This is a genomic window from Serratia sp. FGI94, from assembly GCF_000330865.1.
In the GTDB taxonomy this organism is placed as follows: domain Bacteria; phylum Pseudomonadota; class Gammaproteobacteria; order Enterobacterales; family Enterobacteriaceae; genus Serratia_B; species Serratia_B rubidaea.
The window spans coordinates 2,183,427-2,239,536 of record NC_020064.1 but is presented as its reverse complement, the minus strand read 5'-3'; the positions used below and the strand labels follow the sequence as shown (position 1 = coordinate 2,239,536).

The following is a 56,110-nucleotide window of genomic DNA, read 5'->3' as shown; positions in this document are numbered from 1 at the left end:
TCAGGTGCAGGTTTCCGATCTGTACGCTATGCGCTGGAAAAGCGTCCTCGACGCCGACGATAATCTGGCGGCCCAGACCGACGCGCCGTTTAATCCGTCGCTGGATTCTCAGCGGGCGTTCGCCAACGGCACGCAGAGCCAGGATATCGCCACCGAGCAGGAAAAACTGCTCTGGGCGGACGTGCTGATTCTGCAGTTTCCGCTATGGTGGTTCTCGATGCCGGCAATCATGAAAGGCTGGGTGGATCGGGTCTACGCCAACGGCTTTGCCTATGGCGTGGGGGAACACTCTGACGCGCGCTGGGGCGACCGCTACGGCGAAGGCACGCTGGCGGGCAAGCGCGCCATGCTGATCGTCACCGTCGGCGGCTGGGAGTCGCACTACGCCGCGCGCGGCATCAACGGACCGATTGAGGATATTCTGTTCCCGATTCAGCACGGTATTCTGCACTTTCCCGGCTTCGAGGTGCTGCCGCCACAGGTGCTCTACCGCAGCGACCGTATGGATGACGGGCGCTTTGCCGAGCTGCGCAACCAGCTGGCACAGCGCCTCGACGACCTGGCGCATACGCCGCCGATTCCGTTTCGGCGGCAGAACGGCGGCGACTATGATATCCCGGCGCTGACGCTGCGCGCGGATCTCGCCCCGGGGCAAGGCGGATTTGGCGTGCATCGTGAATAAACAGGGATCGACAAGCAAAAAAAAAGCCAGCACCCGAGCTGGCTTGAAAAATAATACTGGAAGCAATGTGAGCAATGTCGTGCCTTTCACGTCGGTGCCGCGGGGAGCGGCCTTCCGTGAACGACCAGTTGATGATAATGGTTCTCAATATCGGCTGTAAAGCTTTTTATTGAGAATTTTTCTCATCTCCACAGCAACATTGTGCAATTACCAGGCAGGAAACGGGTCGGCCATCTCCCTCCAGTACTCCACTCCCGCCGCCATCTCCGCATCGCTCAGCAGGCAGGCAGGCATCCAGCCGACGCACGATCTCCGTCATTTAACCAGCTGATTTTACGATTATTGTTCCTTACGCTCATCCGGCGTTATAATCCTTTTGTTTTACCAAAGTTCCTTTCTCCTGATTAACACGGGTATCTCCATGAGTAGGTATCATGTATCCAATAGTGAAGGCCGGTATGAGGAAGACTCTGACGAGCAAGTTTTGGCTAACAAACTGGGGATCGCCTCTTCCGATGAGATGGATGAGGCTGAGCTTGTTCTGTTGGAACAGCTCTACCAGTTTGTGTTTGAACAACAGTTTCCGGAAGGGCAACTCAAGATAGCCATGCTGAAAAATTGGCATCGCCGCTGGTTAGGTAACATCTACGCATGGGCAGGACAAGAAAGAACGGTGAATATCAGCAAGGGTGACTTTATGTTTGCCCCCTCAACACAATTGCCAAAACTGCTGAATGAATTCGACACGAAGTATCTTGCTCATTACACACCATGCAGCGGTATGGACGAAGAGCAGCTCATCACCGCTATCGCCATCACCCATGTCGAGCTGATACTCATCCACCCGTTTAGAGAAGGAAACGGGCGCCTGTCGCGATTGTTAGCCGACGTAATGGCCGTTCAGGGAGGACACAAACCACTGAACTATCAAAGCTGGGAGCAAAACAAAACCCAGTATATCTCGGCTATCCATGCAGGCATATCAATGGATTACGAGCCGATGAAACACTGGGTGAGAGAAGCACTGAGAAGCGATTAAACCGCAAGGCGTAAATGCGCGAATTTTTTACGCGTAGCCTCAAGAGAGGCTTCGATCTTTGCGGAAGACTGCCCGGTTTCAACCGCCGTAGAAGTTGTTACAGAACGAACGATGTCAGCACGAGATGGCTTGGCGTAGCTTGCCTGCATTTTTTTATTGTTACTCATAATGACTCCTGAAAAGCAGAATCTGGGCTGAAAAACGTCGCAAAAACATTGTACCAATATTTCTACGCGAATTCACATCCCCCCCATTCATCGACCAAGTTCTTTTAGCAATACATCAAGTATAAAGCGGTTGGCCAAGCGAGCAACATCCTTATCAGACAGATAAGCAACGGAATATTTCTCAAACGCCCCCATGCTTTCGATTACGGCATTTTGCACGGCCTGCGGATAATCTCCGAGCATGATTTGCTCGATATCGTTATGGCGAAGCTGATCCATCACCGAATCATTTTCGGAAACTTTAGCCGCAACGCCATCAGGCCATACCAGCTTGTCAGCATCTGCTGTTTCCTCACCAAACCTCTCTTAGCAGCGGCAACAAGTGGCGAGAAAAGACATTTAAGCGTTCCAGTTCTTCATCTGCCAGATCGACAATTTGCGAAGCAAATTCGTAAAAGCGGATAAAGCTATTCATAGCTTTTTTGAACGTATCCAGCACGTCCTTCGCTTCACGAGCTTGCTTAACGCTGCGTTCGCAGTTTACTCGCCAAGTTTCATCGCCGCTTTTCTTTGCATCTTCGCGTGTCGATAGCGCCCCTCGTAATGGGGTTTTTACGCAGCATCCGCGCCCTCCCGCCAGCTCAGTTGGGCCACCGCGTTATGGGCGTGCAGGCTCTCCTGATGCTCCACCCGCACGCTGAAGGCGCGGTAGCAGCAGGCGCGGCGCAAGGCGTCATGCAGACGGCGCGCGGCGTCTTCACAGAACATCAGGTTGCGGCCGTTGGCCAGCGCAAACGCCTGCTCGTCCTGACGCTTGACCAGCGTCTGCACCGGCGTCCCCAGCGCCTGCTCGATGCGGTCGATCAGCGAGATCGCCGGCAGCACTTTTTCATCGCCGGACAGGGTCACGGTCACCCACGCCCAGCTGCGCTGGCTGTGCGGCGTCGCCGGCATGCCGTGCGCGCCCAGCCAGTCAAACACCTGCTGCACCTCGACCGCCCCGTCATCCGTCTCGATATCCACCAGAAACTGCTGTTGCGCCGCCTGACGGCTGAGGGCCGCCGACGCCGGGCAGGTCGATGAATAAGGCACGCCGACCTGCAGCGTCAGCGTCGGCCGGCGCTCCAGCGTCGCGCTGATGTGCAGCGGGTAGCTTTTCCAGCCGCGCTGCGGGCTGAGCAGCGCCGCACGCGACAGCAGCAGTTCGCCGCCGATCTCCAGCCGCACCCGCTCGCTGTCCGCACTTTGCGACTGCAAACACGCCGCCAGCGTATTGATGATGCGCCGCGGCGTCAGTTCGCCCTGCGTCAGCGCATCCAGCGTCAGATACAGGCGCGACATATGAATGCCGCGCGCGCCCTCGCGGTTGGCGCAGACGCTGACGCCGACGCTTACTTCGGCGTTGAACGGACGCCCCGCCACCTCCAGCGGCAACGCAATGCCCTGCATCCCCACCCAGTCAAGGGCGATATCGCTCAGCTCGCCGCGCCCGCTCTGCACATCCGGCAGCGGCTGACGGTATGTCATGGCCGTGTTTCCCATATTTCCCCTGCGGTTGTTGGTAACCAGGCGAAAACGGTAACATGAAATGGATATGTTATAACATAACAATTTATCTTTTTTTCCCCGCCAGCGCGCCGCAGGCAGGCCGGTTGCTCAATCAAGCCGCAGAAAAATCGACGTTTTTATCTGAAGAATTGGGCAGTTCGCCAGAGTACGGTACACTAACGCTATCGCTTATTAACTCATGAAGCCTCTATGCGTGGTTTACCCATTTGGATCCTGTCGTTATGCCTCGGCAATTCGCTGCTGGCCGCCGCTGCGGCCGCACCCGCCGGCAGCGCGCCAGCCCCCCTGCCGGACGTACACCGCAGCGGTTTTGTCTATTGCGTCAACGGCATCCTGAACACTTTTAATCCGCAGATGGCCAGCAGCGGCCTGACGGTCGATACGCTGGCGGCGCAGCTGTACGATCGCCTGCTGGACGTTGACCCCTATACCTACCGGCTGATTCCGGAGCTGGCGCAGCGCTGGGAGGTGCTGGACAACGGCGCCACCTACCGCTTCCATCTGCGTAAGGACGTGCCGTTCCAGCACACCGCCTGGTTTACGCCAACCCGCAAGATGAACGCCGACGATGTGGTGTTCAGCTTTGAGCGGGTGTTTAACCACAAGCACCCGTACCACGACGTCAACGGCGGCGACTACCCGTACTTCGACAGTCTGCAGTTCTCCGACTCGGTGCAGAGCGTGAAAAAGCTCGACAACTACACCGTCGAGATCCGCCTGCAGGCGCCGGACGCCTCGTTCCTGTGGCATCTGGCCACCCACTATGCGCCGGTGCTGTCGGCGGAGTACGCCGATAACCTGAGCAAGGCGGGCGACCAGCAGCTGATCGACCGTGAGCCGGTCGGCACCGGGCCTTTCCTGCTGAATGAATACCGCTCCGGGCAATATATCCGCCTGGCACGCAACGAAGCCTACTGGAAAGGCGAGCCGCGCATGGCGCAGGTGGTGATCGATCTCGGCGCCGGCGGCACCGGCCGGCTGTCGAAGCTGCTGACCGGCGAATGCGACGTGCTGGCCTATCCGGCCGCCAGCCAGCTTTCTATACTGCGCGACGACCCGCGCCTGCGCCTGACGCTGCGCCCGGGGATGAACATCGCCTATCTTGCCTTCAATACCCGCAAGCCGCCGTTCAATAATCTCAAGGTGCGGCAGGCGATCGCGCTGGCGATCAACAACCAGCGCCTGATGCAGTCGATTTACTACGGCACCGCCGAAACCGCCGCGTCGATTCTGCCGCGCGCCTCCTGGGCGTATGACAACGACGCGCACGTCACCGCCTACGATCCGCAGCAGGCGCGCCGCATGCTGCAAGAGGCCGGCGTCGACAATCTGCAACTGAAGCTGTGGGTGCCGACCGCTTCACAGTCTTATAACCCCAGCCCGCTGAAAACCGCAGAGCTGATCCAGGCCGATCTGGGCCAGGTCGGCGTGCACGTGACCATCGTGCCGGTGGAGGGCCGCTTCCAGGAGGCGCGGCTGATGGAGATGAACCACGACCTTACCCTGACCGGCTGGGCCACCGACAGTAACGACCCGGACAGCTTCTTCCGGCCGCTGCTGAGCTGCGCGGCAATCCGCTCGCAAACCAACTATGCTCACTGGTGCGACCCCGGTTTTGATGAAACGCTGCAAAACGCCCTGCTGTCGCAGCAGCTGGCACAGCGCATCGAAAGCTACCGCCAGGCGCAGAAAATTCTGGAGCAGCAGTTGCCGGTGCTGCCGCTGGCGTCATCGCTGCGCCTGCAGGCCTACCGTTATGACATTAAGGGGCTGGTGCTCAGCCCCTTCGGCAACGCGTCATTCGCCGGCGTGTATCGTGAAACGGCGGAGGGAGAAAAACCGTGATTATCTTTACTCTGCGCCGCTGTCTGCTGCTGATTATCACCCTGTTTTTCTTGACGCTGGTGGGCTTCAGCCTGAGCTATTTCACCCCGCACGCGCCGCTGAGCGGCGCCGGGCTGTGGGACGCCTACCAGTTTTACTTCACCAGTCTGCTGCACTGGGACTTCGGCGTGTCCAGCATTAACGGCCAGGCGATCGGCGAACAGCTGCGCGAAGTGTTCCCGGCCACCATGGAGCTGTGCATTCTGGCCTTTGCCCTGGCGCTGTTTATCGGCATTCCGCTCGGCATTATCGCCGGCGTGATGCGCGGCAAATGGCAGGATACCGCCATCAGCACCTTTGCGCTGCTGGGCTTCTCCATGCCGGTGTTCTGGCTGGCACTGCTGCTGATGCTGTTCTTCTCGCTGCATCTGGGCTGGCTGCCGGTTTCCGGCCGCTTCGATCTGCTGTATCAGGTGCAGCCGGTCACCGGTTTTGCGCTGATTGACGCCTGGCTGTCCGATTCGCCGTACCGCAGCGAGATGATCGCCAGCGCGCTGCGGCATATGATTTTGCCGATCGCCGCGCTGGCGGTAGCGCCGACCACCGAAGTGGTGCGGCTGATGCGCATCAGCACCGACGAAGTGTTCGGCCAGAACTATATCAAGGCGGCGGCCACCCGCGGCCTGTCGCGCTTTACCATTATCCGCCGGCACGTGCTGCACAACGCGCTGCCGCCGATCATCCCGAAGCTGGGGCTGCAGTTCTCCACCATGCTGACGCTGGCGATGATCACCGAGGTGGTCTTCAGCTGGCCGGGGCTGGGCCGCTGGCTGATTAACGCCATCCGTCAGCAGGATTACGCCGCCATTTCCGCCGGCGTGATGCTGGTCGGTACGCTGGTCATCACCATCAACGTGCTGGCCGATATTCTGGGTGCGGCAACCAACCCATTGAAACATAAGGAATGGTATGCCCTTCGATAACGTATACCGCGAAAAGAAAATGCCGAGCCCGCTGCGCTATACCTGGCGGATCTTTTACGGCGACGCGCTGGCGATGATCGGTTTCTACGGCGTGATTGCGCTGGTGCTGCTGTCGCTGTTCGGCAGCCTGCTGGCGCCCTATGCGCTCGACCAGCAGTTCCTCGGCTATCAGCTGCTGCCGCCCTCTTGGTCGCGCTACGGCAACGTCTCGTTCTTCCTCGGCACCGACGATCTGGGACGCGACCTGCTGAGCCGGCTGCTGACCGGCACCGCCGCCACCTTTGGCTCGGCGCTGGTGGTGACGTTGGGCGCCGCCTTCTTCGGGGTGATCCTCGGGGTGCTGGCCGGCGTGACCCACGGCCTGCGCTCGGCGGTGCTGAACCATATTCTCGACACCCTGCTGTCAATCCCTTCGCTGCTGCTGGCGATCGTGGTAGTGGCGTTTATCGGCCCGAAACTGGAGCACGCCATGCTGGCGGTGTGGCTGGCGCTGTTGCCGCGCATGGTGCGCACCATTTACAGCGCGGTGCATGACGAGCTGGACAAAGAGTACGTGGTGGCGGCGCGGCTGGACGGCGCCTCGACCCTGCAGATCCTGTGGTATGCGGTGCTGCCCAATATCGCCGCGGTGCTGGTGACCGAGTTCACCCGCGCGCTGTCGATGGCGATCCTCGATATCGCCGCGCTCGGCTTCCTCGACCTCGGCGCGCAGCTGCCGTCGCCGGAATGGGGCGCCATGCTCGGCGATTCGCTGGAACTGGTGTACGTCGCGCCCTGGGCGGTAATGCTGCCCGGCGCCGCCATCCTGATCAGCGTGTTGCTGATCAACCTGTTGGGCGATGGCATGCGCCGCGCCATCAATGCGGGAGTGGAATAATGCCGTTGCTCGATATCCGCAATCTGACGATTGAATTTATGACCGCCGACGGGCCGGTCAAGGCGGTGGACCGCGTCAGCATGACGCTGAGCGAGGGTGAAGTGCGCGGCCTGGTGGGCGAATCCGGCTCCGGCAAGAGCCTGATCGCCAAAGCGATCTGCGGCGTCACCAAAGACAACTGGCGCGTCACCGCCGATCGTCTGCGCTTTGACGACATCGACCTGCTGCAGCTGACGCCGCGCGAGCGCCGTAAACTGGTGGGCCACAACGTCTCGATGATTTTTCAGGAGCCGCAGTCCTGTCTCGACCCGTCGGAAAGCATCGGTCGGCAGCTGGCGCAGGCGATCCCCGGCTGGACCTATAAAGGCCGCTGGTGGCAGCGCTTTAACTGGCGGCGTCGCCGGGCGATTGAGCTGCTGCACCGCGTCGGCATTAAAGATCATAACGATATTTTGGGCAGTTTCCCCTATGAACTGACCGAGGGCGAGTGTCAGAAAGTGATGATCGCCATCGCGCTGGCCAACCAGCCGCGCCTGCTGATCGCCGATGAGCCGACCAATGCGATGGAGCCCACCACCCAGGCGCAGATTTTCCGCCTGCTGGCACGGCTGAATCAAAACAACAACACTACCATTTTGCTGATCAGCCATGACCTGCAGATGATGAGCAAATGGGCCGACCGGGTTAACGTGCTCTACTGCGGCCAGACGGTGGAAAGCGCCCGCTGCGAGGAGTTGCTGGCGGCGCCGCACCATCCGTATACCCAGGCGCTGATCCGCGCCATGCCGGATTTCGGCCGCTCGCTGCCGCACAAAAGCCGGCTCAATACCCTGCCGGGGGCGATCCCCTCGCTGGAGCACCTGCCCATCGGCTGCCGGCTGGGGCCGCGCTGCCCTTACGCGCAGAAAAAATGCATCGAAACCCCGCGCCTGCGGGCGGTGAAAAATCACCTGTTCGCCTGCCACTTCCCGCTCAATATGGAGGAACAGTGAGATGGAAACGCTACTGGAAGTGCGCAACCTGAGCAAAACCTACCGCTACCGCAGCGGTCTGTTCCGCCGCCAGCACGTCGAGGCGGTCAGGTCGGTGAGCTTTACCCTGCGCGAGCGCCAGACGCTGGCGATTATCGGTGAAAACGGTTCGGGCAAGTCCACGCTGGCGAAGATGCTGTCCGGCATGGTGGAGCCGAGCGCCGGCGAACTGCTGATCGACGACCATCCGCTGAGCTACGGCGACTACCGCTACCGCAGCCAGCGCATCCGCATGATTTTTCAGGATCCGAGTACCTCGCTCAATCCGCGTCAGCGCATCGGCCAGATCCTGGACGCCCCGCTGCGGATGAATACCGATCTGGAACCGCTGGAGCGCGAGCGGCGCATCAACCAGACGCTACGCCAGGTCGGCATGCTGCCGGACCACGCCTATTACTACCCGCATATGCTGGCCGCCGGCCAGAAACAGCGCGTGGCGCTGGCGCGGGCGCTGATCCTGCAGCCGAAGGTGATCGTCGCCGATGAGGCGCTGGCCTCGCTGGATATGTCGATGCGCTCGCAAATCATCAACCTGATGCTGGAACTGCAGGAGAAGCACGGCATCTCCTACATCTACGTCACCCAGCACTTGGGGATGATGAAGCACATCAGCGATCAGGTGCTGGTGATGCATGAAGGGGAAATCGTCGAGCGCGGCAGCACCGCCGAGGTGCTGGCGGCGCCGCTGCACGAGCTGACCAAGCGACTGATCGCCAGCCACTTCGGCGAGGCCCTGACCGCCGACGCCTGGCGGCGCGACGGTGGCGGCCGCTGATCAGCGCGCGTCCGGGCGGCCTCGGCGTCGCCCGGATAACGCGCGGTTTATGCGTCAGGCGCAAATACAAATTACATTTTTGTGATATATCCTTATATTTTATTCCCTTCAGTTATTGATTAGCACGTAACATTATTTTATCTCGCTATTCGAATCAGTGAAGATATCCCTACGTTGAGTTGATTAAACAACAGGATATCTCACTGATGACGAGTCCACGCCTCAGGGAACAACCGCGCCAACCTCACAATAGCCAGTGGTATCATGAGACCCAGCGCAGCGTACGCGGCGATCTGCCGCTGGAGCCGCAGGCCGCTCTGATACGCGATCGCTTTTTACTGGGATTGGGCGAGTTCACTGACCCGGCATTGAATCAGGCGCTGATCGCCCGCGCGCCGGTGTTTGCCGCCTCGCTAGCCTGTTGTCACGTGCTGTTTCCCGAGCAGGTTGCGCTGTCGCGCTACGTGACACTGTCACCTTATGACCGCCTCTGTACCGCGCTAACGGTGGCGCAGGTCACCGGCGTGCAGTCGCTGTGTAGCCACTACGCCGCCCGCCTCGCCCCGCTCGACAGTCCCGACGCCTCCCGTGAAAGTAATATCCGCCTAGCGCAAATCACCCAATACGCCCGCCAGCTTGCCAGCCAACCCACGCTGATCTGCCGTAAGGCGCTGCAGCAACTGAGCGACGTCGGCCTGAGCGTGGCGGATATCGTTTCCTTCGTGCAGATAATCGGCTTTGTCAGCTATCAGGCGCGAGTGGTCGCCGGCATCGCCGCGCTGGCGGGCCGTCCCGCGGCGGTGGCGCCGGGCTTCACCACCCAGCAGGACGCCGAGCCGCTGTGCCTCGACCAACGTCCGCCAATCTGGCAGGCACGCCTGGCGCCGCTGCAGCCCGCCGAGGCGGCGGCCGAACAGCTGGACGTGCTGGACCAGAGCCACCCGGACGCGCGTACGCAGGATTATTACCTGCTGCTGGCCCACGATGCCGCCGCCCTGCGCGAGCGCAACGGCGTCTTTAACGGTATTCATGGCGGCAATAATGATGAAGAGAACGGCCGGCTGATGGCGCTGGCGGCGCTTTGCGTCTCGCGCATCAACGGCAGCCGTTACTGCGCCGCCAGCGTGGCGGCGGATTTGCACCACCCGCCGCTGGTGCACGCCCTGAGCGACAGCATCGACGCCGGCTATCAGCGCGCGGCGCCTCGGCAACAGGCGGTGATTCAGGTCAGCAGCGCGTTAACCCGCAGCCCGGAAAAGTTTACCCCGCACAGCGTACAGCCGCTGTTTCAGCAGGATGTGACGCAGGCGCAGGCGCTGGACCTGATACTGACCAGCGCGCTGTATGCCTGGGAGAACCGCCTGCGCTATAGCCTGGGCGATACCCTGGCCGCCGGCGTGCAACAAGAAGACGCGTAGTTTACTGCAACAGCCAGCTCTTGGCGGCGTCAAAGAAGTGCTGGGCCAGCGGCGTCGCCCGCCCCGGCTCGCCAATCACCACCGCCGCGTGGCGCGACATCGGCGCAATGGCGATCGGCCGCCGCTGCAGCTGCGGCGTCATTTCCGGCAGTAAATTGCCGCGCGGGAAGATGCCGCAGCCCAGACCGACAAAAATCCCCTGCACCAGCTGCAGCAGCGAGCTGGTTTCCAGCCGCGTATGCAGCGTTAGCCCGGCCTCGCGGAAGTTCTGATCGATATAGCGGCGGAAGTAGCGCGACGGCTCGGCCAGACACAGCGGCAGCGCGGCCACCTCGGGCAGCGTCAGCGGCGCATCCCCCACCAGCTGCGGGAAATGCTGCGGATGGAACAGCAGATCGATGCCGCTGTCCTCCAGCGGCTGCGACTGAAAATGCAGCTCGTGCAGCGTCTGCAGCTCGAAAAAGCCGATGCCGATATCCACCGTATGGGCGGTCAGGGCCTCCAGCAGCTGATCGGCGCTGAGCACCGAGACGCGAAAGTCCAACTGCGGAAATTTGGCGCTGACCGATTTAAGCAGCTGCGCCAGCGTAATGCTGCACTGCGGCACCGCGCCAATCACCAGCGTGCCGTTCACCCCGTGCTTGAGCGACGCCACCTCCAGCTTCAGCCCCTGATACACCGAGACGATTTCCCGCGCCCAGGCCAGCACGCGCTCGCCTTCGGCGGTAAAACCTTCAAAATTATTGCCGCGGTTGATTAACGCCACGCCCAGCTCTTTTTCCAGATTTTTCAGCCGCATGGACAGCGTCGGCTGGCTGACGAAGCTGGCTTCCGCCGCCCGGCCGAAATGGCGTTCTCGCTCAAGATTACACAGATAAATCAGCTGCTTAATATCCATTAATTTGCTCGGATGATGATTTCTGAAATAAGTATATCATTAAGCGCCGAAAAGCGGACCCGCACTGCGTCAGCCGGGTCCGGGCGGGAGGCGTTATAGTTTGAGTTTGACGTAATCCGCCAGGCGTGAGAAGACGCCGCCCTGATTCACCGGCTGCAGCACCACCAGCGGCAGCGTCGCCAGTTGCTGGCCGTTGTCGCTGAGGCGCACTTCCCCGACGGTCTGTCCCGCCTTCAGCGGCGCTTCCAGACGCTTGCCATTCAGCACATACTGGGCTTTCAGCTTCTCCATCTCGCCCTTCGGCAGGCTGAGGACGTGATCCTGACTGACGCCCACCTGCACCTGCGATTTATCGCCGTACCAGACCGTCTCATTACCCAGCGCGGCGCCGGCCTTGAACACCTGAACGGTGTCAAAGTCACGCAGCCCCCAGGTCAGCAGCTTACGCGCCTGCTCTTCACGCCCCTTCGAGCTTTTACCGCCCATCACCACCGCGATCATCCGGCGGTTGCCCTCGGTGGCGGAGGCGATAATGTTGAAGCCCGCCGATGCCGTGTGGCCGGTTTTCAGGCCGTCGACGTGCAGCGTTTTATCCCACAGCAGACCGTTGCGGTTCTGCTGGGTGATGCCGTTCCAGGTCAGCGATTTTTCGCTGTACATATGGTACTCCTCCGGCTCGCTCAGGATGATCGCCCGCGCTATCTGCGCCAGGTCGCCGGCGGTGGTGAACTGCCCCGGCGCATCCAGGCCGTGCACCGTTTCAAAGTGGGTGTTTTTCAGCCCCAGCTGCGCCGCTTTCTGGTTCATCAGCTGTACAAAGGCCGACTGGCTGCCGGCTACGTAGTCGGCCATCGCCACGCAGGCGTCATTGCCGGAGTCGATAATAATGCCGCGGCTGAGATCGCGCACCGTGACCCTGTCACCTGGTTTTAAAAACATCAGCGAAGAGCCTTTGAACACCGGATTGCCGGCGCCCCAGGCATCCTGACCCACCGTCACCACGTCGTCCAGGCTGATTTTATGCTGGTCCAGCGCGTGGTCGACCACCAGCCCGGTCATCAGTTTGGTCAGGCTGGCGGGGTTGCGCCGCTCATCGGCATGATCCTGCGCCAGGATCTGGCCGGTCACCGAGTCCATCAGGACATACGAAGCCGCATCGATTGCCGGCGGAGTCAGCGCCATACTCTGCGCCGGCGCCGCCGCCTGGGCTGCCAGCGGCAGTAACATTCCACATACAACGGCCAATACACTAGGCTTCACAAATATATCCTCTTCATATCATTCTATTTTAGCCGGGCTAGACTGCACCAAACGGCGCGGCAGCGGAATCGCCAGTCTTTTGCAGCAGATAACAGAGTGCAACCATTTGTATGCGTTACTCCCGCCCGGTAATAAACCGCGTCTATGGCGCCATTGGCACAGTTTATTAGACGCCCACCGCGCGTCTGCCTACACTGGCGCCGATTATCAGCAAATATTTAAAAATAATTTCACCTTTTCATTACAAAAACCTGCGGCGAATAATAAGATGAAATTCAAACCTGCAATCAAACCCTACACCTCACCGGCCGGCGGCTGGGGCGCATTAGCCTCCACCACCCGTTACCTGCGCGACAGCAAGCAGGTGCTGAAAAATATCCGCAACCTGCTGCGCGTCAATCAGGCGCGCGGTTTCGACTGCCCGGGATGCGCCTGGGGCGATGACAGTCACAGTACCTTTAACTTTTGCGAAAACGGCGCCAAGGCGGTCAGCTGGGAAGCCACCCGTCAGGCGGTGACGCCGGCATTTTTCGCCGCCCACAGCGTCAGCACGCTGCGCCGCCAGAGCGACTATTTTCTCGAATATCAGGGGCGGCTGACCCATCCGATGCGCTACGACGCCGCCAGCGACCATTACTGCCCCGTTTCATGGCAAGAGGCCTTTGCGCTGATCGCGCAGCATATCGCGCGCCTGGACAACCCGTCGCAGCTGGAGTTGTATACCTCCGGCCGCGCCAGCAATGAAGCCGCCTACGTTTACCAGCTGTTCGGCCGCATGCTGGGCACCAGCAACTTTCCCGACTGCTCCAATATGTGCCACGAAGCCAGCGGCATCGGGCTGAAACAGAGCATCGGCGTCGGGAAAGGCACCGTGCGCCTGGATGACTTTAATCAGGCCGACGCTATCCTGGTGTTTGGCCAGAACCCCGGCACCAACCACCCACGTATGCTGCACAGCCTGAAGCAGGCGGCCGACCGCGGCACGCGCATCGTCAGCTTTAATACCCTGCGCGAGCGCGGGCTGGAGCGCTTCGCCGACCCGCAAAGCCCGCTGCAGATGCTGACGCCGGCCGCCACGCCGATCAGTTCCGCCTATTATCAGCCGAAACTGGGCGGCGATATGGCGGCGGTGCGCGGCATGGTGAAGGCGCTGCTGGAAACCCACCGTCAGCAGCTGGCGGACGGCCTGCCGCCGCTGTTTGATATGGCGTTTATCGAGCAGCATACCGTCGGCGTCACCGCCTATCTGGCGCAGGTTGACGCCTGCCGCTGGGAGACTCTCGTCGCCCAGTCCGGCCTGAGCGAGGCGCAGCTGCGCGAGGCGGCGTCGATTTATCAGGGCGCCAAACGGGTGATTTGCACTTGGGCGATGGGCATTACCCAGCACAAGCACTCGGTGGCAACGGTACGCGAGATCGCCAACCTGCAGCTGCTGTTCGGCCAGCTGGGCAAGCCGGGCGCCGGCCTGTGCCCGGTACGCGGCCACAGCAACGTACAGGGCAACCGCACGGTCGGTATCGACGAGAAGGCGCCGACGGCGCTGCTCGACAGCCTGGCGCAACGCTTTAACTTCAGCCCCAATCGCCAGCCCGGCCATAACACGGTGCAGGCCATTGAGGCGATGCTGCGCGGCGAGGTCAAGGTGCTGCTGGCGCTCGGCGGCAATCTGGCCGCCGCCGCACCGGACAGCGAACGCACCGCCCGCGCCCTGCAAAACTGCGCGCTGACGGTGCAGATCAGCACCAAGCTGAACCGCAGCCACCTGTACGTCGGCAACGATGCGTTGATCCTGCCGACGCTGGGACGCACCGAGCAGGATATCCAGGCCGGCGGCGCGCAGTTTATTACGGTGGAGGACTCGTTCAGCATGGTGCATGCATCGGAGGGCATCAGCCCGCCGCTGGCGGCGACCCAGCGCTCGGAAACCGCCATCGTCTGCGGCATCGCCGACGCGGTGCTGGGCAACCAGCGTCTCGACTGGCAGGCGCTGGCGGCGGATTACGGCCTGATCCGCGAGCATATCGCCGCCACGCTGCCCGGCTTCGACAACTTTAACCAGCGCTGTGAGATCCCCGGCGGCTTCTATCTGGGCAACGCCGCCGCCGAACTGCGCTTCGCCACCCCCAGCGGCAAGGCGGAGTTCAGCGCCGCCCCGCTGCCGGCGCAGCATCCGCCGGCGGAGGACAGCGCGCCGGACGCCTTCACCCTGCAGACGCTGCGCTCCCACGACCAGTACAACACCACCATTTACGGGCTGGACGACCGCTACCGCGGCGTGTACGGCCAGCGCGAGGTGCTGTTTATCAACCCGGAGGATCTGGCGCAGCTGGGGCTGAGCGAGGGGGAGCACGTCGAGATTGAGACCCGCTGGCATGACGGCATTACCCGCCGGGTCACCGGCTTCAAACTGGTCAGCTACGCCATTCCGCGCGGCAACCTGGCGGCCTACTACCCGGAAACCAACCCGCTGGTGCCGCTGTCGAGCTTTGGCGACGAAACCGGCACGCCGACCTCAAAATCCGTTCCGGTTGTTATCAGACGTTGCCAGATGTTACCGTCGGGCACACGCCTCCTGTAAGACAGGGTATACTCGGCACAGCGTCACAGACCAGGCAGCAAGGAGAAAAACGATGCCTCTGAACGATTTATTAAACCTGCCGGGCGTTACCGCCCAGCCGGAAAACGCCACCGACGGCTATGTGTTTAACCACACCATGATCCGCGTTAAGGATCTGAGCAAAGCGCTGGATTTCTATACCCGCGTGCTGGGCTTTACGCCGGTGTACAAAGAAGACTTCGCCGAAGCGGCGTTCACCATCGTGTATCTGGCCCGCGTGCCGCGCGATCAGATCCCGCAGGACGACGAGCAGCGCAAGCAGTGGGCGCTGAGCCAGCCGGGGATCCTCGAGCTGACGCACAACCACGGCACGGAAACGCAGCCGGACTTCAGCTACCATAACGGCAACGGCGAGCCGCGCGGCTTCGGCCACCTGTGCGTCACCGTGCCGGACGTGCGCGCCGCCTGCGAGCGTTTTGAGCAGATGGGCGTCACCTTCCAGAAACGCCTGCACGAAGGGCGGATGAACTACGTGGCATTTATCAAAGATCCGGACGATTACTGGATTGAGATCCTGCAGCCGACGCCGCTGCAGGCATAACGGCCCCGCCGTCCCGGCCCCACACGGCCGGGACGCTTTCCCCCTCGCCCGCAGAATGGGCAAAAATAGCCCGCCCGGCCGGGAAAAGCGTGACGTCAGGCTTGCCCGCAGCGGGTGATTCGCGTAAAACTGTCAGCCGCAAATCTTGCCACTCACAACCCATTCACTGGACGATATGTTTCAAGATAACCCGCTGCTGGCGCAGCTTAAACAGCAACTTCACTCTCAGACCCCGCGCGTTGAAGGCGTGGTAAAAGGTACTGAGAAAGGCTTTGGCTTTCTTGAGGTAGACGGTCAAAAGAGCTATTTCATCCCACCGCCGCACATGAAAAAAGTCATGCACGGGGATCGCATCGTCGCCACGCTGCATACGGAAAAAGAGCGCGAAATCGCCGAGCCGGACTCGCTGGTCGAGCCGTTCCTGACGCGCTTTGTCGGCCGGGTGCAGAAAAAGGACGACCGCCTGTCGATCGTGCCGGACCATCCGTTGCTGAAGGACGCCATTCAGTGCCGCCCCGCGCGCGGCCTGAGCCACGACTTCCAGGCCGGTGACTGGGCGGTGGCCGAGATGCGCCGTCACCCGCTCAAGGGCGACCGCACCTTTTACGCCGAACTGACGCAGTACATCACCCACGCCGATGACCACTTCGTGCCGTGGTGGGTGACGCTGGCGCGCCACAATCTGGAGAAAGAAGCGCCGGAGATGGCGGCAACCCACGCGCCAAACGACGCGCTGCCGCGTGAAGATCTGACCGCGCTGAATTTCGTCACCATCGACAGCGCCAGCACCGAGGATATGGACGACGCCCTGCTGGTGCAGGAGAACGCCGACGGTACGCTGCAGCTGACCATCGCCATCGCCGATCCGACCGCCTTTGTTGATGAGGGCAGCGCGCTGGACGATATCGCCCGCGTCCGCGCTTTCACCAACTACCTGCCGGGCTTCAATATCCCGATGCTGCCGCGCGATCTGTCCGACAACCTGTGCTCGCTGCGCGCCAATGAGCGCCGTCCGGTGCTGGCCTGTCGCGTCACCCTCGCCGCCGACGGCGCGCTCGGCGACGATATTCACTTCTTCGCCGCCGAGATCGAATCGAAAGCCAAACTGGTGTACGACGAAGTCTCCGACTGGCTGGAAGGCATCGGCGACTGGCAGCCGCCAAGCGACGCCATCGCACAGCAGATTACCCTGCTCCAGCGCGTCTGCGCCGCGCGCAGCGCCTGGCGTCACCAGCATGCGCTGGTGTTCAAGGACCGGCCGGACTACCGCTTCGTGCTGGGCGAACAGGGCGAAGTGTTGGATATCATCACCGAGCAGCGCCGCATCGCCAACCGCATCGTGGAAGAGTGCATGATCGCCGCCAACGTCTGCGCCGCCATCGTGCTGCGCGACCGCCTGGGCTTCGGCATCTACAACGTGCATAACGGCTTCGATCCGGCGCTGGTTGAGCAGGCGGTCACCGTACTGCAGGCCAACGGCGTGGAAGCCGATGCCGGCAAGCTGTTGACGCTGGACGGCTTCTGCGAACTGCGCCGTCATCTGGACGCCCAGCCGACCCAGTTCCTCGACAGCCGCATCCGTCGTTTCCAGACCTTTGCGGAGATCAGCACCGAGCCAGGCCCGCACTTTGGCCTGGGGCTGGAAGCCTACGCCACCTGGACCTCGCCAATCCGTAAATACGGCGATATGGTCAACCATCGCCTGCTGAAAGCGATCATCAGCGGCCAGCCGGCGGAAAAACCGCAGGACGCCATGACGCTGCAGCTGGCGGAACGCCGCCGCGCCAACCGCATGGCGGAACGCGACGTCGGCGACTGGCTGTATGCCCGCTTCCTGCAGGACAAAGCCGGCACCGATACCCGCTTCAATGCGGAGATTATCGACGTGACGCGCGGCGGCCTGCGCGTACGCCTGCTGGATAACGGCGCGGTCGCCTTTATCCCGGCGCCGTTTATCCATGCGGTGCGCGATGAGCTGGTGTGCAGCCAGGATACCGGCAGCGTGCAGGTGAAAGGCGAAGTGGTTTATCGCCAGAGCGATACGCTGCAGGTCAACATTGCGGAAGTCCGTATGGAAACCCGCAACGTGATCGCCAAGCCGGCGGCGTAAGCCTCCGCACTCCCCTCCGGGAGCGCAATCATGACCAGGCCGGGCTGACGCCCGGCCTTTTTATTGGCCGCCGACGGTGTTTCATCACATTGTTTTTACAATAAAACAATACTAGCCTCACATTTCTTCGCCGAACGACTTCTTTTCCCGCCTAAAACTCCTATTTTTAAGCTGTATTCATTACCCATAACAACCTCTCTGTTTATCTCTCTGCACACCAAGGAGTTGTTTACCATGAAGAACGTCAAGTCCGGAATTATCTGGCTGGTGGTGGCGTTAGTCGGTGCCGGCGCGTTCGCCATGCTGGCGCTCAGCCGCGGCGAACACGTGAATGCGGTCTGGCTGGTGGTGGCGTCCGTCGCCTGTTACAGCATCGCCTACCGCTTCTACAGCCTGTTTATCGCCAAGAAGGTGTTCGAACTGGATGACCGCCGGCTGACGCCCGCCGAACGGCACAACGACGGCCTGGACTACGTGCCCACCAACAAGTGGGTGCTGTTCGGCCACCACTTTGCCGCCATCGCCGGCGCCGGTCCGCTGGTCGGCCCGATACTGGCCGCGCAGATGGGCTTCCTGCCCGGCACCATCTGGATCCTGGTCGGCGTGATGCTGGCCGGGGCGGTGCAGGATTTTCTGGTGCTGTTTATCTCCACCCGCCGCGACGGCCGCTCGCTGGGGGAGATGGCCAAACAGGAGCTGGGCGCCTTCGCCGGGGTGATCACCATGCTGGGGGCGCTGGGGGTAATGATCATCATCCTGTCGGCGCTGGCGCTGGTGGTGGTCAAAGCGCTGGCGGACAGCCCGTGGGGGCTGTTTACCATCGCCGCCACCATTCCTATCGCGCTGTTTATGGGCATTTACATGCGCTTTATCCGCCCCGGCAAAATTGCCGAAATCTCGCTGATCGGCTTTGTGCTGATGCTGCTGGCGATTATCTACGGCGGCAACGTGGCGCAGCACCCTTACTGGGGGCCGTTCTTTACCCTGCACGGCACCACGCTGACCTGGGTGCTGGTGATTTACGGCTTTGTCGCCTCGGTGCTGCCGGTCTGGCTGCTGCTGGCGCCGCGCGACTATCTGTCGACCTTTATGAAGATCGGCGTGATTATCGGTTTGGCGGTGGGCATCGTCTTCGCCATGCCGGAGCTGAAAATGCCGGCGGTATCGCGCTTTATTGACGGCAGCGGCCCGGTATTCTCCGGCGCGCTGTTCCCGTTCCTGTTTATCACCATCGCCTGCGGCGCCATCTCCGGCTTCCACGCGCTGGTGTCCAGCGGTACCACGCCGAAGCTGGTGGAGCGGGAAAGCCATATGCGCTTTATCGGCTACGGCGCGATGCTGATGGAATCCTTCGTCGCCATTATGGCGCTGATCTGCGCCTCGGTGCTGGATCCCGGCGTCTACTTCGCCATGAACTCGCCGGCGGCGCTGATCGGCACCACGGTGGAAAACGCCTCGCAGGTGATCAACGGCTGGGGCTTTGTGGTGACGCCGGAGACGCTGGCGCTGATCGCCCAGGAAGTGGGCGAAACCTCGGTGCTGTCACGTGCCGGCGGCGCGCCGACCTTTGCCGTCGGCATGGCGCATATTATCAGCGAGGTGTTCAACAGCCGCACGATGATGGCCTTCTGGTATCACTTCGCCATTCTGTTTGAGGCGCTGTTTATTCTGACCGCCGTCGACGCCGGCACCCGCGCCTGCCGCTTTATGGTGCAGGATCTGGTGGGCGTGGCAGTTCCACGCCTGGCGAACAACCGCTCCTGGTTCGGCAACCTGGCCGGCACCACCGTAGCGGTTGCCGGCTGGGGCTTCTTCGTCTATCAGGGCGTCATCGACCCGCTCGGCGGCATCAATACCCTGTGGCCGCTGTTCGGCATCGGCAACCAGATGCTGGCCTCCATGGCGCTGATCCTCGGCACCGTGGTGCTGTTCAAGATGAAGAAGCAGCGCTACGCCTGGGTCACCATCGTGCCCACCGTCTGGCTGTTCATCACCTCGATGACCGCCGGCTGGCAGAAGATTTTCCACGAAAAACCGAGCATCGGCTTCCTGGCGCAGGCGAAGAAATTCTCCGCCGGCATTGAGCAAGGGGAAATTATCGCGCCGGCCAAAACGCTGCAGGATATGCAGACCATCGTGTTCAGCAACCAGATTAACGCCGCGCTCTGCGGGTTCTTTATGCTGGTGGCCGTCACCATGCTGATCTCGGCCTTCTTCGTGATCCGCCGCGCGCTGCGCTCCAATACGCCGACGGTGCAGGAAAGCCCGGTAACGCTGCGGGAAGAAACCCACCAGGCCTGAAGCGCCGGTTAATCAGCATTGCCGTCAACCGGCGGCAATGCTTTCCCCGACCCACAGCGCACGCATGGAGATGACGGCGTGGGCATTACCCGCTACTCTATGGCGCAGTTTGCCTTAACCCGTTATCCAGGAAGCCGTTTATGTCTCACGCTGAATACAATCGCATTGGCGGTTGGCTGCTCGCCCCCATGGCCTATCTGATCGTTACCCTGCTCAGCGCCAGCCTGATGCTGGTGCTGTACGCGATGGCGATTATCACGCCGGAATCGCGCGACTATCTGTTGACCAACGCGCAGGCTTTTACGCTGCAGTGGTATTTCTCCGTGCTGACGACGCTGGCGATGTGGGTCTTCACCCTGTGGCTGCTGTGGCTGTTCTGCCACCGCTCGCAGCGCTTTCCCAAACTGTTTCTGGTGTGGCTGCTGATTACCGTGCTGCTGGCGATTAAATCCTTCGCCTTCGCGCCGATTCCCGACGAAGTGGCGGTGCGCAGCCTGGGCTGGCCGCTGCTGATGGCGGCGATTTTTGTTCCTTATCTGCGCCGTTCACAGCGGGTGAAACATACTTTTACCGAATAATTACGGTGGGAAACGCACGATCTGAACGGTTATTCGTGCGTTTTTTGACCAGTTCACGGCAAAAATGTATTATCGCTGCGATTCATTGGTTGTCGTTCTACCGCTGATTTCCGATAATAAGCGGCTTTTCTTTTTTTAGGCGTTGCAATGACCGAATACCTGCTTCTTTTTGTCGGCACCGTACTGGTGAACAACTTTGTCCTGGTGAAGTTTCTTGGCCTGTGCCCGTTTATGGGCGTCTCCAAGAAGCTGGAGAGCGCCATCGGCATGGGCATGGCGACCACCTTTGTGATGACGATGGCCTCCATCAGCTCCTGGGTGATCAATACCTTTATTCTGGTGCCGCTCGATCTGATCTATCTGCGCACGCTGGCGTTTATCCTGGTTATCGCCGTGGTGGTGCAGTTCACCGAAATGGTGGTGCGTAAAACCAGCCCGGCGCTGTACCGCCTGTTAGGCATCTTCTTGCCGCTGATCACCACCAACTGCGCGGTGCTCGGCGTGGCGCTGCTCAATATCAACCTGGGCTACAACTTCCTGCAGTCCGCTGTTTACGGCTTTAGCGCCGCGGCGGGCTTCTCGCTGGTGATGGTGCTGTTCGCCGCCATCCGTGAGCGTCTGGCGGTTGCCGATGTGCCTGCGCCGTTCCGCGGCTCCTCCATCGCGCTGATCACCGCCGGGCTGATGTCTCTGGCCTTTATGGGCTTTACCGGTCTGGTGAAATTCTAATGAGCGCGTTGTGGATTGCCATTGCGGCATTAAGCGCCCTCGGGCTGCTGTTTGGCGTGGTGCTCGGCTTTGCCGCGCGCCGTTTTGAAGTGGAAGAAGATCCGGTTGCCGAGCAGATCGACGAAATCCTGCCCCAAAGCCAGTGCGGCCAGTGCGGCTACCCCGGCTGCCGTCCCTACGCCGAGGCGGTCGCCAACGGCGAGATGATCAACAAATGCGCCCCGGGCGGCGAGCAGGTGATGCTGAAGCTGGCCGAGCTGCTCAACGTTGAACCCCAGCCGCTGGACGGCGGCGAAGAGGTCGCCCAGCCGGTGCGCAAAGTGGCGTTTATCGACGAAGCCAACTGCATCGGCTGCACCAAATGTATTCAGGCCTGCCCGGTCGACGCTATCGTCGGCGCCACCCGCGCCATGCATACCGTTATTGCCGATCAGTGCACCGGCTGCGACCTGTGCGTCGCGCCGTGCCCGACCGACTGTATTGAAATGGTGCCGGTCGCCGCCACCACCGCCAACTGGAAATGGGATATGAAAACTATCCCGGTGCAAGTCATTCACGTGGAGCAACATGTTTAATCTGTTCACCGCCTTTAAAAAAGATCGCATTTGGGATTTCGACGGCGGGATCCATCCACCTGAAATGAAGACACAGTCCAGCGGCGCACCGCTGCGCACCGCCCCGCTGCCCGATACCTTTATTATTCCGCTGCAGCAGCACCTGGGGCCGGAAGGCGAACTGCTGGTGCAGGCCGGCGACAGCGTACTGAAAGGCCAGCCGTTGACCATGGGCCGCGGCCGTACGCTGCCGGTGCATGCGCCGACCTCCGGTACGGTGATCGCCATCAAACCGCATATCACCGCTCACCCGTCCGGCCTGGCCGAACTGTGCGTGATTATCCGCCCCGACGGCGAAGACCGCTGGTGTGAACGTCAGCCGGCGGCCGACTTCCGCCAGCTGGCGGCGGACGAGCTGATTCAGCGCATTCATCAGGCCGGCATCGCCGGGCTGGGCGGAGCCGGCTTCCCCACCGCCAGTAAGCTGCAGGGCGGCGCTCACGGCGTGGAAACGCTGATCCTCAACGCCGCCGAGTGCGAACCCTATATCACCGCCGACGACCGCCTGATGCGCGAGTGCGCGGAAGAAATTCTGCAGGGCACCGATATTCTGCGCCATCTGCTGCAGCCCAAAACGACGCTGATCGGCATCGAAGACAATAAGCCGGAGGCCATCGCCGCGCTCAAAGAGGCGCTGCGCGCGCATCCGGACATCGGCCTGCGGGTGATCCCGACCAAATACCCGTCCGGCGGCGCCAAACAGCTGACCAAGATCCTGACCGGCAAAGAGGTGCCGCACGGCAAACACTCTTCCGCCATCGGCGTGCTGATGCAGAACGTCGGCACCGCCTTCGCCATTAAGCGCGCCATCGTCGACGGCGAACCGTTAATCGAACGCGTGGTCACGCTGACCGGTGAGGCGCTGAGCCAGCCGGGCAACCTGTGGGCGCGCATCGGCACCCCGGTGGAACATCTGCTGAAATTCGCCGGCTTCCGGCCGCAAAGCCAACAGATGGTGGTGATGGGCGGCCCGCTGATGGGCTTCACCCTGCCCGCGCTTAACGTGCCGATCGTTAAAATCAGCAACTGCCTGCTGGCGCCGAGCGTCGATGAGATGGCGCCGCAGGAGCCGGAACAGTCCTGTATCCGCTGCGGACTGTGCGTCGACGCCTGTCCGGCCGGCCTGTTGCCGCAGCAGCTGTACTGGTTCAGCCGCGGCCAGGAACACGACAAGGCGCGCCAGCACAATCTGTTTGACTGCATCGAGTGCGGCGCCTGCGCCTATGTGTGCCCGAGCAATATTCCACTGGTGCAGTATTACCGCCAGGAAAAGGCGGAGATCAAGGCGATCGATCAGGAAGCGGCGCGCGCCGCCGAAGCCAAAGCCCGTTACGAAGCTAAACAGGCGCGTATGGAGCGCGAGAAACTGGCGCGTGAAGAGCGCCACAAAAAAGCGGCGGTGAAACTGACCGATAATGACCAAAGCGCCGTTCAGGCGGCGCTAGCGCGGGTACGCAGCAAAAACGACGCCGCGGTTGGCGAGGTGCAGCCAGGCGCCGCGCCGGATAACAGCGCCGCCATCGCCGCTCGCGAGGCGCGCAAGGCGCAGGCGCGGGAGCGTAAAGCGCAACAGCAGGTTGATGCGCCGGCGGTTGACGCCGCCGAGGCTGACGATCCGCGTAAGGCCGCCGTGGCCGCCGCGCTGGCGCGGGTAAAAGCCAAAAAAGCCGCCCAGCAGGCAGACGACGCGCCGGCTGAAGCTCCGGCCCCGGTTGCTGCGGAAGAAACTGACCCACGTAAAGCCGCCGTCGCTGCCGCTATCGCCCGCGCCAAGGCCAAGAAAGCGGCTGCTCAGCAGGCGGACGACGCGCCGGCTGAAGCGCCAGCCGCTGCGGAAGAAACTGACCCGCGTAAAGCCGCCGTCGCCGCCGCTATCGCCCGCGCCAAGGCCAAGAAAGCGGCTGCCCAGCAGGCGGACGACGCGCCGGCTAAAGCGCCAGCCGCTGCGGAAGAAACCGACCCGCGCAAGGCCGCCGTCGCTGCCGCCATCGCCCGCGCCAAAGCCAAGAAAGCGGCTGCTCAGCAGGCGGACGATGCGCCGGCTAAAACGCCAGCCGCTGCGGAAGAAACCGACCCGCGCAAGGCCGCCGTCGCTGCAGCCATCGCCCGCGTGAAGGCCAAGAAAGCGGCGGCTCAACAGGCGGACGACGCACCGGCTGAAGCGCCAGCCGCTGCGGAAGAAACCGACCCGCGCAAGGCCGCCGTGGCCGCCGCCATCGCCCGCGTGAAGGCCAAGAAAGCGGCCCAACAGGCGGAAACCGAGAAATAGCCCTGACCAACGCCTCGCGCTCTGCGAGGCGTTTTTACCGCATTGCAGACGCAAGATAATCAGCAGAGAAAGGATCGTAACACGGGAGATTCCCCACGCGGCCCCGCGCTAGCGGATTGTCGGCCGACGTGCGGAATTAGTCGATAGAAATCAGGTAGGTATAGTCAACGTCAATCTGACGCAGTTTAGAGTCCATCTGCCATTGGTTAATCTCGATAATCTCCATCTCCACGCTACCCTTCACGTCATGACGCAAGCCGGGCATCACATGCGTGCTCAGGTAGGCAAAAAATTGGATGCACTCTTTTGCCGACCCCTTATGGGTAATCGAGATGTACTCCCGCGGCGGCAGCGTAATATTATCGGTATGGTGACCGGACACGATATCCTTGCGGTGCTGCGCCTCAACCGCCATCGAGTGGATGCCGGAGCACAGCCCCTCATTTTGCAGCCGCGCGGAGTAAATGCTGTACACCTTGCGGCAGCCGACGTCCAGCCCCTTGAAGAAATCGTTAAAGATCTCATCTTTCATCGCCATACAGGAGTCATGCTCAATCTCCTGCTCTTCAAAATCCAGCTGGCGCGAGAAGCCGACCAGCTGCATTTCCGGCAGCGTCAGGCGTTTGACTTCCGGGTAGTAGCCTTTGTCGTACTGTGCCTCGAAGCTAAAGCGCGGCATCAGATTTTTCACGTCCCATTTATCCATGGAACGGTAGCGATTCGGCGTGGTGCCAAAGCGCTGTTTAAACATACGGGTAAAGGTTTGTTGTGAATCAAAGCCCAGTTCGTCAGAGATATCGATAATCGAACGGTGGGTGATGCGCAAAGCCACCGCCGCGCGGGTCAGGATCCGCGAGCGGATATAGGTCGCCAGCTGAATGCCGGTGATGCGCTTGAATTTACGTTGCAGATGCCATTTGGAGTAACCGGAGATGCGTGCCACTTCATCCAGATTCGGGCGTGTTTCCAGATGTATTTCGACCCACTCGATCAGCTCTTCAATAAAAAAAATGTCTTCATTCGTCATTATTATCAATTCACTAACTTAGTAAGACTCGGATAGTAACCTGTATACATTATATCATGGTTGATATTTTGTGCGAAAAAATGTACCTAAAATAACATGTTAGCAGCGTGGAATTGGGTTCTGCACGATTTTATACTAGGCGCGCGGGCGGTCCAGAATCAAGCTAACGCAAAATGCGGCGAAATAAAACCAACACGATGACACGGGTAAAGCTAACAACACGTGCTAAAAACCCAATACCCTCATCATCAATGCGTATTACCCTTGGTATGAATAAGGTAGAATGCTGCGTTTGCGCCTCCCGTGCAACGCGGCTGCTCTGTAGAGCATCGCGTCAATGGGTTAGCGCGTTTCAATTTTCCTGCGCCCGCCTTGGGCGCGTTAAATCTGCCGCAATACGGCAAAGACAGGTGTAGTGATTCTATGAAGTTTAGGCCGGTAAAACAGTCTGCCACCAAAGGCTTACATATCGCCAGTTCCCCCTTTACCCACAACCAGCAGAGCACCAGCCGCATTATGCTCTGGGTGATGCTGGCCTGTATTCCGGGGCTGGCGGCGCAAATCTGGTTCTTCGGCTATGGCTCCCTTGTGCAGACGGCGCTGGCTATGGCGACCGCCCTGCTGGCGGAAGGCGCGGTGCTGGCGCTGCGCAAGCAACCGGTGCGCGCCCGGCTGGCGGACAACTCCGCCCTGCTCACCGCCCTGCTGCTCGGCATCAGCCTGCCGCCGCTGGCGCCGTGGTGGATGGTGGTTATCGGCACGCTGTTCGCCATCGTGATCGCCAAGCAGTTGTACGGCGGTCTGGGGCAAAACCCGTTCAACCCGGCGATGGTCGGCTACGTGGTGCTGCTGATCTCCTTCCCGGTACAGATGACCAGTTGGCTGCCGCCGGAAGCGCTGCGCGCCGAGGCACTGCCGTTTCACGATGTGCTGCTGAGCATTTTCAGCGGCCAGACCGGCCAGGGGCTTACCCTGCACCAGCTGCAGATGGGCGTTGACGGCGTCAGCCAGGCCACGCCGCTAGACGGCTTCAAAACCGGGCTGCGCAGCGGCCACTCGGTAGAACAGGTGCTGCAGACGCCAATCTTCGGCGGCACGCTGGCCGGCGTCGGCTGGCAATGGGTGAACCTCGGTTTCCTCGCCGGCGGGCTGTTTATGCTGGGGCGCAAACTGATCCACTGGCAGATTCCGTTCAGTATGCTGGCCGCCATTGCGCTGTGCTCGACCCTGGCCTGGCAGCTTGACCCGGCGCATCAGGCGTCACCGCTGATCCATCTGTTCTCCGGCGCCACCATGCTCGGCGCATTCTTTATTGCCACCGATCCGGTCAGCGCCTCGACCACGCCGAAAGGTCGCCTGATTTACGGCGCGCTGATCGGCGTGCTGGTCTGGCTGATTCGCGTGTACGGCGGCTACCCGGACGGCGTGGCCTTCGCAGTGCTGCTGGCGAACATCACCGTACCGCTGATCGATCACTACACGCAGCCGCGTGTTTACGGCCATCGCTAAGGAGCCATCATGCTAAAATCAATGCGCAAGCATGGCACAACGCTGGCCCTGTTCGCTGCGGCCACCACCGGCATGACCGCGGTGGTCAACGGCCTGACCCAGAAAACCATCGCCCACCAGGCGGCGCTGCAGCAAAAAGCCCTGCTCGATCAGGTGCTGCCGCCCGAACATTACGATAATGATATGCAGGCGGAGTGCTATCTGGTCAGCGATCCGTCGCTGGGCGATACCGGCGCGCACCGGCTGTATCTGGCGCGCAAACAGGGCAAGCCTGTGGGCGCCGCGCTGGAAACCACCGCGCCGGACGGTTATTCCGGGGCGATAAAGCTGCTGGTCGGCGCTGATTTCAGCGGCACCGTGTTCGGCAGCCGGGTGGTTGAACACCATGAAACACCGGGGCTGGGTGATAAAATTGAGCTGCGTATCAGCAACTGGATCACCTTCTTCAGTAACCAGAAAATTGCCGGGCCGGATGATAAACGCTGGGCGGTGAAAAAGGACGGCGGCATGTTCGATCAGTTCACCGGCGCCACCATCACACCGCGCGCGGTGGTCAACGCCGTACGCCGCACCGCGCTGTATATGGAGACGCTGCCGCCTAAACTCGACCATCTGCCGGCCTGTGGAGTCAGCCAATGAGTGAAGCAAAAGAGTTAATGATTCAGGGGTTGTGGAAGAACAACTCCGCGCTGGTGCAGCTGCTGGGGCTGTGCCCGCTGCTGGCGGTGACCTCCACCGCCACCAATGCCCTTGGCCTCGGGCTGGCGACCACGCTGGTGCTGATGATCACCAACGGCTCCATCTCCGCCCTGCGGCGGCTGGTGCCGAGCGAAGTGCGCATCCCGATCTACGTGATGATTATCGCCGCCGCGGTCAGCATCGTGCAGATGCTGATCAACGCTTACGCTTTCGGCCTGTACCAGTCGCTGGGGATTTTTATTCCGCTGATCGTCACCAACTGCATCGTAGTCGGCCGCGCCGAAGCGGTCGCCGCCAGAAAACCGGTCAACCTGGCGCTGATCGACGGCCTGTTTATCGGCCTGGGCTCCACCGGCGCGATGTTCGTGCTCGGCTCCATGCGCGAGCTGATCGGCAACGGTACGCTGTTTGACGGCGCCGATATGCTGCTGGGCAGTTGGGCCAAGGTGCTGCGGATTGAAGTGGTGCATTTCGACAGCCCGCTGCTGCTGGCGATGCTGCCGCCGGGCGCCTTTATCGGCCTCGGGCTGATGCTGGCGGTAAAGTATGTGATTGATGAGAAGATGAAAGCGCGCAAGGCACAGGCCACCGCCGCCAATGCGACGCCGGAGCACGGAGAGCCAGAGAAAGCCTCATGAATAAACAAAAACGCCTGGAAATACTGACCCGTCTGCGTGACAACAACCCGCACCCTACCACCGAACTGACGTTCAGCACGCCGTTCGAACTGCTGATCGCCGTGCTGCTGTCGGCGCAGGCCACCGACGTCAGCGTCAACAAGGCCACCGCCAAGCTGTATCCGGTGGCCAATACGCCGGCGGCAATGCTGGCGCTGGCCGTGGACGGCGTCAAAGAGTACATCAAGACCATCGGCCTGTTTAACAGCAAGGCGGAGAATGTGATCAAAACCTGCCGCATTCTGCTGGAGCAGCACGGCGGCGAGGTGCCGGAAGATCGCGCGGCGCTGGAAGCGCTGCCCGGCGTCGGCCGCAAAACCGCCAACGTGGTGCTGAATACCGCCTTCGGCTGGCCGACTATCGCCGTTGATACCCATATTTTCCGCGTCAGTAACCGCACCGGCTTCGCACCGGGTAAAAATGTCGATCAGGTGGAAGAGAAACTGCTGAAGGTGGTGCCGCCGGCGTTCAAGGTCGACTGCCACCACTGGCTGATCCTGCACGGGCGCTATACCTGCATTGCGCGTAAGCCGCGCTGCGGCTCCTGCCTGATTGAGGACCTGTGCGAATATAAAGAAAAAGTCTATCCGGATGCCTGATCGGCCGCCGGGCGCATACCGCGTCCGGCGCCGCCCCTCCTGACACCTCTTTTTTATCAGAAATGTGACGTTGCGCAGCATTAACCGTGTCAATGACGCGGGTTTACGCAGAATCTGATATTCCACTTAATTTCAAGCGAAAAATTAGCATAAAATTGCGGCCTGCATCACGATTCGATCGAAACAAATAATTCACAACTACGTCACATGCTTTGCGATATTTCTATAATTCTACAAAACAACCACTATGCATGACATTGCAACAGATTATCACTCACAGCTATTGATATGGTCTAATAAAAAGACAAATAGCAGAACATATCACTGCGATCGACGTGAATATCTTTTATACAAAACAAAAGCTCGGTAAAACAAAAAAATGCAAACGTTAATTCTGCATAACATTTGCAACATGGTTATTTCCCTGCGTCGCCGTTATATGTAACCGAATATGACAAAGTGCTTGCCAGGTTGACAAAGATAGTGAACATTAACCGCCGTCATCCCATCTTATAACAACGCAGAAGGATGCTTTCGGCATCACCTTTTGTATTTTCCTGTCACTTATGACGGGTCGTGAAAAATCGAGGTACTTGTGTCAACAGCAAACAACAAACACCCGGAAGACATCAGTCTTAATGCTTTTAAACAGCCGAAAGCATTCTATCTGATCTTCTCCATCGAACTGTGGGAACGCTTCGGCTACTACGGCCTGCAGGGCATTATGGCAGTGTACCTGGTCAAGATGCTTGGCCTGAGCGAAGCCGACTCCATCACCCTGTTCTCTTCTTTCAGCGCCCTGGTGTATGGCTTTGTCGCCATCGGCGGCTGGTTGGGGGATAAAGTGCTCGGCACCAAGCGCGTAATCGTGCTGGGGGCGCTGGTGCTGGCGGCCGGTTATGCCATGGTGGCCTACTCCGGCCACGAGGTCTTCTGGGTTTACCTCGGTATGGCGGCCATCGCCGTCGGCAGCGGCCTGTTTAAAGCCAACCCGTCCGCGCTGCTGTCCACCTGCTATGAAAAAGATGACCCGCGTCTGGACGGCGCCTTCACCATGTATTACATGTCGGTGAACATCGGCTCCTTTATGTCGATGCTGGCCACCCCGTGGCTGGCGGCCAAATACGGCTGGAGCGTCGCCTTCTCCCTGAGCGTGGTCGGTATGCTGATCACCCTGGTCAACTTTATGATGTGCCATAAGTGGGTGAAGCAGCACGGCTCCAAGCCGGACTTCAAACCGCTGCACCTGCCGAAACTGCTGATGGTGCTGGCCGGTATCGTGGCGCTGATCGCCATCTCCACCTGGCTGCTGCACAACCAGACGATCGCCCGCTGGGCGCTGGCGATTATCTCCGCCGGCATCGTGATTGTGTTCGCCAAAGAGACCTTCTCCATGCACGGCGCGGCACGCCGCAAGATGATCGTCGCCTTCCTGCTGATGCTGGAAGCGGTGGTGTTCTTCGTGCTCTACGCCCAGATGCCAACCTCACTGAACTTCTTCGCGATTCATAACGTGGAGCACAGCATTCTGAGCATTCCTTTTGAACCGGAACAGTATCAGGCGCTGAACCCGTTCTGGATTATGGTAGCCAGCCCGATTCTGGCGGCGCTGTACAATAAAATGGGCGACCGCCTGCCGATGCCGCACAAGTTCGCCTTCGGCATGATCCTGTGTTCCGGCGCCTTCCTGGTGCTGACCTGGGGCGCCAGCTTCGCCAACGACGCCGGCATCGTCTCCGTAAACTGGCTGATTCTGAGCTACGCGCTGCAGAGCGTCGGCGAACTGATGATTTCCGGCCTGGGTCTGGCAATGGTGGCGCAGCTGGTGCCGCAGCGCCTGATGGGCTTTATCATGGGTTCCTGGTTCCTGACCACCGCCGCCGCCGCGCTGATCGCCGGTAAAGTGGCCGGTCTGACCGCCTCCCCGGCCGGCGAGATCAACGACGCCCACGCCTCGCTGGCGGTTTACAGCCACGTCTTCCTGCAGATCGGCATCGCCACCGGGGTGATCGCCATCCTGATGATGCTGACCGCGCCGAAGCTGCACCGTATGACGCTGGACAACCCCGAGGATGCCGCACAAAAAGTCCCGGCGACCTCCACCAGCCACTAACCGCTCTCTGGGCACACAAAAGCCGGTCAGTTGACCGGCTTTTTTTATGCGGCCGTTTACCCTGCCGTCTTGTCTGCGCCGTTCAGGCTGTGCCAGAGAAACTCGCTGACCAGCGCGGCGTTAAACGCCGACTGCTGCTTATCCGCCGCGGCGCTGTGGCCGCCGGCGGTATTTTCATAGAAGTACGCCTGCTGATAGCCCATCTGCTGCATGCGCGCCGCCATTTTGCGCGCGTGGGCCGGGTTAACCCGGTCGTCGCTGGTGGCGGTCAGGAACAGCACCGGCGGATAGGCGACGTCCGCCTTCAGGTTATGGTACGGCGAGAAGGTGCGAACGTATTCCCACTCCTGCGCCTTGTCCGGGTCGCCGTATTCGGCAATCCACGACGCGCCGGCCGACAGTTTGGTATAGCGCCGCATATCCAGCAGCGGCACTTCGCAGACGATACAGCCGAACAGCTGCGGGTAGTGCGTCAGCATATTGCCGACCAGCAGGCCGCCGTTGCTGCCGCCGCGCGCCGCCAGTTTTTGTGACGATGTCACTTTTCTATCCGTCAGATCCTGCGCCACGGCGGCAAAATCCTCATAGGCGCGGTGGCGGTTCTGCTTCAGCGCCGCGCGGTGCCAGGCCGGGCCATACTCGCCGCCGCCGCGGATATTGGCAATCACGTACACGCCGCCCCGCTCCAGCCAGGTCGGCGCACGCGCCCCCAGGTAGCTCGGCAGCAGCGAGACGTCAAAACCGCCATAGCCATACAGCAGCGTCGGGTTAGTACCGTCCAGCCGCAGTCCTTTACGCGCTACCTGGAAATAAGGCACCCGCGTGCCGTCCTGCGACGTGGCAAAATGCTGGCTGACCTGATAATCCTCGGCGGCGAAGTCCTGTGGCGCCTGCTTCAGCAGTTCCGGCTCGCCCTCCTCGTCCAGACTGCCCAGATACAGCGACGTTGGCTGCAGGAATCCGCTGACCGTCAGAAAATAATCATTGGTCTTATCGTCAATGCCGCCGGCGGCGACGGTGCTCAGCTCAACCGGTACGCCCAGCGGGCGCGACTGCCAGCGCTCGCCCTGCGGCGTCAGCACCTCCAGACGGTTGACCACATCCTGCATGATGCCGACGATCAGGTGATCGCGCGTCGAACCATAACCGCTCAACGCCTGGTTGGCGCTGGGGGTAAACAGCACCTCCAGCCGACGCCGGCCGGCCAGATAGTCGTCGAATTTGGCCGCCAGCAGCGCGCCGGCCGGATAAGTCCGCCCCTCCAACTGCCAGTCACTTCTCGGCTTAATCAGCAGCCAGTCGCGATGGCTGTTGATCTCCGCATCAGACGGCACCTCAATACGCTGCTGCTCGCCATTGGCATGCAGCAAGAAGGTTTCCTGCCGATAGAAGTCGATCATGCGCACGATATAGTCGCGCTCAAAACCGGGCGTATCGTCGTGATACGCATAGGCGCGCATATCCTCCGGCTGCGCCTGATACAGCGCTTCTGCGCTCTCCAACGGCGTACCACGCCGCCAGCGCTTCACCGTGCGCGGGTAACCGGAGTGGGTCAGCGAGCCGCTGCCGAAATCGGTGGCGACAAACAGTTCGTCAGCGCTGGCCCAGGAGACCACGCTTTTCGCCGTCGGCAGACGGAAGCCCTGTTCGACAAAGCGTTTGTCGTGTAAATCGAACTCGCGCACTTCCACCGCATCGCCGCCGTCCGGCGACAGGTTAATCAGGCAGTAGCGGTATTCGGGCGCCAGCGGCTGTGAACCGTGATACACCCACTCTTTCCCTTCCGCTTTGCCCAGCGCGTCGATATCCAGCACCGTTTCCCAGGCCGGCTGCGGCTTGCGGTACTCATCCAGCGTGGTGCGGCGCAGCAGGCCGCGCGGGTTTTTCTGGTCCTGCCAGAAGTTGTAGTAATAGTCGCCATATTTACGGACCCAGGGGATCTGCGTCTCTTTATTCAGAATGTCCAGCACCTGCTTTTCCAACTGCGGAAAAGCGCGGCCCTGGGCAAACCGCTGCAGCGTGCGCTGATTCTGCTGTTTGACCCAGCTGAGCGCTTCGCTCCCCTGTAGGGGTTCCAGCCACAGCTGATCGTCAGCGGGCGGCTGCGCGCCCGCCATGGCAAGGCGGATACTGTTAGGCAGTGAAGTCATGGCGATAACGGCTCCTGCGGTTTGTGCACCGAGTTTCAGAAATTGACGTCGATTAGCGAACGGCACCATCAAGCTCCTTTTGCTGTGCGGCATAACCGGCACGGTTAAACAATCAAATGAGAGTGATTATCAACAAACTACCCCGTCGCCGCCGGGCTGTCAAAACGCGGCGTGCGGGATTAAGCCCGCGGATAGTGGATCAGATCGTGAATATGTGCCGCCTGCGCGCCGCTGTTGCGGTAGGCATGGCGACGGTCGGCCTGAAAGCGCATCGCCTCACCGGCCGCCAGGCGGTGCCAGCGGTCTTCGATCGCCAGTTCCAGCTCTCCGCTCAGCACCACCACATGTTCAATCACCCCCGGTTCATGGGGCGTCGATTCGCTGAAGGCGCCGGGCGCCAGCTCGATGGCGAACATATCAAAGCCCAGCTGCGGGTCAAACGGGAACAGCGGCGTGACGCGCATCGCGGCGTTCTCCTGGATAAAGGCCGGCAGCGCACCCTGGCGTTGCACCGTCGGCGGCGGTGATGACGGCGCCAGAAAAGCGGAAAACGCCACGTTAAAGCCGGTGGCGATCTTCCACAGCGTCGCCACCGTCGGGCTGGACTCTTCGCGTTCGATTTGCCCCAGCATCGCCTTGCTGACGCCGGTTTGCTCGGCGGCCTGGCTCAGGCTCCAGCCGCGCTGGCGGCGCAGCGTTTTCAGGGTGTGCGCCAGGTGGCCGCTCATCGGTTGCATGGTTTCTCCTTCTGTGACTGCGCCGATTATAGCGCCTTGTGCGCTATAACGCACAATGCTATGCTCGGCGCAGATCGTGCGCTATAACGCACAGGCGTCGGGGGAGACGATGAAACAGGCAAGCGGCACACTTCTGCCGGCGTTGATCGCCGGCTTTGTCGCCGTACTGGTGGGCTATACCAGTTCGGCGGCGATTATCTTTCAGGCAGCCGCAGCGGCCGGCGCCGACGCGCAGCAAATCGGCGGCTGGCTGAGCATGCTCGGGCTGGCGATGGGCGTCAGCTCGCTGGGGCTGTCATGGTATTACCGCACCCCCATCCTTACCGCCTGGTCAACTCCCGGCGCGGCGCTGCTGGTCACCAGCCTGCCCGGCACCTCGCTGCCGGAAGCCGTCGGCGTGTTTATCTTCGCCTCCGGGCTGATGCTGCTGTGTGGCATCACCGGCCTGTTCGCCCGCCTGATGCGCGTTATTCCGCCGGCCATCTGCGCCGCCATGCTGGCGGGCATTCTGCTGCGCTTCGGGCTGGACGCCTTCGGCGCGCTGCAGGGCAATCTGCCGCTGGCCGGCACAATGTGTCTGACGTATTTGCTGGCGCGCCGTCTGCTGCCGCGTTACGCCATCGTGCTGACGCTGCTGGCCGGGCTGGCGGTCGCCGCGTGGCAAGGCGCAATTGCGCCGATACCGCTGCAGGGCGCCATTGCGCCGCCGGCATTTATCGCGCCGCAGTTCAGCCTTTCCGCACTGCTGGGGATCGGCGTGCCGTTCTTTATCGTCACCATGGCGTCGCAGAATGCGCCGGGGATTGCCACGCTCAGCGCCGCCGGCTATCAGGTGCCCACCTCACCGCTGATTAGCTGGACCTCGCTGACCGCGCTGCTGCTGGCGCCGTTCGGCGGCTTTTCCGTCTGCATCGCCGCGATTACCGCCGCCATCTGCATGGGGCCGGAGGCGCACCCGGATCCCAAACGGCGCTATCTGGCCGCAATGGCGGCCGGCGGTTTTTACCTGCTGGCCGGGCTGTTTGGCGGCATCATCGGCCTGCTGCTCAGTGCGCTGCCTGCGGCGCTGATCCACACCATCGCCGGGCTGGCGCTGCTGGGCGCCATCGGCGGCAGCCTGCAGCGCGCTCTGCACGATGAGCGACAGCGTGACGCGGCGCTGATTACCTTTCTGATCACCGCCTCCGGCGTCACGCTGTTCGGCATCGGCGCGGCGTTCTGGGGGCTGGCCGGCGGCGTATTCGCCCATCTGCTGCTGGCGTGGCCGGCGCGGGCCGACCACTGAGGGAGCGATCGCATCCGGGCGGGTTTTCTGCTTAACTGGAGAACAACGCGTTGGCAGCAACCCGTCTGCACAGCGTCCATTTCGCGATAACGTGACAAGGTAACGCATCTATGTCTGAACATGCCGCACAGCTGCGCCAGAAACTGATCCGCAATTACCATCAGGTCGCCAAACGGCACGACAGCCGGCCGCCGCTGTACGACAGCATATCGGCACGGCTGGGCACCGGCACCGCCGCCAGCAAGCTCGGCGCCTCCATCGATACCGTCGCCCCCGGAAAACGCTCCTGCCCTTACCATTTCCACTACGGACAGGAGGAGATGTTTATCATTCTGGAAGGCTGCGGCACCCTACGCGTCGCCGGCGAGATGCTGCCGGTCAGCGCCGGCGATACCATTTTTATCCCGCCGGGGCCAGACTATCCGCACCAGTTGATCAACAGCTCCGACGCGCCGCTGACCTACCTGTCCATCAGCACCCGCGAGCAGCCGGAACTGGTGGAATACCCGGATTCCGGCAAGTATCAGGCGATGGCGTTTACCGGCGACTATCAGGCACGCTATCTGCAGCGGCCTTCAGCGTCGCTCGATTACTGGCAGGATGAACCCTGAGTCGTCCGGCGGCGACAGCCCCAGCGCGTTTGCCGCCAGTTCCGCCACGCGGAAATCAATATCCGCCGTATCGCCATCCTCCATAAACCAGGCGGCGGACAGCCCGGCCCAGGCCAGGATCCACTGCAGCAGACGCCGCTTCTCAAAGCCGGCCAGCGCGCAGATCTGCTCGACCCGGCGCTGAAAGCGCTGCGGGTCGGTGGCGATGCCGTAATTGGGATTACAAAAGATGTTGGCGTAGTCAAAACCGCGCTCGCCGTACAGACGTTTGGGATCGATGGCCAGCCAGCCGCGTTCGCCGAAGTCCAGCACGTTGTCATGGTGGATATCGCCATGCAGCACGCCCTGCTCGCGCGGGCTGCCCAGCAGCTCCGCCGCCACGCTGGCGCTCAGTCGCAGCATGCCGCCGTGCGCCTGCGCCGCCGGCCACAGGGAACTGAACCACTGATCCAGCGGGATCAGCGTCGGCAGCGGCTGCGCGCGCGGCCGGTGCAGCCTGGCGACCACCTGGCACAGGATCGCCGTCGCCCGTTCGTCATCGCCGGCACGCACCAGCCCGGTCAGCGACTGCGTCCCCTGCGCGCGCTCCAGCAGCAGCGCGTCGCCGTGGCCGGCCAGCACCCGCGCCGCGCCGTCGCCCTGCCACCAGCACATCAGCCCCGCGCCGAATTTTTCCTCCGGTTCGCGGGCAATTTTCAGCATCGCCGGCGCCCCCTGATGGCGCACCGGCATCAATAGGCTACTATGGGTTTCAAACGCCTTACCGTCCGGCGTCAACGCCCAGCGCTGCAGATAGGGAGTAAAAGCCTGATTCATCGCCCTCTCGCATCTTGATAGCTGAAAGTGCGGGCGCACGCACGCGCCGCCCCAACGTCCAGTGTACTGACTTTTTCACCTTCGCCTTAAGGAGAAATCACCCATGTCTGCACCAAAACGCATTAATTACCCATTTTTGACCGTCCCCGGCGGCCCGTACGTGCATGCGGTACGGCACCGCGATCTGCTGTACGTTTCCGGGCTGACGGCGTTCGGCGGCGAGGCGCAGGGCGCATCTGCCGCGCAACAGACGCAGGCCGTCCTGCAGCAACTGGACGCCATCGCCCGCCATGAGGGCAGCAGCCTGACGGGGCTGATTAAACTGACGATTTTTCTGACCGATATCGCCGACCTGTCGGCGGTGCGTCCGCTGCTGGCGGAGAAACTGGCGGACGCGCTGCCGGCCTGCTCCCTGCTGGCCGTCAGCGCGCTGTTTTCTGCGGACGTAAACGTTGAGATTGAAGCCGTTATCGCGCTGTAAACGGCGTCACAGCGCCCCTTCGTCCACCACGCAGGGGCCGACGGTCATCCAGGCGCGGGCGATTTTTCCCTGGCTAATCTCATAGCTCACCAGCACGTCCATACTGCCGCGCCCGTTCGGGAAGTTACGCGTCACCCGCAGCTGATCGACCACTTGATTGGCGACCACAATCCGCTTCACGCGCTCGGCAAACAGGCTCGGCTCGCGAAACAGCGCGATATGGTATTCGCGTAGCTCCGCCTTGCCGCTGGCCAACAGCTTGTCAGGATGTTGATAGTACTGCGCATCCTCGGCCCAACAGGCGAGAAAAGCGTCGATATCCCGCGCGTTGTGAGCCTCAAGCTGCTGTTGCACCAACTCTTCCGGTCGTAACGTTCGATGGTTCATCACATTCTCCTCGCGGTGGTTACAGTGCGGCGATCTCCGTCACCCGGTGCTGAAACACATAGGGGTCTGAAATCAAACCGTATGCCTCATCATCCGGATAAGTGACCGCCTGCTGATAATTCTCGCCGGCAAACAGCCTGATGGCCGCCAGCGATTCCCAGTACGTCGCCAAAAAGAAGTGCGCATAGTCGCCCTGCAGTTCCTGCCGGACAAAAGCGCCACAGTTTCCAGCCGTTGCCTTAGCATGCTGCACGCCTGTGACAGCCAGATGATCGGCAAAGCCCTGCCGATGTTGTAGCGGCACACAGCCGTGCCAGGTGCGTACGATCATATCGCCCTCCGCAATGAATAAAAAATCACATTATCAGAATAAATAAGTAAGCGGGTAGTAAAAGCCGCTTCCCGACGTCCCGTGATGCCTCGCCCCGACGCCATCATTAAGAAAAAACTCAGATTAACCGGTTCGGTAATCGCTCAATCTCTGCTAATTTATTGCTAATAAAAATCTCAGACAGGACAATCATGCAGAAAAAACCGGTGCTCGACGAAGCCAGACAGTTGAAACGCCTGAACGCGGCAACGCGGCGGCAGTCCCACGTCTATAAATGGTTTGCGCTGATCGCCGCACTGGATACCCTGCTGGTGTACTGTTATGACCGGGATATGCGCAATATGGTGTTTTCCGGCGCGGTGGCGCTGGTATGCGGCTATCTGTGGATCCGCGATCGCAATAAGGCGCGCGCCTACCGGCGCGAGTTTGACCGCAAATACGGCACCCGGGACGACGCCTGACGCCGCCAGCCCACAACGTGGATTTTATCGCCCGCGCCGCGCTATTAGCGAAACTCATCAGCCTGCGGCCATCATGAATAACAATATTATCAACCTGTTATAAATTGACAGCCCGATCGGGAATATTCATCATCGTCACCTATTATCCCGCGATGAGAACGCCCTCATGCCGCTGCAACGCGCCCTGCCGTAGAGACAGAATGCGCTGACAGGACAATGCGCCGCTTGCCCATCCGGCTTCTCTGAACGGTCACTCAGAAGGAATTTTTATGGCCTCTTTTTCCGGTATTTGGGTAGCGTTAGTCACCCCGTTTAATCAACACAGCGTCGACTTTCCCGCGTTAAAACGCCTGGCGCAGCATCTGCTGGCCGCCGGCGTTGACGGGCTGGTGGTGTGCGGCACCACCGGCGAAGCCGCCGCGCTCGACAAAGAGGAACAGCTGGCGGTGCTGGACGCGGTGCTTACCGTCGCGCCGGCGCACCAGGTGGTGATGGGGCTGGCCGGCAACAATATGACCGCCACCTTGCAGATGCAGCAGGCGATCCAACAGCGCGATATCGCCGGCGTGCTGGTGCCCGCCCCCTATTACATCCGTCCGTCGCAGTGCGGGCTGGTTGAGTACTTCACCACGCTGGCCGACGCCTCGCGCGTACCGGTGATCCTGTACAACGTGCCTTACCGCACCGGCGTAACGCTGGAGCTGGATACGCTGCGCCAGATTGCCCGCCATCCGCAGGTGAAAGCCATCAAGGAGTGCGGCGGTAATCCGGACGTCACTATGGCGCTGATCGATGACGGCGAGATTGACGTGCTGACCGGCGAGGACAACCTGATCCTCTCCACGCTGTGTCTGGGCGGCACCGGGGCGATCTCGGCCTCGGCGCACCTGCATCCGGAACGCTTTGTACAGTTGGTGCAACAGGTCGCCGACGGCGATCTGCCCGCCGCGCGCGCCAACTTCTATGCGCTGCTGCCGATGATCCGCCAGATGTTCAGCTTTGCCAACCCGGCACCGGTCAAAGCGGCGCTGGCGCAGCAAGGGCTGTTGCGCAACGAGCTGCGCGCGCCGATGCAAACCGCGCCGCAGGCGCTGCAGCAGCAGCTCGCCGTCACGCTGGCGCAGCTGCAGCCGCAGGGCGAGGCCGTCAGCGAAATTTGTTAGCTGAAACGCGGCAATTTCATCGCGGCGACGCTAGGATAGAGAGTTAGGCATGCACGCCTTTCATCCTTATCAAGGAGTCAACGATGAAACTGTTCTATAAAGCCGGCGCCTGTTCCCTGTCCCCGCATATCGTACTGCGCGAGGCGGGGCTGGATTTCACCGCGGAAAAAGTCGATCTGGCCAATAAAACCACCGAGAGCGGCGCCGACTATCTGACGATTAACCCCAAAGGACAGGTTCCGGCGCTGCTGCTGGACGACGGCAGCCTGCTGACCGAAGGCGTGGCGATAGTGCAGTATTTGGCGGATCGGGTGCCCGACCGTCAGCTGATCCCGCCGGCGGGCACGCTGTCGCGCTACCACGCGATTGAATGGCTGAACTTTGTCGCCTCCGAACTGCACAAGGGCTTCAGCCCGCTGTTTAATCCGAAAACGCCGGAAGCGTATCTGGCGATTGCGCGCGCCAAACTGGAGCAGCATTTCCGCTATCTTGACGGCGTGCTGGCGCCGCAACACTACCTGCTGGGCAGCCGCTTCAGCGTCGCTGACGCCTACCTGTTTACCGTACTGCGCTGGGCGGTGGCGCTGCAGTTTGATCTGCAGCGCTATCCAAACCTGGCCGGCTATATGAAACGGGTGGCGGCGCGTCCGGCGGTGGCCGCCGCGCTGAATGCCGAAGGGTTGCAGTAAGCGTTGGTCTTCCCCGCCGTCGCGGCGGGGAAAGTCTTATTCCCCGAGCTTCACCGCCGCAAAATGGCAGCGCGGGTTGACGATATAATCCTGCGCAGCGACCACCTGCAGTTCATACTCGCCCATCTCCTTGGTGATCAGCATCACCTCATACACCGCCGCCGTCACGTGCTCCAGCGCCTGATCCAGCTCCTTACCCTGCAGCAGATCCACCAGCAGCAGGCCGCTGGTCAAATCGCCCACGCCCACCGGCTGACGGCTGCCGAAATCCACCAGCGGCCGGCTGATATGCCAGGCCTCATCCGCCGTCACCAGCAGCATCTCAAACGCGTCGCGGCGATAGCCGGCGCGGCTCAGATGCTTAACCAGCACTACTTTCGGCCCGCGCGCAATCAGCACGCGCGCGGCGTCAACCGCCTGTTCGACGGAGGCTACCTCACGCTGACTGAGCTGCTCCAGTTCCAGCACGTTCGGCGCCACCATATCGCTGCACGGCAGCGCCTGCTGACACAGAAACTCCGCCACGCCCGGCGCCACGATGCAGCCCTTCTCCGGGTGGCCCATCACCGGGTCGCAGAAATACCAGGCAGCGGGATTCGCCTGTTTCACCTGGCGCACGATATCCAGAATATGGCCGCCCTGCTCGGGGGAGCCGATATAACCGCTCAGCACCGCGTCGCAGCGCTGCAGCTGGTCGATATCCGCGATGCCCTGGGCGATCTCGCTCAGGTGGCTGGCAGGCATCACGCAGCCGGTCCAGCGGCCGTACTGCGTATGGTTGGAGAACTGCACGGTATTCAGCGGCCAGACGTTAACGCCCATGCGGCGCATGGGGAACTCCGCGGCGCTGTTGCCGGCATGGCCGAACACCACGTGTGATTGAATGGAAAGAATGTTTTTCATTGGCGTGCGCAAATCTCAAAGGCCGGGAGCGTGCCGTCCCGGCCGGGTAATGACAAAGGGGCCCGCTACGGGCCCCTTTCTGTTAATTGCGATTACTGCCACTCAACCAGGCAGTAATGTTTTTTACCGCGACGCAGCAGCGTATAGCGGCCGAACAGGCGGTCGTCATCGCTGAAGACGTATTCCGCGTTGGACTGCTTCTCGCCGTTCACGCTCACCGCGTTGGAGCCGATCATGGTGCGCGCCTGGCCGCGTGACGGCACCAGCTCGGCGTTAACCAGCGCCTGCTGCAGATCGGCGTCTTTGTCCAGTTTGACCGACGGCATACCATCCTGCGCCAGCTGTGCGAAGTCGGCTTCGGTCATCTCATGCAGCGCGCCGGAGAACAGGCTCTGGGTAATACGCTGCGCCGCCGCCAGCCCCTCTTCGCCATGCACCATACGGGTGACTTCTTCCGCCAGCACGTACTGGGCGCGCGGCGCCTTGCCGCTGTTGCGATCCTCTTCCTCCAGCGCGTTGATATCTTCCAGGCTGATAAAGGTGAAGAACTTCAGGAAGCGGTACACGTCCGCATCGGCGGTGTTGATCCAGAACTGGTAGAACTTGTACGGGCTGGTTTTTTCCGGCGCCAGCCATACCGCGCCGCCTTCGGTCTTGCCGAACTTGGTGCCGTCCGCCTTGGTGATCAACGGCACGGTCAGACCGAACGCCTGCTGCTGGTGCATGCGGCGGGTCAGGTCGATGCCGGAGGTGATGTTGCCCCACTGGTCGGAACCGCCAATCTGCAGCACCACCTGATGACGGCGGTGCAGCTCGGCAAAGTCGTAGCCCTGCAGCAGGTTGTAGGAGAACTCGGTAAAGGAGATGCCGACGTCGTCACGGTTCAGGCGCTGCTTCACCGCTTCTTTGTTGATCATCTGGTTAACGGAGAAGTGCTTGCCGATATCGCGCAGGAAGGTCAGCACGTTCATATCGCCGAACCAGTCATAGTTGTTGGCGGCGATGGCGCTGTTGTCGCCGCAGTCGAAATCGAGGAACGGCGACACCTGTTTGCGGATCTTCTCCACCCACTCGTTAACGGTTTCCGTGGTGTTCAGCTTGCGTTCCGCCGCCTTGAAGCTGGGGTCGCCGATCAGACCGGTCGCCCCGCCCACCAGCGCCACCGGCTTGTGGCCGGCGAGTTGGAAACGCTTCAGGCACAGCAGCGGCACCAGATGGCCCAAATGCAAGCTGTCAGCGGTCGGATCGAAGCCGCAATACAGCGCAATTGGCCCTTGCGCCAGTCGCTCTGCTAACGCTTCCTCGTCCGTCACTTGAGCCACCAGGCCCCGCTCTTGCAATTGTTGAATCAGGTTGATGCTAGCCATCAATTTCTCCATGTATAAACGAATGCACCTTTGCCGGTACACGGCCTTCCGCCCGCTGGCGGAATAATAAAATCGGAATGAAGCGCATAGAATAAAGCGCCGGCCTCAACTCTGCCAGCGCTTAACGGTATTTTCTGTCCGTCAGGGTGCCAGTCGGTCAATTTTCCAGTCATTCCCGTCGCGCTGGTACAGGAAACGGTCATGTAAACGGTGTTCACCGCCCTGCCAGAACTCAACGGAGTCGAACCTGACGCGGAAACCGCCCCAGAAGCTGGGTAGCGGCACCTCGCCGGACTGGAATTTCTGCTTCAGCTCAAGGAATTTGCTCTCCAGCACGCCGCGCGCCGAAATACGCGTCGACTGCTGCGATACCCAGGCGCCAATCTGGCTGTCCTTCGGCCGGCTGCTGAAGTATTTCATCACCTCCAGCGTCGACAGGCGCTCCGCCGTGCCGAGGAAGCTGACCTGCCGGTCCAGCATATGCCAGGGGAAATGCAGGCTGATTTTCGGGTTATGCGCCAGCTGCTGCGCCTTGCGGCTGCCAAGGTTGGTATAGAACACCAGCCCTTTGTCGTCGTAGTGCTTGAGTAGAACGATGCGCTGATACGGCTGCCCCTGTTCATCCACCGTCGCCACGCACATGGCGGTCGGATCGGCCAGGCGCGCTTCGCAGGCCTGCTGCAGCCAGCGTTCAAACAGATCCAGAGGGTTCGCCGTAAGATCCTGACGACGCAGGCCGCCGCGGGTATATTCGCGGCGCAGGTCCGCGACATCAAACTGAGAGTTATCAGACATCTGGTGTATCAACCAACCGAAAAATAGGTGGGGTTATTCTGCGCCCGACGCGCCATAATCTCAATCTTTACCGCACGCCGGGCGCCGTGTCAGTTCACCAGCGTGCAGTCGCTCATAATCACTTTATCGTCGCGTTCGACGAATGCGCTCTGCCCTTTGGACCAAAAGGTATATTTGCCGTCGCCGTATTTGGCGCCGGAGGCGGCCAGCTGCTGCTTCAGCGTCAGTTGCTGGCCGTCCAGCAGCAGGTTGACCGTGCTGTCCTCACCGTTAAGCGCCACGGTCAGCGGCGTGGTGCCGCACTGATAGTGCAGCACCTGACTCTGCTGCGGCAGGAAATAGCTGCACCCGCCGAGTGCCAGCGCCAGGCCGGCAAGAAGATATTTTTTCATCGGGTTATTCCTTAAATAGTCAGGCGATCGTTTTTATCCTAACAGAGCGTACGCGGGTGCGACGGGAAAACCGGATAAATCCCACCGAGCAGCGTTTCGCGGCTGGCGCCGGTCACCGACGGCAGGTTACCCGGCTGGCCGGACAGGGTGCGGAACGCCAGCCAGGCGAACGCCAGCGCCTCCATATCGTCGCCGCTGATGCCGAAGCTGTCGGTGGTGCTGACCTCGGTGCCGGGCAGCAGCGCCGCCATGCGCGCCATCAGCAGCGGGTTGCGCGCCCCACCGCCGCACACCAGCAGCCGCTCGCTGCCGCCGGCCAGCATCACCTGCTCGCAGATAGTGACGGCGGTCAGCTCCACCAGCGTGGCCATCACGTCCGCCGCGCCGACGCCCGGCAACTGCGCCAGCTGCTGCTCCAGCCAGCCGATATTGAAGTACTCCCGGCCGGTGCTCTTCGGCGCCGGCAGCGCAAAATAGGGATCCGCCAACATCTGCTGCAGCAGCGGCAGGCAGACCCGCCCGCTCATTGCCCAGACCGCATCCTGGTCATACGGCTGTTGGCGATGGCGCCATATCCAGGCGTCCATCAGCATATTGCCCGGCCCGGTGTCAAAACCGCGCACCGGCATGCCCGGCAGCAGCATGGACAAATTGGCGATGCCGCCGATATTCAACACCATGCGCCGCTCCGACGGGTGCGACAGCAGCGCCTGATGAAACGCCGGCACCAGCGGCGCGCCCTGCCCGCCGTAGGCCATATCGCGGCGGCGGAAATCGCCGACGGTGGTAATGTTGGTCAGCGCGGCGATGCGGTTATTATCGCCCAGCTGCATCGAAAAGCGCGTTTCCCCTTCCGGCTCGTGCCAGATGGTCTGCCCGTGGCAGCCGATGGCGGTGATCTCATGCGCCGGCACGCCGGTCTGCGCCAGCAGCCCCAGCACCGCTTCGCCGAACAGCGTGCCCAGTCGGGCGTCCAGCTGCCCAACGGCGGACACCGTGGTCGGCTGGCCCTGGCACATGCCGAGGATCTCATGCTTGAGCGCAATTGGCAGCGGATGGGTGTAGCTGGCCTGCTGCGCCACCATACGTTCATCAATGGCGGCCAGCACCACGTCCACTCCGTCCAGACTGGTGCCGGACATCACGCCGATATAGCGGCCTGACTTCATAAACCTATCCTTTACCCATCGCGGGTATGCCTAATCGTTGTCACTCAGACAAATAAACCAGAATTAAACTATTAACGCCATGAATTAGGATGCCTTTTTTGCGATTGTGAGAGAAAACGTTTATTTTTAACGCGCGCCGGTCGCATGTTTCTCCCCAAGCGTCACGGGGAATGTGTGATAAATTTAAACCACCGTTTATTATTGGTTGAGCGGTGTACGATTATGCTGGATGGAGCGATAAAGTATGGCGCTGCGCGGCCTTATCCACCCAGAGTCATTCGAGTTGCAGGAAGGGGCCAGGGAAGGAATCCCGATGAGCTTGCTCAAGGTGGCGGAGTACAGCCAACACGCCGGCAGCTTGAAGTATGGCGGGTATAGGCATTTACGCAGCTTTGGACCATACTTTGTCTATCTTTCACCGAATCTCGCCTGGGATGGCCAGGTTATGGAATACTAAAATCAGGAGTTTTATATGATCAAACGTCTTATCGTTGTTGCTCTTGCCGGGCTGACGCTGGCCGGCTGTGCCAATGATTCCATGTCTGGCGATGTTTATACGTCGGCACAGGCGAAGCAGGTGCAGCAGGCCAGCTACGGCACGCTGGTTTCCGTGCGTCCGGTGAAAATCCAGGGCGAAGGCGGTTCTAACATGCTCGGCACCATCGGCGGCGCGGTGATTGGCGGCTTCCTGGGCAACACCATCGGCGGCGGCACCGGCCGCAGCCTGGCCACCGCAGCGGGCGCCGTTGCCGGCGGCGTAGCCGGCGATCAGATCGGCGATGTAGCCGGCCGCACCGCCGGCGTCGAGCTGGAAATTCGTCCGGACACCAAAGGCGACAACATTGTCGTGGTGCAAAAAGCGGGCGCCACCAAATTCAGCCCGGGCCAGCGCGTGCGCATGGCGCGTTCCGGCAACACGGTTACCGTTTCTCCGCTGTAAACGCACCGTTTTCCAACGTAAAACCGGAGGCCCTGGCCTCCGGTTTTATTTTTTGCTGCTGTAAATGTAATCGTGCAATGCTTTAAAAATTATTGTTTATTCTGTAAATCGGTAATGTTCTGCTCAAGTTTGCTAATCAGCGTCACCAGCAGCTGCACCTCTTCCGGCGTGATACCGCTCAGGATTTCACCGCGCGTCGAACTGATCACGCTGTCCACCTCGCGAATAATCGGCGCTGCGGCCTCGGTCAGTTTAATGCGCTTCGCCCGCCGATCGTTGGCGCAGATGTGCCGCGTGATCAGCCCCTTCTCTTCCAGCTGGTCCAGCGTACGCACCAGCGAAGGTTGCTCAATGCCAATCGCCTTTGCCAGCTGAATCTGCGACTGCTCCGGCGGCAGCCGGCTGATATTGTGTAGCGTCACCCAATGCGTCTGAGTGAGCTCCAGCGGTTTTAGCCGATGATCGATGAGCGCACGCCAAACACGAACCAATCGTGCTAAATCCGAACCTAACGTTGATTCCACTTACCCCTCCTTATAATTAGCATGCTAATATTAATCTCCCAGATGATACTCTATTTTGGGTAAATCACATTAAAAATACAAATGTATATAATGGATATGCTCAAATTCGCCAGTGAAGCCAGCAGCATTTGGTTACCAAATATTCGAATATATTACACATTTGCACGTAGGAATAGTTAAATTGATTACCCCATGGTTACATTCGAGCGCACCGCTGCCCGATTTGGTATTGGGCGCATCGCTTTATTTCCCCCCCATGTTTAAAGCATTCTTACTGGGCCTGGTTTTTTGGCTGCTGGCGCATCGTCTGCTGCGCAACTGGCTCTATTCCGGCGAAATTTGGCATCCGATGTTAATGGATTTATCCATTTTCGTCATTGCCGTCAGCGGCTCTTTGTGGATCTTAGCGAGTTGGTAACCGATGAAGTATAAAACATTAAAATATTTTTCCACGGTGATTGTCTGCGCCGTCGCCATTTGCGCCGGCTGGTGGCTGTGGAATTATTATATGCAGTCTCCCTGGACCCGCGACGGCAAAGTGCGCGCGGAACTGGTCAATATCACCCCGGAAGTCTCAGGCCGGCTGACAAAAATAACCGTACACGATAACCAATATGTTTCCGCCGGCAGTCTGATTTTCAGCCTGGATGCTGAGCCTTACCGTATCGCGCTGGCGCATGCCGAAGCGGCGCTTGCCAAGGCGCAGTCTGACCTGGCGAAGGCCGAGCATGAAGCCGCGCGCCGCCGCGGATTGCCGCGCGACGTTATTTCCAGCGAGTCGATGGACGCTGCAAATTTAACCGCTCAGGCAATGAAAGCGGCGTATAAAGCGGCGCAGGCAAATCTTGAACAGGCAAAATGGAATTTAAGTAAAACGCAAATTTATGCGCCGACCGACGGCTATATCACTAATTTACAGGCGCGGGTGGGTAACTATGCCAGCGCCGGCTCCCCGCTGGTGGCGCTGGTCGACGTGCACTCTTTTTATGTGCTCGGTTATTTCGAAGAAACCAAGCTCAAGCATATTAAAGAGGGAAACAAAGCGGACATCGTTTTATATAACGGCAATGTGCCTTTACAGGGTGAGGTCGAGAGCATCGGTCGCGCTATTTATGACCAAAGCGTCGAAAACGGCGGCGATTTATTAATGGATGTTAAACCCAATGTCCCCTGGGTGCGTTTGGCGCAGCGCGTACCGGTACGGATAAAATTGCGCGATGTGCCCGCCGATCTGACGCTGGTGGCCGGCACCACCTGCACCATTTCGATACATCAGTAGGCTTAATCAATGAACCTGCCGTTTCTGGAGTGGAACCGTACGCCCTGGGGCCGCGCTACCGGCGGCCAGTGGCGCTATGCGCTGCGAAATTCGCTGGCGATGTGTCTGGCGCTCTGGGTGGCATTCGCCCTTAATCTCGACGAACCCTATTGGGCGCTGACCTCAGCGGCGGTAGTCAGCTTTCCCACGGTGGGCGGCGTTATCAGCAAAAGCATCGGTCGGATTATCGGCAGCCTGGTCGGCGCCGCGGCGTCGGTCGCCATCGCCGGCCACTGCCTGAATGACCCCTGGCTGTTCACGCTGTTTATCGCCGCCTGGATCGGGCTGTGCACCTATATTTCCAACCACTACCAGAATAATGTCTCCTATGCCTTCGCCCTGTCGGGCTACACCGCCGCCATTATCGCCTTCAGTACCGTCAACATGACGGACACGCTGGATATCTTCGACCTCGCCCAGGCGCGCGTCTGCGAGGTGATTACCGGTATCCTGTGCGGCGCGCTGATGATGATGATCCTGCCCAGCACCTCCGACGGCGCAACGCTGCTGACCTCGCTGCGCCGCATGCATCTGCGCCTGCTGGAGCACGCCGACATGCTGTGGCGTCCGGAGATTACGCCGCAGATCCGCACCTCGCACGAAGGGGTCATCAGCCAGATCCTCACCATGAACCTGCTGCGGATTCAGGCGTTCTGGAGCCACTACCGGCTGCGCCGACAAAACCATCTGCTCAACTATATGCTGCACCTGCAGCTGCGCCTGACCAGCGTCATCTCCAGCCTGCGGCGCATGCTGCTCAACTGGCCGGATCCGCCGGCCAACCTGGCGCCGGTGCTGACACAGCTGCTGGAAGAGCTGCGCGATGCGCACACCGACAAATACCGGCTGGCGAAAATCCTGCGGCAGATCGCACCGCGGGACGAGGCGGACTACCGCCACCGCGCCTTCTTCCTGCGGTTGCGCAACTTCTGCTGGCTGTATCTGCAGGCCAACCGCTGGCTGCTGCAGCTGGAAAGCGCCACGCCGGTCAGCAGCATACAGCCCCCAGCGGTCAGCGCGCTGGCGCGCCATACCGACAGCTATGAGGCGGCCTACAACGGGGTGCGTACCTTTTTAAGCATCGTGATCGGCTGCGCCTACTGGATTAACACCCAGTGGGAGGCCGGCAGCGCCGCGCTGACGCTGACCGCCATCAGCTGCGTGCTCTACTCCGCCACGCCGTCGCCGATCAAAAGCATCACCACGCTGCTAAAGGCGCTGATTCTGCTGTCCATCGGCTGTTTTGTGGTGAAGTTCGGCCTGATGGTGCAGATCGACGATTTCTGGCTGTTCTGCGCCTTTCTGTTCCCGGTGCTGGTCACCATGCAGATGCTCAAACTGCAGCACCCGCCCTACGCGGCGTTGTGGGGGCAGCTAATCGTCTTTATGGGCTCTTTTCTCACCATCACCAACCCGCCGAGCTACGACTATCAGTCGTTCCTCAATGACAATATCGGCAAAATCGTCGGGGTGCTGCTGGCCGGGCTGGCCTTTCAGATCCTGCGCCCCAGCTCGGACAAGCGCAAAAGCCGGCGCATTATCCGCGCCCTGCGGCGCGACTTTATCGACCAGCTGAGCAGTAAGCCGCAGCTGCGTCAGAGCCGGTTTGAATCGCTGATTTACCACCGCATCAGTCAGCTGAATCAGAGTCAGGATCAGGAAGCGCGCACCTGGCTGCTGCGCTGGGGCGTGGTGCTGCTCAACTGCAGCCATATCGTCTGGCAACTGCGCGACTGGCAGACGCGCTCCGACCCGCTCGCGGCGGTGCGCGATCGCTGTATTCACTGCCTGCGCGGCATTATGACGGAGAAAGGCGTCCAGCACCGTTCGCTGGATACGACGCTGCAGGAGTTACAGCGGATCAGCGATGCGCTGGCGCAGCATCATGAGGCGGCGGCGCGGGAGCTGGCCGGGCTGGTGTGGCGGCTGTACTGTTCGCTGCAGCAACTGCGGCAGGCGATCGCCCCGCCGCAGGACGATGGGGCCACCGTCACGGCGACCCCGTCCTGACGCGTGGTTATTTAATCACCCCGCAGGCGAAGCGATCGCCGCCGCCGCCCAGCGGTTTCGGCTGGTCGGCATGGTTATCGCCGCCGACGTGCACCATCAGCGCCTTGCCTTCAATCTCGCTGATTTTTTTCAGCCGCGGCGCCAGCACCGGGTAGCTGGCGGTACCGTCCTCGGCCACGTAGATGGCCGGCAAGTCTCCCAGGTGGCCATCGGCATACGGCCCCAGGTGTTTGCCGGTTTTCTGCGGGTCAAAGTGGCCGCCGGCCGCCAGTGCCGCCACCGCCTTGCCCTCTTTCATCGCCGGTTCGCAGCTGCCGTTTTCATGTACGTGAAAACCGTGAATGCCGGCAGGCAACGCTTTTAGCTGCGGCGTGAACTGCAGCCCGTACGGCGTTTCGCTGATGGCGATCTTGCCAATATCCTGACCGATGCCCTGCGCGGTCACCAAATGTATATCCACCTCTTCCGTTGCCGCCTGGGCGACGCCGCAGGCCAGCAGACCGATTGCCGCACACCAGAAATGTTTCATAAATCCACCTCTCCATTCATGTCCGTTATCGAACCTTGAGTATATACCCGTCATACTTCAAGCTGCAGGTGCGTTGCCGGCACTCAGTCACCCGAATCACTTACCGGTGTAAGCTCATCAGGATTCCTTCCCTTGCCGCCTTCCTGCAACTCGAATTATTTAGGGTAACTACCCGTCATACTTCAAGCTGCAGGTGCGTTGCCGGCGCTCAGTCCCCCGAATCACTTACCGGTGTAAGCTCATCGGGATTCCTTCCCTTGCCGCCTTCCTGCAACTCGAATTATTTAGGGTACAACAAACAGGCATCACCACACCCGGCGGGTGCACAATATTGCCTGTCCGGCTCGCATAATTATCCATCTGTGCTAATACTTTTTTACCGCTTGTGGTCTGTCATCTGACCAGTTGTCATTCGGCTTACCCTGTTTAACCTACACCCCGGCTGCCGAAGATCATCATACGAATCACCAACATAACGGCAACCGGCATCAAAAGGAACTGGCTATGGGCATTTTTGATTACCGTGAGACGGACGCCGCGGCGTCCAAAACGCTGTTCGCCGACGCGATGGCGATCTCCCACTATGCATACCATAACATCGACAACGGTTTCGCCGTCGGCTACCAGCATAACGGCTATGGCCTGGGACTGCCGCTGACCCTGGTCGGCGGCATCCTCGGCAGTACCGACTCGCAGGGCGCGCTGCCCGGCATTCCCTGGAACCCGGATGCGGAAAAAGCCGCGCTGGAGGCGGTCACCGCCGCCGGCTGGACGCGAGTCAGTGCGCAGCAGTTGGGCTACCAGGGAAAAACCGACGACCGCGGCACCTATTTCGGCGAAAGCAAGGGCTACGAAACGGCGCAGGCGGAGGTGCTGGCGAAATATGACGACGCCGGCACGCTGACCGAGATCGGCATCGCCTTTCGCGGCACCAGCGGGCCGCGCGAGTCGATCATCAGCGACAGCATCGGCGATGTGATTAATGATCTGCTGGCCGGCTTCGGCCCGGCGGGCTATGCCGACCACTATACGCTCAATGCCTTTAATACCCTGTTGGGAGACGTGGCGCGCTTTGCGCAACAAAACGGCCTGAGCGGTGAAGACGTGGTGGTCAGCGGCCACAGCCTGGGCGGCATGGCCGTCAACAGCATGGCCAGCATGAGCGACGCGCACTGGGGCGGTTTTTACTCGCACGCCAACTATGTGGCGTTCGCCTCGCCCAGCCAGCATCAGGGGGACGATCGGGTGCTGAATATCGGTTACGAAAACGATCCGGTGTTCCGCGCCCTCGACGGCAGCACGATGACCGCCGGTTCGCTGGGGGTGCATGACGGCGTGAAAGAGCACGCCACCAATAATATCGTCAACTTTAACGATCACTACGCCTCCGCCGCCTGGAATGCGCTGCCGTTTTCCATCCTGAATATTCCCACCTGGCTGTCGCACCTGCCCAGCGCCTATCAGGACGGCCTGACGCGGGTGCTGGACTCGGCGTTTTACGCCCTTACCGAGCAGAACTCGACGGTGATCGTCTCCAACCTGTCCGACGTTACCCGCGGCGCCACCTGGGTGACAGATCTCAACCGCAATGCCGAGCCCCACAGCGGGCCGACGTTTATCATCGGCAGCGACGGTAACGATTTGATTAAGGGCGGCCAGGGCAACGATTACCTCGAGGGGCGCGCCGGTGATGACACCTTCCGCGACGGCGGCGGCTATAACTGGATCCTCGGCGGCGACGGCAGTAATACGCTGGATATTGAGCAATCGCTGCAGCAGCGTGAGGTGGCGTACGACGGCGTCAACCTGTACCTGCGCGACGCCGACGGCGGCATTACCCTCGCCGAGAATATCGCCACGTTGCGCAGCAAAGAGTCGCAGCTGATCGTGCTGAATAAAAACGTTGACCATCAGGTCACCGCGGACGGCCTGCTTTCGGCGTCCGGGCTGACCGCCTATGCCGATTCGCTCAACGGCGGCGACGGCGCCGACAGCCTGACGGCGACGCAGGCCGGCGGCTGGCTGTTCGGACTGGCGGGCGACGATACGCTGGACGGCCTGTTCGGCGGCCATACGTTTGTCGGCGGCGCCGGCAACGACCAGCTGCAGGCCGGCGGCGGCAACAATACGTTTCTGTTCAGCGGCAGCTTCGGCCACGATCGGTTGGAAGGATGGCAGGCGAGCGACAAACTGGTGTTTATCGGCGCCGGCAGTCAGGTCGAGTATCACCAAGCGGATAACAACCTGACCATCGGGCTGGGTGACAACAGCGTCACGCTGGTCGGCGTCAGCCAGCAGTCGCTGCAGGACGGCCAGCTGATTGTGGCCTGATTAACGCGCCGGCCGGCAGCGGCCGGCGCACGCCGTCAGGGAACGTCGTACCCCAGCGCCGCCTTGCGGATGCGGAACCACTGCTCGCGGCTCAGCGTCAGCTGCAGCGCCCCCAGCGCCGATTTAACCCGTTCAATTTTGCCCGAGCCGATAATCGGCAGCGGCGCGGACGGCAGGCGCATCACCCAGGCGTAGACCACCTGTTCAATCGTCTCGGCGCCGGTCTCCTGCGCCACGCGCTGCAGTTCGTCACGCAGCGGCTGGCACTCCGCGCCGCTGAACAGCCGCCCGCCTCCCAGGCAGGACCAGGCCATCGGCCTGATGCGCAACTGCTGGCACTGATCGAGCGTGCCGTCCAGCAGCGCCGGCTGGTGCAGCGGTGAAATCTCAACCTGATTGGTGACCAGTGAAAACGGCAGGCGGGACTGCAGCAGCGTAAACTGCGACGGGGTAAAGTTGGACACGCCGAAGTGGCGCACCTTGCCGCTTTTATGCAGCTCGACGAAGGCCTCGGCCACCTCGTCGGCCTCCATCAGCGGATCGGGGCGGTGAATCAGCAGCAGATCGAGATAATCGGTATGCAGCTTGTGCAGCGACTGCTCGGCGCTGCTGACGATATGGTCACGGTCGGTGATATAGTGGCCGATCGGGTTGCCCGGTTTGGCGGTGGTGGCGATGCCGCATTTACTGACCAGCTCCAGCCGCTGACGCAGCGCCGGCTGCAGCCGCAGCGCGTCGCCAAATGCCTGCTCGCACGCATAGCCGCCATAGATATCCGCGTGATCGACGGTGGTGATCCCCAGTTCCAGGTGCTGCTCAATAAACCCCAGCAGCTGCTGCGGCGACATGCCCCACTCCATCAGCCGCCAGTAGCCGCAGACCATGCGGGAAAATTCCGGCCCCTGCGGCGCAATATGAATACGATGACCCATGTTCAGACCTCATAACGGTATTTTCTCCAGCATACACAAGCCGGCGACGCAGGGAAACGCCGCGCGCGGCGGCCCGTGCGCAGGATCGGAAAATTCGCAGGAATGAGGCTTAGAACAGCGAAGGCTGGTCGGGATCGTGCTCTTCCGCCGCCTTATTGGCGCGCTGCAGGCGCAGCAGCCGCTGGCGGCACAGGCGCAGCACGTCGCGCTTTTGCGCGTCGCTCATGTTCATCCAGCCGAAACGCTCCTCGCGGCTGCGCAGGCAGCCACGGCAGTATCCGCGCTCATCGGCCTGACAGATGCCACGGCACGGGCTGGGAATGTCGAAGAACTCAAGTTGCTGCGGCACACCACCTCCTGACTCGTCCCTTAATTGAAGACGTCATCGCCGTTGATGGCAAGCGACTTTTCCGCCAGACGGCGAAAATAATCGCGTAAATAGCGCAGCGCCTGGCGGGTTTTCTCCGGCATGGCGCGCTCCAGCGTCAGCGCATGCAGCCGCAATGGCGTCGGCCGCCAGGCGGGCAGCAGCGCAATCAGCTCGCCGCGCCGCAGCTCATCGCCGATCTCATACAGCGGCTGGCCGGAGATGCCCAGCCCCATCCGGGTAAAGGCGCGCATCACGTGCATGCTGTCGCTGACGATCTGCCCCTGCGCCTGCCGCAGTTTGAACACCTCCCCCGACGCATGATGCAGATCCAGCGGAAAACCGGCGTTATTGCCGCTGATCCAGCGGTGATGCTGCAGCGCCTGCGGCGTTTCCGGCACGCCGTGCTGGCTCAGGTAGCGCGGCGCTGCGCACAGCACCATCGGCCATTCGCTCAGGGCGTGCGCGATCATTGAGGTGTCCGCCAGTTGGCGGTTGACCCGCAGCGAAATATCCACCCGCTGCTCAATCATATCCACCACCCGGTCATCCGCCAGCACCCGCAGCGTCAGCTGCGGATGCGCCTGCAGCAGCGGCGCCAACGCCTCGGCCAGCGGCCCGCCGCCGATGCCGACGGTGGTGGCGATGCGCAGCTCCCCCACCAGCGTATCCCGCAGTTCCGCCAGCCGCTGCTGCGCCTGTTGCGCCTGCTGCAGCATGGCTTCGCAGCCGGGGTAAAACGCCGCGCCGGCTTCGGTCAGCGCCAGCTTGCGCGTGGAGCGGTGCAGCAGCGGCACGCCGAGCGACTGCTCCAGCGTGCGCAGGTGCTGGCTGACCGCCGATGACGACATGCCCAGCCGCCGCGCGGCGGCCGCCAGTGAGCCTTCGGCCACCACCACGGCAAACACCGCCATTCGGTTGAGTTTATCCATCACTATAAAGTTTTACTTAATAAAGAAAGCACCAATATGGCACTAATCAAACCGGTTGTTAAGGTCTAGAGTAACGATATCGCGCCGGATATTCCGGCCCTCGGTTGTCTTATCACTTATCAGGAGTCAGCAGATGAAAATTGCCATTATTGGAGCCACCGGTTTTGTTGGGCGTCGCGTCGTCGATGAGGCGCTGGCGCGCGGGCTGGACGTCACCGCCATCGCCCGGCAGAAAAAAGATTTGCCGGATAACCCGCGCCTGCATATCGCACTGGGCGACGTGGCCGATACCGGCTGGCTGACCACCCAGCTGCGCGGCCAGGACGTGGTGATCAGCGCCTTTAACCCCGGCTGGGGAGAAGAGAACCTGTATGACAAAACCGTGGCTGGTATGCAGCAGATCCTCCGCGCGGTAGACGCCGCCGGCGTGACGCGTTTTCTGGTGGTCGGCGGCGCCGGCAGCCTGCAGGTCGCGCCCGGCGTAGAGCTGGTCGATACGCCGGAATTCCCGGAAAACATCCGCCCCGGCGCCCGCGCGGTGCGCGACTTGCGCAACCAGCTGCTGCAGAACCACAGCCTGGACTGGACCTATCTCTCGCCGGCCGCCATGCTGGAACCGGGTCAGCGCACCGGCCAGTTCCGCCTCGGCACCACCAGCCTGCTGATGAACGGCGATGCGCCGGCGCATATCTCGGTAGAGGATCTGGCGGTGGCGATCGTCGACGAAATTGAAAAGCCGCAGTTTATCCGGGCGCAGTTTACCGCCGCCTACTGATATCGCCGGCCCCGGCCGCCCTGCGCGGCCGGCGTGCCGCTAAGGTTATCTTAAGTTTCACCCGCTAAATTTCCCCGCATTATCTTCTACAGGATGACAATGCGGCAATGCGGTTACCTTCAAAATTCTCCTGCGGCAGTCTGGGCTTTATTCTCGCCTGTACGCTGTTTTTTACCCTGTTCCAAAACGCGCTGTTTTTGCATACGGCGTGGTCATATATCCGTTTCGGCAGTGTCAGCAGCCTGCTGTTCGCCGCCAGCATGCCGCTGGTGATTTTCTGCGCGCTGAACATCATTTTCAGCATACTGACCGTGCCCTATCTGCGTAAGCCGTTAATGATCCTGTTCCTGCTGGGCAGCGCCGCGGCCAACTACTTTATGTACAGCTATGGCGTGGTGATCGACGGCGCGATGATACAGAACGCCTTTGAAACCAACGCACAGGAAGTCAACGCGCTGCTGACGCCGCAGCTGGGGCTGTGGCTGTTGCTGCTGGGCGTGTTGCCCGCCGTCGCGGTGTACTTCGTCAACATTCGCCAAACCCGCCCGTGGTGGTACATGCTCGGCCTGCGCGCCGCCAATATCATGCTGTCGCTGGTGGTGATTCTGCTGATCGCCGCGTTCTTCTATAAGGACTACGCCTCGCTGATCCGCAACCACAAAAGTGTGGTGAAAATGCTGACGCCGTCGAACTTCGTCGCCGGCACGATTAAGTTCACCGAACAACACTACTTCACCCGTAATCTGCCGCTGGTGAAAATCGGCGAGGACGCCCATAAGGGGCCGCTGATCCGCGCCGAGCAGAAAAAG

57 protein-coding genes (2 of these 57 only partly in view) are annotated in these 56,110 nt (G+C 61.0%); 35 read left to right on the top strand and 22 right to left on the bottom strand.

The features are described from left to right. Positions 1 to 682: the 3' portion of an NAD(P)H-dependent oxidoreductase gene (locus tag D781_RS10195; RefSeq protein WP_015672236.1), read on the top strand. Its footprint begins 95 nt before the window's first position; only the last 682 of its 777 coding nucleotides appear in the window; its start codon lies off the left edge, out of view; it ends in the stop codon at positions 680 to 682. A 421-nt stretch (positions 683 to 1,103) separates the two neighbouring features. Continuing rightward, complete coding sequence (locus D781_RS10190) at positions 1,104 to 1,721, top strand: Fic family protein (RefSeq protein ID WP_015672235.1); 618 nt, start codon at positions 1,104 to 1,106, stop codon at positions 1,719 to 1,721. Here D781_RS10190 and D781_RS23975 read toward each other — a convergent pair. The 4 genes from D781_RS23975 to folE2 all read right to left on the bottom strand — a co-directional run bounded on the left by D781_RS23975 (position 1,718) and on the right by folE2 (position 3,430). Next, positions 1,718 to 1,888 (bottom strand): hypothetical protein, encoded by a 171-nt coding sequence (locus tag D781_RS23975; protein ID WP_015672234.1) that lies wholly within the window; start codon positions 1,886 to 1,888, stop codon positions 1,718 to 1,720. The two genes, D781_RS10190 and D781_RS23975, sit on opposite strands and share 4 nt — an antisense overlap. Before the next feature lie 87 nt (positions 1,889 to 1,975). After that, on the bottom strand, positions 1,976 to 2,167 hold the full coding sequence (locus D781_RS10185; protein ID WP_041411795.1) for a hypothetical protein: 192 nt from the start codon (positions 2,165 to 2,167) through the stop codon (positions 1,976 to 1,978). Positions 2,168 to 2,240: 73 nt separating this feature from the next. After that, entirely contained in the window at positions 2,241 to 2,387 is a 147-nt protein-coding gene (locus D781_RS23860) for a hypothetical protein (RefSeq protein WP_158497480.1), read from the bottom strand. A gap of 113 nt (positions 2,388 to 2,500) precedes the next feature. Beyond that, positions 2,501 to 3,430 carry a GTP cyclohydrolase FolE2 gene (folE2, locus tag D781_RS10180; RefSeq protein WP_015672233.1) on the bottom strand — a complete coding sequence of 310 codons (930 nt, stop codon included), beginning with the start codon at positions 3,428 to 3,430 and terminating at the stop codon, positions 2,501 to 2,503. Between the two features lie 216 nt (positions 3,431 to 3,646). On the opposite strand from folE2, the gene sapA reads away from it, so the two are divergent. The 6 genes from sapA (at position 3,647) to D781_RS10150 (ending at position 10,365) form a co-directional block, all read left to right on the top strand. Beyond that, complete coding sequence (gene sapA, locus D781_RS10175; protein WP_015672232.1) at positions 3,647 to 5,302, top strand: ABC transporter substrate-binding protein SapA; 1,656 nt, start codon at positions 3,647 to 3,649, stop codon at positions 5,300 to 5,302. After that, positions 5,299 to 6,264 carry a putrescine export ABC transporter permease SapB gene (gene sapB / locus D781_RS10170; protein ID WP_015672231.1) on the top strand — a complete coding sequence of 322 codons (966 nt, stop codon included), beginning with the start codon at positions 5,299 to 5,301 and terminating at the stop codon, positions 6,262 to 6,264. The genes sapA and sapB overlap by 4 nt, the downstream gene beginning before the upstream one ends. Continuing rightward, the gene (gene sapC / locus D781_RS10165) at positions 6,251 to 7,141 is read left to right on the top strand and encodes a putrescine export ABC transporter permease SapC (RefSeq protein ID WP_015672230.1); all 891 of its coding nucleotides are present in this window, start codon (positions 6,251 to 6,253) and stop codon (positions 7,139 to 7,141) included. Before sapB ends, sapC begins: the two co-directional genes overlap by 14 nt. After that, positions 7,141 to 8,133, top strand: coding sequence for a putrescine export ABC transporter ATP-binding protein SapD (gene sapD, locus D781_RS10160; RefSeq protein WP_015672229.1), 993 nt, complete (start codon positions 7,141 to 7,143; stop codon positions 8,131 to 8,133). The genes sapC and sapD overlap by 1 nt, the downstream gene beginning before the upstream one ends. 1 nt (position 8,134) lies before the next feature. Then, positions 8,135 to 8,947 carry a putrescine export ABC transporter ATP-binding protein SapF gene (gene sapF, locus D781_RS10155; protein ID WP_015672228.1) on the top strand — a complete coding sequence of 271 codons (813 nt, stop codon included), beginning with the start codon at positions 8,135 to 8,137 and terminating at the stop codon, positions 8,945 to 8,947. Positions 8,948 to 9,153: 206 nt separating this feature from the next. Next, positions 9,154 to 10,365 carry a hypothetical protein gene (locus D781_RS10150; protein ID WP_015672227.1) on the top strand — a complete coding sequence of 404 codons (1,212 nt, stop codon included), beginning with the start codon at positions 9,154 to 9,156 and terminating at the stop codon, positions 10,363 to 10,365. 1 nt (position 10,366) lies between these two features. Here D781_RS10150 and D781_RS10145 read toward each other — a convergent pair whose 3' ends face one another. Beyond that, positions 10,367 to 11,263 (bottom strand): LysR family transcriptional regulator, encoded by an 897-nt coding sequence (locus tag D781_RS10145; protein ID WP_015672226.1) that lies wholly within the window; start codon positions 11,261 to 11,263, stop codon positions 10,367 to 10,369. 93 nt (positions 11,264 to 11,356) lie between these two features. Beyond that, positions 11,357 to 12,523, bottom strand: coding sequence for a serine-type D-Ala-D-Ala carboxypeptidase DacD (gene dacD / locus D781_RS10140; protein WP_015672225.1), 1,167 nt, complete (start codon positions 12,521 to 12,523; stop codon positions 11,357 to 11,359). A 268-nt stretch (positions 12,524 to 12,791) separates the two neighbouring features. Here dacD and D781_RS10135 point away from each other — a divergent pair, with 268 nt between their 5' ends. From D781_RS10135 to rsxC, 8 genes are all read left to right on the top strand, one after another. Next, positions 12,792 to 15,101 (top strand): FdhF/YdeP family oxidoreductase, encoded by a 2,310-nt coding sequence (locus D781_RS10135; protein ID WP_015672224.1) that lies wholly within the window; start codon positions 12,792 to 12,794, stop codon positions 15,099 to 15,101. Positions 15,102 to 15,153: 52 nt separating this feature from the next. Beyond that, the gene (gene gloA, locus D781_RS10130; protein WP_015672223.1) at positions 15,154 to 15,681 is read left to right on the top strand and encodes a lactoylglutathione lyase; all 528 of its coding nucleotides are present in this window, start codon (positions 15,154 to 15,156) and stop codon (positions 15,679 to 15,681) included. Between the two features lie 175 nt (positions 15,682 to 15,856). Continuing rightward, on the top strand, positions 15,857 to 17,791 hold the full coding sequence (locus D781_RS10125) for an exoribonuclease II (protein WP_015672222.1): 1,935 nt from the start codon (positions 15,857 to 15,859) through the stop codon (positions 17,789 to 17,791). A 234-nt stretch (positions 17,792 to 18,025) separates the two neighbouring features. Continuing rightward, positions 18,026 to 20,092 (top strand): carbon starvation CstA family protein, encoded by a 2,067-nt coding sequence (locus tag D781_RS10120; RefSeq protein WP_015672221.1) that lies wholly within the window; start codon positions 18,026 to 18,028, stop codon positions 20,090 to 20,092. A gap of 140 nt (positions 20,093 to 20,232) precedes the next feature. Then, positions 20,233 to 20,670 carry a DUF2569 domain-containing protein gene (locus D781_RS10115; RefSeq protein WP_015672220.1) on the top strand — a complete coding sequence of 146 codons (438 nt, stop codon included), beginning with the start codon at positions 20,233 to 20,235 and terminating at the stop codon, positions 20,668 to 20,670. Positions 20,671 to 20,817: 147 nt separating this feature from the next. Further along, positions 20,818 to 21,399: an electron transport complex subunit RsxA gene (gene rsxA, locus D781_RS10110; RefSeq protein WP_015672219.1), complete on the top strand. Its 582-nt coding sequence runs from the start codon at positions 20,818 to 20,820 to the stop codon at positions 21,397 to 21,399. Continuing rightward, positions 21,399 to 21,974 (top strand): electron transport complex subunit RsxB, encoded by a 576-nt coding sequence (gene rsxB, locus D781_RS10105; RefSeq protein ID WP_015672218.1) that lies wholly within the window; start codon positions 21,399 to 21,401, stop codon positions 21,972 to 21,974. The genes rsxA and rsxB overlap by 1 nt, the downstream gene beginning before the upstream one ends. Next, positions 21,967 to 24,282 (top strand): electron transport complex subunit RsxC, encoded by a 2,316-nt coding sequence (gene rsxC / locus D781_RS10100; RefSeq protein WP_015672217.1) that lies wholly within the window; start codon positions 21,967 to 21,969, stop codon positions 24,280 to 24,282. The genes rsxB and rsxC overlap by 8 nt, the downstream gene beginning before the upstream one ends. Before the next feature lie 136 nt (positions 24,283 to 24,418). Here the strand turns inward: rsxC and D781_RS10095 are convergent, their stop codons facing one another. Next, positions 24,419 to 25,309: a helix-turn-helix domain-containing protein gene (locus D781_RS10095; protein WP_015672216.1), complete on the bottom strand. Its 891-nt coding sequence runs from the start codon at positions 25,307 to 25,309 to the stop codon at positions 24,419 to 24,421. 423 nt (positions 25,310 to 25,732) lie between these two features. Between D781_RS10095 and rsxD the strand changes: the two genes are divergently transcribed. The 5 genes from rsxD to dtpA all read left to right on the top strand — a co-directional run bounded on the left by rsxD (position 25,733) and on the right by dtpA (position 30,906). Next, on the top strand, positions 25,733 to 26,818 hold the full coding sequence (gene rsxD / locus D781_RS10090) for an electron transport complex subunit RsxD (RefSeq protein ID WP_015672215.1): 1,086 nt from the start codon (positions 25,733 to 25,735) through the stop codon (positions 26,816 to 26,818). Positions 26,819 to 26,827: 9 nt separating this feature from the next. Beyond that, entirely contained in the window at positions 26,828 to 27,457 is a 630-nt protein-coding gene (gene rsxG / locus D781_RS10085) for an electron transport complex subunit RsxG (RefSeq protein WP_015672214.1), read from the top strand. Further along, complete coding sequence (locus D781_RS10080; protein WP_015672213.1) at positions 27,454 to 28,155, top strand: electron transport complex subunit E; 702 nt, start codon at positions 27,454 to 27,456, stop codon at positions 28,153 to 28,155. The genes rsxG and D781_RS10080 overlap by 4 nt, the downstream gene beginning before the upstream one ends. Further along, entirely contained in the window at positions 28,152 to 28,793 is a 642-nt protein-coding gene (nth, locus tag D781_RS10075; RefSeq protein ID WP_015672212.1) for an endonuclease III, read from the top strand. Before D781_RS10080 ends, nth begins: the two co-directional genes overlap by 4 nt. A 595-nt stretch (positions 28,794 to 29,388) precedes the next feature. After that, positions 29,389 to 30,906, top strand: a complete 1,518-nt coding sequence (gene dtpA / locus D781_RS10070) for a dipeptide/tripeptide permease DtpA (RefSeq protein ID WP_015672211.1) — start codon at positions 29,389 to 29,391, stop codon at positions 30,904 to 30,906. Between the two features lie 56 nt (positions 30,907 to 30,962). Here dtpA and D781_RS10065 read toward each other — a convergent pair whose 3' ends face one another. Both D781_RS10065 and D781_RS10060 read right to left on the bottom strand, forming a co-directional pair. Further along, the gene (locus D781_RS10065) at positions 30,963 to 33,056 is read right to left on the bottom strand and encodes a prolyl oligopeptidase family serine peptidase (protein ID WP_041411794.1); all 2,094 of its coding nucleotides are present in this window, start codon (positions 33,054 to 33,056) and stop codon (positions 30,963 to 30,965) included. A gap of 179 nt (positions 33,057 to 33,235) precedes the next feature. After that, positions 33,236 to 33,793 (bottom strand): XRE family transcriptional regulator, encoded by a 558-nt coding sequence (locus D781_RS10060; RefSeq protein WP_015672209.1) that lies wholly within the window; start codon positions 33,791 to 33,793, stop codon positions 33,236 to 33,238. Between the two features lie 109 nt (positions 33,794 to 33,902). Here D781_RS10060 and D781_RS10055 point away from each other — a divergent pair, with 109 nt between their 5' ends. After that, complete coding sequence (locus D781_RS10055) at positions 33,903 to 35,078, top strand: benzoate/H(+) symporter BenE family transporter (RefSeq protein ID WP_041411793.1); 1,176 nt, start codon at positions 33,903 to 33,905, stop codon at positions 35,076 to 35,078. 110 nt (positions 35,079 to 35,188) lie between these two features. Continuing rightward, complete coding sequence (locus tag D781_RS10050) at positions 35,189 to 35,689, top strand: cupin domain-containing protein (protein ID WP_015672207.1); 501 nt, start codon at positions 35,189 to 35,191, stop codon at positions 35,687 to 35,689. Here the strand turns inward: D781_RS10050 and D781_RS10045 are convergent. Beyond that, complete coding sequence (locus D781_RS10045) at positions 35,654 to 36,505, bottom strand: aminoglycoside phosphotransferase family protein (protein WP_015672206.1); 852 nt, start codon at positions 36,503 to 36,505, stop codon at positions 35,654 to 35,656. The two genes, D781_RS10050 and D781_RS10045, sit on opposite strands and share 36 nt — an antisense overlap. 103 nt (positions 36,506 to 36,608) lie before the next feature. On the opposite strand from D781_RS10045, the gene D781_RS10040 reads away from it, so the two are divergent. Beyond that, complete coding sequence (locus D781_RS10040; RefSeq protein ID WP_015672205.1) at positions 36,609 to 36,986, top strand: RidA family protein; 378 nt, start codon at positions 36,609 to 36,611, stop codon at positions 36,984 to 36,986. Between the two features lie 6 nt (positions 36,987 to 36,992). On the opposite strand, the gene D781_RS10035 is transcribed toward D781_RS10040, so the two are convergent. Both D781_RS10035 and D781_RS10030 read right to left on the bottom strand, forming a co-directional pair. Continuing rightward, a complete protein-coding gene (locus D781_RS10035) occupies positions 36,993 to 37,373 on the bottom strand; it encodes a nuclear transport factor 2 family protein (RefSeq protein WP_015672204.1) in 381 nt (126 codons plus the stop codon). A 19-nt stretch (positions 37,374 to 37,392) separates the two neighbouring features. Next, positions 37,393 to 37,704: a hypothetical protein gene (locus D781_RS10030; protein WP_015672203.1), complete on the bottom strand. Its 312-nt coding sequence runs from the start codon at positions 37,702 to 37,704 to the stop codon at positions 37,393 to 37,395. Positions 37,705 to 37,895: 191 nt separating this feature from the next. On the opposite strand from D781_RS10030, the gene D781_RS10025 reads away from it, so the two are divergent. From D781_RS10025 to gstA, 3 genes are all read left to right on the top strand, one after another. Next, complete coding sequence (locus tag D781_RS10025) at positions 37,896 to 38,165, top strand: hypothetical protein (protein ID WP_015672202.1); 270 nt, start codon at positions 37,896 to 37,898, stop codon at positions 38,163 to 38,165. A gap of 269 nt (positions 38,166 to 38,434) precedes the next feature. Further along, complete coding sequence (gene dapA / locus D781_RS10020) at positions 38,435 to 39,328, top strand: 4-hydroxy-tetrahydrodipicolinate synthase (RefSeq protein ID WP_015672201.1); 894 nt, start codon at positions 38,435 to 38,437, stop codon at positions 39,326 to 39,328. Positions 39,329 to 39,411: 83 nt separating this feature from the next. Continuing rightward, entirely contained in the window at positions 39,412 to 40,017 is a 606-nt protein-coding gene (gstA, locus tag D781_RS10015) for a glutathione transferase GstA (protein WP_015672200.1), read from the top strand. Positions 40,018 to 40,053: 36 nt separating this feature from the next. Here the strand turns inward: gstA and pdxY are convergent, their stop codons facing one another. From pdxY to anmK, 5 genes are all read right to left on the bottom strand, one after another. Next, complete coding sequence (pdxY, locus tag D781_RS10010; RefSeq protein ID WP_015672199.1) at positions 40,054 to 40,920, bottom strand: pyridoxal kinase PdxY; 867 nt, start codon at positions 40,918 to 40,920, stop codon at positions 40,054 to 40,056. 92 nt (positions 40,921 to 41,012) lie between these two features. Then, the gene (tyrS, locus tag D781_RS10005) at positions 41,013 to 42,287 is read right to left on the bottom strand and encodes a tyrosine--tRNA ligase (RefSeq protein WP_015672198.1); all 1,275 of its coding nucleotides are present in this window, start codon (positions 42,285 to 42,287) and stop codon (positions 41,013 to 41,015) included. Positions 42,288 to 42,428: 141 nt separating this feature from the next. Further along, on the bottom strand, positions 42,429 to 43,082 hold the full coding sequence (gene pdxH / locus D781_RS10000) for a pyridoxamine 5'-phosphate oxidase (RefSeq protein WP_015672197.1): 654 nt from the start codon (positions 43,080 to 43,082) through the stop codon (positions 42,429 to 42,431). Positions 43,083 to 43,171: 89 nt separating this feature from the next. Continuing rightward, entirely contained in the window at positions 43,172 to 43,474 is a 303-nt protein-coding gene (locus tag D781_RS09995; protein ID WP_015672196.1) for an MliC family protein, read from the bottom strand. Between the two features lie 38 nt (positions 43,475 to 43,512). Then, positions 43,513 to 44,643, bottom strand: coding sequence for an anhydro-N-acetylmuramic acid kinase (gene anmK, locus D781_RS09990; protein ID WP_015672195.1), 1,131 nt, complete (start codon positions 44,641 to 44,643; stop codon positions 43,513 to 43,515). 244 nt (positions 44,644 to 44,887) lie between these two features. Here anmK and D781_RS23645 point away from each other — a divergent pair, with 244 nt between their 5' ends. Further along, positions 44,888 to 45,100 carry a hypothetical protein gene (locus D781_RS23645; RefSeq protein WP_041411792.1) on the top strand — a complete coding sequence of 71 codons (213 nt, stop codon included), beginning with the start codon at positions 44,888 to 44,890 and terminating at the stop codon, positions 45,098 to 45,100. A 15-nt stretch (positions 45,101 to 45,115) separates the two neighbouring features. Further along, the gene (locus D781_RS09980) at positions 45,116 to 45,583 is read left to right on the top strand and encodes a glycine zipper 2TM domain-containing protein (RefSeq protein WP_015672194.1); all 468 of its coding nucleotides are present in this window, start codon (positions 45,116 to 45,118) and stop codon (positions 45,581 to 45,583) included. Positions 45,584 to 45,672: 89 nt separating this feature from the next. Here D781_RS09980 and slyA read toward each other — a convergent pair whose 3' ends face one another. Continuing rightward, positions 45,673 to 46,107: a transcriptional regulator SlyA gene (gene slyA, locus D781_RS09975; RefSeq protein ID WP_015672193.1), complete on the bottom strand. Its 435-nt coding sequence runs from the start codon at positions 46,105 to 46,107 to the stop codon at positions 45,673 to 45,675. 181 nt (positions 46,108 to 46,288) lie between these two features. Between slyA and D781_RS22695 the strand changes: the two genes are divergently transcribed. Genes D781_RS22695 through D781_RS09960 form a run of 3 tightly spaced genes read left to right on the top strand, consistent with a single transcriptional unit; the run spans position 46,289 to position 49,435 of the window. Further along, complete coding sequence (locus D781_RS22695) at positions 46,289 to 46,525, top strand: DUF1656 domain-containing protein (RefSeq protein WP_015672192.1); 237 nt, start codon at positions 46,289 to 46,291, stop codon at positions 46,523 to 46,525. 3 nt (positions 46,526 to 46,528) lie between these two features. Then, entirely contained in the window at positions 46,529 to 47,386 is an 858-nt protein-coding gene (locus D781_RS09965) for an HlyD family secretion protein (protein WP_015672191.1), read from the top strand. A gap of 9 nt (positions 47,387 to 47,395) precedes the next feature. Beyond that, the gene (locus D781_RS09960; protein WP_015672190.1) at positions 47,396 to 49,435 is read left to right on the top strand and encodes an FUSC family protein; all 2,040 of its coding nucleotides are present in this window, start codon (positions 47,396 to 47,398) and stop codon (positions 49,433 to 49,435) included. Positions 49,436 to 49,442: 7 nt separating this feature from the next. Here the strand turns inward: D781_RS09960 and sodC are convergent, their stop codons facing one another. Then, positions 49,443 to 49,964 (bottom strand): superoxide dismutase family protein, encoded by a 522-nt coding sequence (gene sodC, locus D781_RS09955; protein ID WP_015672189.1) that lies wholly within the window; start codon positions 49,962 to 49,964, stop codon positions 49,443 to 49,445. A gap of 504 nt (positions 49,965 to 50,468) precedes the next feature. Here sodC and D781_RS09950 point away from each other — a divergent pair. Further along, positions 50,469 to 52,295 (top strand): calcium-binding protein, encoded by a 1,827-nt coding sequence (locus tag D781_RS09950; protein ID WP_015672188.1) that lies wholly within the window; start codon positions 50,469 to 50,471, stop codon positions 52,293 to 52,295. Positions 52,296 to 52,330: 35 nt separating this feature from the next. Here the strand turns inward: D781_RS09950 and D781_RS09945 are convergent, their stop codons facing one another. The 3 genes from D781_RS09945 to D781_RS09935 form a co-directional block, all read right to left on the bottom strand. Next, positions 52,331 to 53,227 (bottom strand): aldo/keto reductase family oxidoreductase, encoded by an 897-nt coding sequence (locus D781_RS09945; protein WP_015672187.1) that lies wholly within the window; start codon positions 53,225 to 53,227, stop codon positions 52,331 to 52,333. 109 nt (positions 53,228 to 53,336) lie between these two features. Continuing rightward, positions 53,337 to 53,576 carry a DUF1289 domain-containing protein gene (locus tag D781_RS09940; protein WP_015672186.1) on the bottom strand — a complete coding sequence of 80 codons (240 nt, stop codon included), beginning with the start codon at positions 53,574 to 53,576 and terminating at the stop codon, positions 53,337 to 53,339. Positions 53,577 to 53,596: 20 nt separating this feature from the next. Next, the gene (locus D781_RS09935; protein WP_015672185.1) at positions 53,597 to 54,526 is read right to left on the bottom strand and encodes a LysR substrate-binding domain-containing protein; all 930 of its coding nucleotides are present in this window, start codon (positions 54,524 to 54,526) and stop codon (positions 53,597 to 53,599) included. A gap of 133 nt (positions 54,527 to 54,659) precedes the next feature. Between D781_RS09935 and D781_RS09930 the strand changes: the two genes are divergently transcribed. Next, the gene (locus D781_RS09930) at positions 54,660 to 55,301 is read left to right on the top strand and encodes an NAD(P)-dependent oxidoreductase (RefSeq protein ID WP_015672184.1); all 642 of its coding nucleotides are present in this window, start codon (positions 54,660 to 54,662) and stop codon (positions 55,299 to 55,301) included. Between the two features lie 107 nt (positions 55,302 to 55,408). Further along, on the top strand, positions 55,409 to 56,110 hold the beginning of the coding sequence (gene eptA / locus D781_RS09925) for a phosphoethanolamine transferase EptA (RefSeq protein WP_015672183.1). The gene runs 939 nt beyond the window's last position; the window shows 702 of its 1,641 coding nt (coding positions 1-702); its start codon is at positions 55,409 to 55,411; its stop codon lies off the right edge, out of view.

Bases quoted from the DNA above. Each gene is read 5' to 3' on its own strand.
- D781_RS10080 (WP_015672213.1), top strand. From the start codon at position 27,454: ATGAGTGAAGCAAAAGAGTTAATGATTCAGGGGTTGTGGAAGAACAAC.
- D781_RS10025 (WP_015672202.1), top strand. From the start codon at position 37,896: ATGCAGAAAAAACCGGTGCTCGACGAAGCCAGACAGTTGAAACGCCTG.
- D781_RS10185 (WP_041411795.1), bottom strand. From the start codon at position 2,167: ATGGATCAGCTTCGCCATAACGATATCGAGCAAATCATGCTCGGAGAT.
- sapA (WP_015672232.1), top strand. From the start codon at position 3,647: ATGCGTGGTTTACCCATTTGGATCCTGTCGTTATGCCTCGGCAATTCG.
- rsxB (WP_015672218.1), top strand. From the start codon at position 21,399: ATGAGCGCGTTGTGGATTGCCATTGCGGCATTAAGCGCCCTCGGGCTG.
- D781_RS09930 (WP_015672184.1), top strand. From the start codon at position 54,660: ATGAAAATTGCCATTATTGGAGCCACCGGTTTTGTTGGGCGTCGCGTC.
- tyrS (WP_015672198.1), bottom strand. From the start codon at position 42,287: ATGGCTAGCATCAACCTGATTCAACAATTGCAAGAGCGGGGCCTGGTG.
- sodC (WP_015672189.1), bottom strand. From the start codon at position 49,964: ATGAAACATTTCTGGTGTGCGGCAATCGGTCTGCTGGCCTGCGGCGTC.
- folE2 (WP_015672233.1), bottom strand. From the start codon at position 3,430: ATGGGAAACACGGCCATGACATACCGTCAGCCGCTGCCGGATGTGCAG.
- rsxC (WP_015672217.1), top strand. From the start codon at position 21,967: ATGTTTAATCTGTTCACCGCCTTTAAAAAAGATCGCATTTGGGATTTC.
- D781_RS09945 (WP_015672187.1), bottom strand. From the start codon at position 53,227: ATGGGTCATCGTATTCATATTGCGCCGCAGGGGCCGGAATTTTCCCGC.
- D781_RS10050 (WP_015672207.1), top strand. From the start codon at position 35,189: ATGTCTGAACATGCCGCACAGCTGCGCCAGAAACTGATCCGCAATTAC.
- D781_RS09965 (WP_015672191.1), top strand. From the start codon at position 46,529: ATGAAGTATAAAACATTAAAATATTTTTCCACGGTGATTGTCTGCGCC.
- D781_RS10035 (WP_015672204.1), bottom strand. From the start codon at position 37,373: ATGAACCATCGAACGTTACGACCGGAAGAGTTGGTGCAACAGCAGCTT.
- dapA (WP_015672201.1), top strand. From the start codon at position 38,435: ATGGCCTCTTTTTCCGGTATTTGGGTAGCGTTAGTCACCCCGTTTAAT.
- sapD (WP_015672229.1), top strand. From the start codon at position 7,141: ATGCCGTTGCTCGATATCCGCAATCTGACGATTGAATTTATGACCGCC.
- gstA (WP_015672200.1), top strand. From the start codon at position 39,412: ATGAAACTGTTCTATAAAGCCGGCGCCTGTTCCCTGTCCCCGCATATC.
- anmK (WP_015672195.1), bottom strand. From the start codon at position 44,643: ATGAAGTCAGGCCGCTATATCGGCGTGATGTCCGGCACCAGTCTGGAC.
- D781_RS10030 (WP_015672203.1), bottom strand. From the start codon at position 37,704: ATGATCGTACGCACCTGGCACGGCTGTGTGCCGCTACAACATCGGCAG.
- pdxY (WP_015672199.1), bottom strand. From the start codon at position 40,920: ATGAAAAACATTCTTTCCATTCAATCACACGTGGTGTTCGGCCATGCC.
- sapC (WP_015672230.1), top strand. From the start codon at position 6,251: ATGCCCTTCGATAACGTATACCGCGAAAAGAAAATGCCGAGCCCGCTG.
- D781_RS10120 (WP_015672221.1), top strand. From the start codon at position 18,026: ATGAAGAACGTCAAGTCCGGAATTATCTGGCTGGTGGTGGCGTTAGTC.
- D781_RS09980 (WP_015672194.1), top strand. From the start codon at position 45,116: ATGATCAAACGTCTTATCGTTGTTGCTCTTGCCGGGCTGACGCTGGCC.
- D781_RS10095 (WP_015672216.1), bottom strand. From the start codon at position 25,309: ATGACGAATGAAGACATTTTTTTTATTGAAGAGCTGATCGAGTGGGTC.
- D781_RS10045 (WP_015672206.1), bottom strand. From the start codon at position 36,505: ATGAATCAGGCTTTTACTCCCTATCTGCAGCGCTGGGCGTTGACGCCG.
- D781_RS10145 (WP_015672226.1), bottom strand. From the start codon at position 11,263: ATGGATATTAAGCAGCTGATTTATCTGTGTAATCTTGAGCGAGAACGC.
- sapF (WP_015672228.1), top strand. From the start codon at position 8,135: ATGGAAACGCTACTGGAAGTGCGCAACCTGAGCAAAACCTACCGCTAC.
- D781_RS10135 (WP_015672224.1), top strand. From the start codon at position 12,792: ATGAAATTCAAACCTGCAATCAAACCCTACACCTCACCGGCCGGCGGC.
- D781_RS09935 (WP_015672185.1), bottom strand. From the start codon at position 54,526: ATGGATAAACTCAACCGAATGGCGGTGTTTGCCGTGGTGGTGGCCGAA.
- D781_RS09995 (WP_015672196.1), bottom strand. From the start codon at position 43,474: ATGAAAAAATATCTTCTTGCCGGCCTGGCGCTGGCACTCGGCGGGTGC.
- D781_RS10190 (WP_015672235.1), top strand. From the start codon at position 1,104: ATGAGTAGGTATCATGTATCCAATAGTGAAGGCCGGTATGAGGAAGAC.
- D781_RS10040 (WP_015672205.1), top strand. From the start codon at position 36,609: ATGTCTGCACCAAAACGCATTAATTACCCATTTTTGACCGTCCCCGGC.
- rsxG (WP_015672214.1), top strand. From the start codon at position 26,828: ATGCTAAAATCAATGCGCAAGCATGGCACAACGCTGGCCCTGTTCGCT.
- D781_RS09960 (WP_015672190.1), top strand. From the start codon at position 47,396: ATGAACCTGCCGTTTCTGGAGTGGAACCGTACGCCCTGGGGCCGCGCT.
- D781_RS23975 (WP_015672234.1), bottom strand. From the start codon at position 1,888: ATGAGTAACAATAAAAAAATGCAGGCAAGCTACGCCAAGCCATCTCGT.
- D781_RS10060 (WP_015672209.1), bottom strand. From the start codon at position 33,793: ATGCAACCGATGAGCGGCCACCTGGCGCACACCCTGAAAACGCTGCGC.
- D781_RS23645 (WP_041411792.1), top strand. From the start codon at position 44,888: ATGGCGCTGCGCGGCCTTATCCACCCAGAGTCATTCGAGTTGCAGGAA.
- D781_RS09950 (WP_015672188.1), top strand. From the start codon at position 50,469: ATGGGCATTTTTGATTACCGTGAGACGGACGCCGCGGCGTCCAAAACG.
- rsxD (WP_015672215.1), top strand. From the start codon at position 25,733: ATGAAGTTTAGGCCGGTAAAACAGTCTGCCACCAAAGGCTTACATATC.
- D781_RS10150 (WP_015672227.1), top strand. From the start codon at position 9,154: ATGACGAGTCCACGCCTCAGGGAACAACCGCGCCAACCTCACAATAGC.
- nth (WP_015672212.1), top strand. From the start codon at position 28,152: ATGAATAAACAAAAACGCCTGGAAATACTGACCCGTCTGCGTGACAAC.
- D781_RS10055 (WP_041411793.1), top strand. From the start codon at position 33,903: ATGAAACAGGCAAGCGGCACACTTCTGCCGGCGTTGATCGCCGGCTTT.
- rsxA (WP_015672219.1), top strand. From the start codon at position 20,818: ATGACCGAATACCTGCTTCTTTTTGTCGGCACCGTACTGGTGAACAAC.
- gloA (WP_015672223.1), top strand. From the start codon at position 15,154: ATGCCTCTGAACGATTTATTAAACCTGCCGGGCGTTACCGCCCAGCCG.
- D781_RS10125 (WP_015672222.1), top strand. From the start codon at position 15,857: ATGTTTCAAGATAACCCGCTGCTGGCGCAGCTTAAACAGCAACTTCAC.
- D781_RS10065 (WP_041411794.1), bottom strand. From the start codon at position 33,056: ATGACTTCACTGCCTAACAGTATCCGCCTTGCCATGGCGGGCGCGCAG.
- D781_RS10115 (WP_015672220.1), top strand. From the start codon at position 20,233: ATGTCTCACGCTGAATACAATCGCATTGGCGGTTGGCTGCTCGCCCCC.
- pdxH (WP_015672197.1), bottom strand. From the start codon at position 43,082: ATGTCTGATAACTCTCAGTTTGATGTCGCGGACCTGCGCCGCGAATAT.